We start from the raw sequence: 41,096 nt of genomic DNA, 5'->3' as shown, positions 1-41,096 counted from the left end.
CAGGGACGCGGCGGCCCGGGCGGCCGGTGTCCACGTCCGGCGGCCCGGGCCCGTGCGCCGTGTGTGCCGGGGACGCGGGGTCAGAAGCCGTGGCGGGCGCCGCCGTCGACGGGAAGCATCACGCCCGTCAGATAAGAGGCGGCCGGGGAGAGGAGGAACGCCGCGGCCTTGCCGAACTCCTCCGGGGTGCCGTAACGGCGCAGCGGAACGCGGGACTCGGACGCGGCGCGGGCCGCCGACGGGTCCCCGGACAGGGCGTCCAGCTCGCGGACCCGGTCGGTGTCGATACGGCCCGGCAGTAGGCCGACCACCCGGATGCCGCTCGGCCCCAGGTCGTTGGCGAGGGACTTCGCGAAGCCCGCGAGCCCCGGGCGGAGCCCGTTGGAGATCGTCAGCCCCGGGATCGGCTCGTGCACCGATCCGGACAGGACGAACCCGATCACGCCGCCCTCCGCCAGCGCCGCGGCCGCCGCCCGGGCCATCCGTACCGCGCCCAGGTACACCGAGTCGAACGCCGCCTGCCACTGCTCGTCCGTGTTGTCCGCCGCTCGCCCGGGGGCCGGGCCACCCACGCTGACGAGGACGCCGTCGAAGCGTCCGAAGTGCGTCCGGGCGGCGGCGATCAGCCGCTCGGGGGTCGCCGGGTCGGCGTTGTCCGCCGCGACGCCCACCGCGCCGGAACCCAGCTCGGCGGCGGCCCGGGCCACCGCCTTCTCGTCGCGCGACGAGAGCACGACCTTCGCGCCGTCCGCGACCAGAGCGCGCGCGGAGGCGTTGCCCAGCCCGCGCGAGGCGCCGGTCACGATGTACACACGGTCCTTCAGTCCAAGATCCATGGACCTATACTGCCGTCTCCTCCCGTGCCAGCGCGAGGGCCGTCCCCACCAGGCCGATGTGGCTGAACGCCTGCGGGAAGTTGCCCAACTGCCGCCGCGCCGAGGCGTCGTACTCCTCGGCGAGCAGCCCCACGTCGTTGCGGAGCGACAGCAGCCGTTCGAACAGCTGCCGAGCCTCCTTGGTGCGGCCGGTCATCCGCAGGGCGTCCGCCATCCAGAAGGAGCAGACGAGGAACGTTCCCTCGTCCCCCGGCAGCCCGTCGACCGGCACGCCCTCGGTGGTGTACCGCTTGATGAATCCGTTGTGGTTCAGTTCCGCCCACACCGCGTCGACCGTGCCGACGACGCGCGGGTCGTCCGGCGGCAGGAAACCGACCCGGGGGATCAGCAGCGTCGCCGCGTCCAGCTCCTGGGAGCCGTAGGACTGGGTGAAGGTGTTCCGTTCCGGGTCGTACCCCTTCTCGCACACCTCCCGGTGCACCTCGTCGCGCATCGCCCGCCACCGGCCCACGTCCCCGCGCAGCGACGGGTCCTGCTCCAGGGAGCGCACCGCTCGGTCGGCGGCGACCCAGGCCATGATCTTGGAGTGCACGAAGTGGCGGCGCGGCCCGCGTACTTCCCACAGCCCCTCGTCGGGCTGCCGCCACGTCGACTCCAGGAACCCCAGCAGGCTCAGCTGGAGGTTCCACGCGTGTGCATGCGTCGCCAGCCCCGCCTCGCGCGCCAGGTACAGGGAGTCGATGACCTCCCCGTACACGTCGAGCTGCAACTGCTGTACCGCGGCGTTGCCGGTCCGGACGGGCGCCGACCCGGCGTACCCCCGCAGCCACGGCAGCTCCGTCTCCGGCAGCCGGCGCTCGCCCGCGACCCCGTACATGATCTGGATGTCCGCCGGATCACCGGCCACCGCCCGAAGCAGCCAGTCGCGCCACGCCGCCGCCTCGTCGAGGTAGCCGGCCGACACCAGCGCGCCCAGGGTGAGCGTCGAGTCGCGCAGCCAGCAGAAACGGTAGTCCCAGTTCCGTACGCCTCCGATCTCCTCCGGCAACGAGGTCGTCGGCGCGGCGACGATCCCGCCCGTGGGGCCGTACGTCAGCGCCTTGAGGGTGATGAGCGAGCGCATCACGGCCTCCCGATGGGGTCCTTCGTAGGTGCACTGCGCGGACCAGGACTCCCAGTCCTCGATGGTGTGCTCCAGCGCCTCGTACGGGTCGATCAGCGGCGGGCGGGGCTGGTGGGAGGGGTGCCAGGTCAGGACGAACGCCACCTTCTCGCCCGCGCCGACGGTGAACGAGGAGCACGTGCTGAACTGCTGACCCCATGTCTTGACCTCCGGCTCGCTCCGCAGCCATATCGAGTCGGGGCCGGCGATCGCCACCCGGTGGCCGTCCGTCCGGCGTACCCAGGGCACCACGGACCCGAAGTCGAAGCGCAGGCGCAGCACCGCCGCCATCTCGACCGTGCCGGTGACCCCTTCCACGATGCGTACGACGTCGGGTGCCTCGTCGCGCTGGGGCATGAAGTCCAGCACTTTCACCGTGCCGGTGCGGGTCTCCCAGATGGACTCCAGGACGAGGGAGTCACCGACGTAGCGGCGCCGGGTGCAGGTATGTCCGTCTTTGGGCGCGATCCGCCAGTGGCCGTTCTCCTCGTCGCCGAGCAGGGCGGCGAAACAGGCCGCCGAGTCGAAGCGCGGCAGGCACAGCCAGTCGATCGAACCGTTCTTGCCGACCAGCGCCGCCGTCTGCAGGTCCCCGATGAGAGCGTAGTCCTCGATGCGTTGCGTCACGCTGAGGCGTCTTCCCGCCCGGACCGGCGGCTAAGCGGGTGCGTGTGCGGCCGGTTCCGGCTCGCCGGGGCCGGGGCCGGGGCCATGGCCGGTGGCGGCGCCGGCGGTGGTCTCGCGGTCGTGCTTCTCCCGGCGTACCAGCACCACCCAGCCGACCGGCACGCCCGCCGCGAACAGCCACCACTGGACCGCGTACGCCATGTGCGCGCCGATGGAGTCGTGGTCGGGCTCCGGGATCAGCTCCGGGGTGTCGCCGGCCGGGGTCGGCGCGGTCTGTTCCAGGTAGCCGCCGAGCACCTCGCGGCCCAGCCTCTCCGCCTGCTGCCCGCTGTTGATCAGCATGACCTGGCGGGGTGGCAGCCCGCTGAGGTTCTTGATGCCGCTGGCACTGGTCGTCTCGTCCGCCTTGAGGCGCCCGGTGACGGTGACCTCGCCCTTGGGAGCGGGCGGCACCGCCGGGAACGACTTCTGGTCGGCGGCTGCCGGGATCCAGCCCCGGTTGACGAGGATCGTGCGGCCGTCGTCGAGGACGAGGGGGGTCAGCACGAGGACGCCGATCCGTTCGTCGGCGTTGGTCCGGCGGCGTACGACGACCTCGTGGTCCGTGTCGAAGGTGCCGGTGGCGGTGACACGCCGCCAGTAGTCGGAGCGGGGGACGGTGTGACCGGGGGAGGTGAGCTCCGTCACGGGGACGGGCTCCGCCTTCAGGTTGTCCTCGATCAGCTGGTTCTGGGCGACCCGGCGCTCGTGCCGGTGGAACTGCCAGAAGCCCAGCTCGATCATCACGGGGATGAGGACGAGGGCGATGAGGGTGAGGATCACCCACTGCCGGGACAACAGGAAGCGGTACACGGCTTCGACCGTACCTGCTCGTGTCCCGGTCCCGGAGGGTGGGTCCCGTCCGCCCGGCGGGGGACCGCCCGGCGGGGAGCGCCCGGAGAGAGGCCGCGCGCTTCCGGCCGCGGGGCCCTCGACCGTGGGGCCCTCGACCGTGGAACTGGTTCCGGCGCTGGACCTGGTCCCGGCTGTGGACGCGGCCCCGGCAGTGGGACCTGGTACCGGCAGCGGGACGTGGTCCCGGCTGTTGGGACCTGGGCCCGGTCGTGGACGCGGGCCCGGTCGCGTGGCCCCCGGCCGTGGAGGGGAAGCGTTCCCGGCCGGGTGCCGTGGGTCGCCCGTGAGCACCGGGTGGCCTCGGGTCACACCTTGTCGACGATGCCCACCTGGCCCTTCTCCGCGCGGGCGCAGTGCGCCCCGCAGAACCACTGGCCGTCGGCCTCGACGCCCTGGCCGATGATCTGGACCCGGCAGTGCTCGCAGATGGGCGCCATGCGGTGGATGGCGCAGGCGAAGCAGTCGAAGACGTGCACGGCGCCTTGCGCGTGCACCTCGAAGGACATGCCGTAATCGTTTCCGCAGACCTCACAACGTGCCATGCGCCACAGGGTGCGGTCCGGCGTTCCGTATGGGGCGGTGAAACGCCCGGCGGTCACCCGTCTGCCTGCTCGTCCGCCTACTCGTCGGCCGGGGCCACGTCGCCCAGCAGCTGGGTGAACGCCGCCTCGTCGACGATCGGTGTGCCGAACGACTTGGCCTTGACCGTCTTGGAGGTGGCGGCGTCCGGGTCGTTGGTGACGAGCAGGCTGGTCAGCCGGGAGACGCTGGTGGCCACATGGAGGCCGGCTTCGACCGCCCGGTCCTCCAGCAGCTCGCGATCGATGGAGGTGTCACCCGAGAACGCCACCCGCATGCCCTGCTTGAGTGGTTTGTCCGCTTCGTAGCGGCCGGGGTTGGGGTACGGACAGGCCGGCCGCTTGCGTGACGGCCGCCAGCTGTTGCCGTGGTACGAAGCCTGCCGCCCGATGCGCGGCACCGCCGGCGCGGCGGGTGAGGACGCCCACTCGGTGAGTGGACGGCACTCCAGCAGCGGCAGCCGTACGCCCCGCTCCGCCGCCGCGTGCAGGCTCGGACGGAAGGCCTCGGCCAGCACACGCGCGTCGTCCAGCGCGTTGTGCGCCCGGCGCTGTACGACTCCGAAGTGCGTGGCCAGCGTCTGCAGCTTGAAGTTGGCCAGCGGCAGCCCCAGCTCCTTGGAGAGCGCGATGGTGCACAGCCGCTGCCGCACCGGCGCCGTCCGCTCCGCCCGCGCGTACTCGCGGGCGATCATCGACCAGTCGAACATGGCGTTGTGCGCGACGAGCACCCGGCCGTCGAGCCGCGCGGAGAACTCCGCCGCGACGTCCCCGAAGAGCGGCGCCCCCTCCAGTACGTCACTCGTCAGACCGTGGATCCACACCGGGCCCGGGTCGCGCTCCGGATTGACCAGCGTGTACCAGTGGTCCTCCACATTGCCCTGCGCGTCGAGCCGGTAGACGGCGGCGGACACTATCCGGTCGTCGCGGGCGAGGCCGGTGGTCTCCACGTCGACGACCGCGTACCCCTGTGTCGGGTAGGCGGCCGGCCACGGTGCTGCTGTCGTACGGTCGTCGAGCATGGTCACTGAGAATAGAGGCCGCCACTGACAACGCCGTCGCCGGGCATGCCGCGCACGGCCCCCGGTTGACGAACCCGCCCCCTGGTCCCGCGCGCGGGCGGGCAGTTGACCCGGCCACAGGTTTCCGCCGGGTTGGCGGGCGGCCGGCCGGCCGCCAACCCGGCTCCGTGCCGCGTCCATGGGGCAGCTCACACCGCCATGGGCAGCGTGCCTCCGGCCCCCTCGGCCCGGTGAGTGTTCCGGGGCCCAGCGGTGCCGGCTCGTCGGGCTTCAGCCGGTGACCCCGGGCGGCGGCGCCACACCGGTCAACTGGTGGAGTTCCGTGGGGCCGGAAAGGGCGAGCGACCTGGGGGCGGCCACCCCGGTCCCGTCGGCACCGGCACACCGGCCGCTGGTCATGATGCGGCGTTCAGCGGCCGCCCGCCGGTCCCCCTCAGTCCGTGGCCGTGGCCCACCGGGGGGCGTCCGTGCCCCACCGGCCGGGCGGGCGGGCCCAGTTCGCGGGGCCTCCTTCGTACGAGAGCGGCGGCAACGCGTGCCGCAGCCGTCCCATGGGGCTGTCCCTCGTGGCCGTCCAGCGCTCGGGGTCGTGGCCGCCGCCCCGTCCCGGTGTCCGGGCCAGGCCGTGCACCAGCCAGTGCGCGGTCTGTGTGAGGGCCGACCGGGCGAGCCACGTACCGCCGCCGTCCGGCCCGTGCTGTCCGGTCAGCGCCCGCAGCACGGAGGCGGCCAGCAGATATCCGGTGCCGTGGTCGAGGGCCTGGGCGGGCAGCGCGCCGGGTTCCCCGTCGTGGCCCTCCAGCACGGCGATGCCCGTCGCCGCCTGCACCAGGCTGTCGAAGCCGCGCCGCCCGTGCCACGGTCCGTACCGGCCCCACGCCGACAACTGGGCGACGACCAGGCCGGGGCGGCGCTCGGCGAGCGCCTCGGCACCGAGCCCGAACCGGTCCAGCGCACCCGGCCGGTATCCGGTGACCACCACGTCGGCGCCCGCGAGCAGCTCCTCGAACACGCGGTGGTCCGTACCGTGCCCGAGGTTCAGGATCGTCGAGCGCTTGCCCATCCCGGTGTCGTTGTGGGCCTCCTGGCTCTCCGGCAGGTGCGGCGCGTCGATCCGCAGGACGTCCGCGCCCAGCAGCGCGAGCGTCCGCGTGGCGACCGGCCCCGCCAGCACCCGCGTGAGGTCCAGCACCCGCAGCCCGGCGCACGGCAGCTGCGGTGTACCCGTACCGGTGATCCGGCTCCACGCGCGCGTGGGCCCCGTCGCCGCGGGGTGCTCCATCCGCTCCAGCGTCAGCAGCGGCCGCGCGGGCACCAGGGCGCCCTGCTCGTGCGCCGCCCACTGCGGCACCCCGCGCACGGCGACGGCGAGGCCGCCCGCCGCGTACACGGCGTCCTCCACGTCCACGGCGCGCCGCCCCGCGATCGCCCCGGCGACCGCGTCCGCCCCCGCCCCGTCCGGCAGCCCGAGCGCGCGCAGGAGCCGGTCCCGGTGGTGCGGGTAGTTGGCGTGCGTGCGCACCCACCCGTCCGCCGCCCGCCAGAACCGCGACAGCGGTGCGAACGCCGTCCACGCCCGCCCGTCGACCCTGACCAGCCGGTCACTGAGGAAAGCGGTGGCCACCGCCCCGTCGTCGACGCGCACCCGCGGCACCGGCCGCCCGGTGCGTACGGCGGCCAGCTCGGCGGCGGCGAGGGAGCAGACCGCGACGGTCGCGCGCGCCAGCTCCAGCACGGGCAGCCGCGCGGGCAGGCCGTCCGTGGGGCCGCCGTACGAGACCCGCTCCAGAAGGGCCGGATCGGCACCGAGTGCCGCCCAGGCGTGGGACGTACCGACGGAAATGGCAGGCTCCATACCAGCACTATGGCACTCGGTGCCACCATGCGGGAAGGGTTCACACGGCGAGGCCCCGGACGCGGTGCGGCGCACCGCGCCCGGGGCCGAAGGCACCGGTCCGTTACCGCCGGACCGCGTCCAGGGCGTCGGTCATGCCCTTGCCGTAGAAGCCGTTGTCACGCTTGCCGCCCTCGCACACCGCGTCGACCGTGCCGTCGCCGTTGATGTCGTACGGGTTGGTGCAGGCGGTGTCGTCGGCCTGCTTGTACAGCAGCGCCTTCACCAGGGCGGGCGACGCGTACGGGCGCGTCGACTTGATCAGCGCGGCGACACCGGCGACGTGCGGCGACGCCATCGACGTACCGGCCTTGTAGCCGTACTTGCCGCCGGGCAGCGTCGACAGGATCAGCCCGTTGGTGGCCGGCGCCTCCGGCGGCTGGAACGCCGTCGAGTCACCGCCCGGGGCGGCGATGTCCACCACACCCAGACCGTAGTTGGAGTACGAGGACTTCAGCCCCTTCGCGCCCGTCGCGGAGACCGTCACCACACCGTCGAGCATGGCCGGCACGTCCGGGCACACCTCGGGGTCGATGACCCGCTCCACCGGAGTGGTGTCGTTGGGGCTGGTCCTGTCGACGATCTCGTCCGCCGCCAGGTCCGTACGGGCGTTGCCCGCCGCGGCGACGTTGACCGCGCCCTTGCGCTCCGCGTACCGCGTGGCCCGCTGCAACGCCTCCACCAGGGCGCCCTGGTCCAGGTCGTTCTTGCACGTGTACAGCCACGGGTCGACGTAGTAGCTGTTGTTCGTCACCTCGACGCCGTGCTCGGCCGCCCAGACGAAGCCGCAGACCACGGACTCGGTGTAGAAGAAGCCGTCGGGGTTGGACACCTTGATGCCGGAGACCTTCACGCCCGGCGCGACACCGGTGATCCCGACGCCGTTCTTCGCGGCGGCGATGGTGCCGGCCACGTGCGTTCCGTGGTCGCTCTCGGCCGGGCCGGGCCGCCAGGAACCCTCGGTGGTGTCCGGCGCGCCGGTCACGCAGTTCGCGGACGCCGCGCGGTCGAAGTTGGGGGCCAGGTCCGGGTGGGTGTCGTCGACACCCGTGTCCAGGACGGCGACGGTGACCTTCTCGCTGCCGAGCGACTTCTCGTGGGCCTTGTCCGCCTTGATGGCCGGCAGGTCCCACTGCAGGGGCTCGAACGGGTCCTGGTCGTCGTCCGCCCGGTCGGCCGCCGCCCGTGCCTCCTTGGCGGACAGGGGCTGCTCCGCGTCGACGTCGGTGGTGGTCTGGGCGGCGAGCGGCGCGGTCCTGGTGGCCCCCGCCGACTTCACCCCCCGCACTCCGCGGATCGTGGTGGCGAAGTCCGGGTTCTGCGAGTGGACGACGATGACACCGATCTGGTCATAGGCGATCACCACGGTGCCGCCCGCCGCGGATATCGCCTTCTTCACCGCCTTGGCGGTGGAGTGACCGCCCGTCACGTTCACGACGTACGACATCTTCGGGCCGTTCGTCGCGACGGCGGCGGCCCCGGCGGTCGTGGTCTCGTCCAGCGGGGCGGCCGAGGCCGCGGTGGCCGGCAGCAGACCGAGCGAGGCCGTGAGCGCCAGACCGGCGGGCAGCGCGAGTATTCGCGCGCGTCCCGATCGCAGATGAGCCATGGGTTCTCCACATCATCCTGAGAGCCGCCCACGCACCGGTTGTGCGTGGACAGGTGCATGACGAGCGAAGTTATCTCCGATCATCCCGGCCCATCAATGACTTCGGGAAAGAAAAAGGGCCCAGGTGAACCGCGTCGCCGTTGCTTCCGTGCCGTTGACAGGGGAGAGCACGAGCGAGTTCCGGCCCCCCACCGTGAGGTTCTTGTCCATGCCCAGCGCACCAGCGTCGCGAGGAGTTTCCGTGGTTACCGATGCACCGCCGCCCGAGGGCGGTACGGACACCAGTCCCGCCCAGCCCACGACAGAGTCTTTCGTCGAGGTGCAGGAGAGCGCGGAATTCGGCGAGCTGCGCCGCACCTACCGCTCCTTCGCCTTCCCCCTGACCATCGCCTTCATCGCCTGGTACCTGCTGTACGTGCTGCTGTCCAACTACGCGGGCGGCTTCATGGGCACCAAGGTGTTCGGCAACGTCAACGTCGCGCTGGTCCTCGGCCTCGGCCAGTTCCTGACCACCTTCCTCATCGCCTGGTTCTACTCCCGGCACGCCGCCGAGAAGCTCGACCCCAAGGCCGAGGTCATCAAGTCCCGCATGGAGTCCGGTATGGAGGCCGACGCATGAGCAGCACAACCGCCACCGGCACGGCCCTGCTGGCCGCCGCGTCCGACGCCTCGGAGCACCGGCCCCTGATCATCACGCTCTTCGGGGCCTTCGTCGTCGCGACGCTCTTCATCACCGTCTGGGCCGGCCGCCAGACGAGGAACGCCTCGGACTTCTACGCCGGCGGGCGCCAGTTCACCGGCTTCCAGAACGGGCTCGCCATCTCCGGCGACTACATGTCCGCCGCGTCGTTCCTCGGCATCGCGGGCGCCATCGCCCTCTTCGGGTACGACGGGTTCCTCTACTCCATCGGCTTCCTGGTCGCCTGGCTGGTCGCCCTGCTCCTGGTCGCCGAACCGCTGCGCAACTCCGGCCGGTACACCATGGGCGACGTCCTCGCGTACCGCATGCGCCAGCGCCCCGTCCGCACCGCCGCGGGCACCTCCACCATCGTCGTCTCGATCTTCTACCTGCTCGCCCAGATGGCCGGCGCGGGCGTCCTCGTCTCGCTGCTGCTCGGCATCACCTCGGACGGCGGCAAGATCGCGATCGTCGCCCTCGTCGGCGTACTGATGATCGTGTACGTGACCATCGGAGGCATGAAGGGCACCACCTGGGTGCAGATGGTCAAGGCCGTCCTGCTCATCGCGGGCACCCTGCTCATCACCTTCCTTATCCTGCTGAAGTTCGGCTTCAACCTCTCCGACCTGCTCGGCACCGCCGCCGCCAACAGCGGCAAGGGCTCGGCCTTCCTCGAACCGGGCCTCAAGTACGGCGCCACCGGCACCTCGAAGCTGGACTTCATCTCGCTCGGCATCGCGCTGGTGCTCGGCACCGCCGGCCTGCCGCACATCCTGATCCGCTTCTACACCGTGCCGACGGCCAAGGCCGCCCGCAAGTCCGTCAACTGGGCCATCGGCATCATCGGCGCCTTCTACCTGATGACCATCGTGCTCGGCTTCGGCGCCGCCGCCCTGCTCAAGCCCGGCGACATCATCGCCTCCAACAAGGCGGGCAACACCGCCGCGCCGCTGGCCGCGCTGGAGATCGGCGGCGGGGGTGGCTCCACCGGCGGCGCGATCCTGCTCGCCGTGATCTCCGCGGTCGCCTTCGCCACCATCCTCGCCGTCGTCGCCGGTCTCACCCTGGCCTCGTCCTCGTCCTTCGCGCACGACATCTACGCCAACGTGATCCGCCGGGGGCAGGCCACCGACAAGGAGGAGGTCCGCGCCGCCCGCTGGGCGACGGTCTTCATCGGCATCGTCTCCATCGCGCTCGGCGCGCTGGCCCGCGACCTGAACGTGGCCGGCCTCGTCGCCCTCGCCTTCGCGGTCGCCGCGTCGGCGAACCTGCCGACGATCCTCTACAGCCTGTTCTGGAAGCGGTTCACCACCCAGGGCGCCCTCTGGTCCATCTACGGCGGCCTGACCGCGTCCGTGGCGCTCGTGCTGTTCTCGCCGGTCGTCTCCGGCAAGCCCAGCTCGATGTTCCCCGGCGCCGACTTCGCCTGGTTCCCGCTGGAGAACCCGGGTCTCATCTCCATCCCGCTGGGCTTCCTGCTCGGCTGGCTCGGCTCCCTGCTGTCGAAGGAGGAGCCGGACCGGGGCAAGTACGCCGAGCTCGAGGTCAAGTCCCTCACCGGCGTCGGAGCGCACTGACGCGCACACGGTGTGCGACCGTACGCGGCCGCGCCGGGGGATCGTCGTAGATCCCTACGACGCGGCCGTGCCGCTCCTGTGGACAATGGCCCGTGTCGTTGTCGGCGGTGTCACGTAGGCTCCTTGGTATACGCAACCTGGCAACCGGGGGAGGGCACCCACCGTGCTCATCGACACATACGGCCGAGTCGCCACCGACCTGCGCGTCTCGCTCACCGACCGGTGCAACCTCCGGTGCACGTACTGCATGCCCGAAGAGGGGCTGCAGTGGCTCGCCAAGCCCGATCTCCTCACGGACGACGAGATCGTCCGGCTGATAGACATCGCCGTCACCGGCCTCGGCATCACCGAGGTCCGCTTCACCGGCGGCGAGCCGCTCCTGCGCCCCGGCCTCGTCGGGATCGTGGAGCGCTGCGCCGCCCTGGAGCCCCGCCCCAGGATGTCGCTGACCACCAACGGCATCGGCCTCAAGCGCACCGCGGCCGCCCTCAAGGCCGCCGGTCTGGACCGGGTCAACGTCTCCCTCGACACCCTGCGCCCCGACGTCTTCAAGACCCTCACCCGCCGGGACCGCCACAAGGACGTCCTGGAGGGCCTCCAGGCCGCCCGCGACGCCGGGCTCACGCCGGTCAAGGTCAACTCGGTCCTGATGCCGGGGCTCAACGACGACGAAGCCCCCGACCTGCTCGCCTGGGCCGTCGAGAACGACTACGAGCTGCGCTTCATCGAACAGATGCCGCTGGACGCCCAGCACGGCTGGAAGCGCGACGGCATGATCACCGCCGGTGACATCCTCGCGTCGCTCCGCACGCGCTTCACCCTCGACCCCGAGCCCGACGAGAAGCGCGGCTCGGCACCGGCCGAGCGCTGGATCGTCGACGGCGGGCCGCACCGGGTGGGCGTCATCGCCTCCGTCACCCGGCCCTTCTGCCGGGCCTGCGACCGGACCAGGCTCACGGCCGACGGCCAGGTGCGCACCTGCCTGTTCGCCCAGGAGGAGACGGACCTGCGGGCAGCCCTGCGCTCGGACGCGCCGGACGAGGAGATCGCCCGCATATGGCGGCTCGCGATGTGGGGTAAGAAGGCCGGGTCCGGGCTGGACGACCCGAGCTTCCTGCAGCCCGAGCGCCCGATGTCGGCGATCGGCGGCTGACCCGGCGACCCGTGCCGCTCACTCCCCGGAGGGTCGGGACTCCCACTCGGACAGTGCGACCACGTCCTTCAGGAAGGCCCGTACGTCCAGGAACCGGGACAGGTGCTCGCGGTGGTCGTCGCACGCCAGCCAGGTCTTGCGGCGCTCCGGAGTGTGCAGCTTCGGGTTGTTCCACGCCAGCACCCACACCGCCGCCGTGCGGCAACCCTTGGCGGAACAGACGGGGGTGGTTTCGTCGCTCACAACACGTCCAAACGAAGGCCCGAACAACCCGGACAAAGGCGACGCCGGGCAGCCACGGGGGGAGCTGCCCGGCGTCGGTCCGTCGCTCCGACGGGGGATGCGGAGCGCCTACGAAGTATGTCACGGGGACCGGGGTGGAGTGCACGGAAACCACATGATTGATCTGAGCTTTTCTTGAGCTTTGCAGACCGCTGACGAATCAGCTCTGCTCGTACTGGCGCTCCTGCGGGGGTTTTTGACGGTCCCGGTGCTCCGCCGCCGGTTCCGCCGCCGGTTCCGTATGCGCCCGTTCCCCGGCCCCGGCGGGAGGCCCCGGCAACAGTACCGGGCGCTCATTCTCCGGAGCCGGTACGAAGCCCTGCGGCTGCGGGGGCGCGCTCTCGCGGCCCGCGTTGGCGATCACCACCGCGACGTACGGCAGCACGGCCCCCAGCACCAGTGCGACGATCGCCACGTGGCGCTGGACGTTCCACAGGGACGCGGCCGCGATCACCGCGAGGGTCCGCACGGACATCGAGATGACATAACGCCGTTGCCGGCCCCGTACATCGTCCGCCAGGCCCTGACGGGCGCCGGTGATCCGGAAGACCTCGTCGCTCCCGTGCTTCCGCATCGCGTTCCACCACCCGCACACTCGCGCCGGACGCTTGCGGACCGGCCTGTTTCCACCGTACGCCCGCCCTCCGCCGCATACGAGACCGGGGCCGTCCGTCACCGGGCCGCGGGTGGTCGCGCCTCACACGTACGGCCCCGTCCGACATGCGCCGTACGCCGGTCGGGCCGAGACTAGTCGGGACTGCTCACGTCAATCCGTACCGAGGAGGCAGCCATGGGCTGGTTGTGGGCGATTATCGTCGGATTCGTGCTGGGCCTGCTGGCCAAGGCGATCCTGCCGGGCAAACAGCACAGTCCGCTGTGGCTCATCACCATCTTCGGCATCATCGGTGCCATCGCCGGTAATGCCCTCGCCAGGGCCTTCGGCATCGAGGCGACCCCGGGCATCGACTGGGGCAGGCACGCCCTCCAGGTCGTGGCCGCGGTCGTCATCGTCGGCCTCGGTGACATGCTCTACATGTCAGTGAGCGGCAGTAAACGGCGAGCCTGACGGACGAGGCGAGGCGACGCCCCGGGGTGCCTGCGCGCTCCCGGGGCGCCGCCTCGCGACGGAGCCGGGCGCGTCAGCCCGGGGCGACCTCGATCGCCGCCAGGTTCTTCTTGCCGCGCCGCAGCACCAGCCAGCGCCCGTGCAGCAGGTCGGCGGCGGTGACCACGGCGTCCTCGGCGGTCACCTTGACGTTGTTCACGTACGCGCCGCCCTCCTTGATCGTGCGGCGCGCCGCGGACTTGCTCGGCGCCAGACCCACCTCCGCGAAGAGGTCCGTCACCGCGCCGGGCTCGGTGACCCTGGCGTGCGGCAGCTCCGCGAGCGCCGCGGCCAGCGTCGCCTCGTCCAGCTCCGCCAGCTCGCCCTGCCCGAACAGCGCCTTCGAGGCGGCGATCACCGCGGCGCACTGTTCGGCGCCGTGCACCAGCGTCGTCAGCTCCTCCGCGAGCGCGCGCTGGGCCGTACGGGCCTGCGGACGCTCCTCGGTGACCTTCTCCAGCTCCTCCAGCTCCTCGCGGCTCCTGAAGCTGAGGATGCGCATGTAGGCGGAGACGTCCCGGTCGTCCACGTTCAGCCAGAACTGGTAGAACGCGTACGGCGTGGTCATCTCCGGGTCCAGCCAGACGGCCCCGCCCTCGGTCTTGCCGAACTTGGTGCCGTCGGACTTGGTCATCAGCGGGGTGGCCAGCGCGTGCACCTGCGCGTGCGGCTCCAGCTTGTGGATCAGGTCCAGGCCCGCCGTGAGGTTGCCCCACTGGTCGCTGCCGCCCTGCTGGAGCACACAGCCGTAGCGCCGGTACAGCTCCAGGAAGTCCATGCCCTGGAGCAGCTGGTAGCTGAATTCGGTGTAGCTGATGCCCTCCTGCGACTCCAGCCGCCGGGCGACCGAGTCCTTGGTGAGCATCTTGTTGACCCGGAAGTGCTTGCCGATGTCGCGCAGGAACTCGATCGCGGTCATGCCCGCGGTCCAGTCCAGGTTGTTGACCATGACCGCGGCGTTCTCACCCTCGAAGGACAGGAACGGCTCGATCTGCGAGCGCAGCCGGCTCACCCACTGCGCGACGGTCGCGGGATCGTTCAGGGTGCGCTCCGCGGTCGGGCGCGGGTCGCCGATCTGCCCCGTCGCGCCACCCACCAGCGCCAGCGGCCGGTGGCCGGCCTGCTGGAGCCGGCGGACGGTGAGCACCTGCACCAGGTGCCCCACGTGCAGGCTGGCCGCGGTGGGGTCGAAGCCGCAATAGAACGTGACCGGACCGTCCGCGAGAGCCTTGCGCAGAGCGTCCTCGTCGGTGGACTGGGCGAAGAGCCCACGCCACTTCAGCTCGTCGACGATGTCCGTCACGGTGTCGTGTCTCCTTGAACGATGTAACGATGTGCGGGCCAGTCTATGGGGGTCATACGCCCTGGCTGACCGAACTCATGTTGAAGTCCGGCACCCGCACCGGCGGCATCGCGGCCCGGGTGAACCAGTCGCTCCACTCGCGCGGCAGCGTCCGCTCCGTCCGCCCCGCCTCCGCGGCCCGCGACAGCAGGTCCACCGGGGACTCGTTGAACCGGAAGTTGTTCACCTCGCCGACGACCTCACCGTTCTCCACGAGATACACGCCGTCCCTGGTCAGCCCGGTCAGCAGCAGCGTCGCCGGGTCGACCTCGCGGATGTACCACAGGCAGGTCAGCAGCAGCCCGCGTTCCGTGGCGGCGACCATCTCCTCCAGCGACCGCTCGCCACCGCCGTCCAGGACGAGGTTGCCGATCCCGGGAGTGACGGGCAGCCGGGTGAGCCCGGCGCTGTGCCGCGTGGTGACCAGGTGGTCCAGCCGGCCGTCGCGTACCCACTCGGTGGGCGACAGCGGCAGTCCGTTGTCGAAGACCGACGAGTCGTCGCCCGACGCGTGCGCGATCACGAACGGCGCCGACTCCAGACCCGGCTCGTTCGGGTCACTGCGCAGCGTCAGCGGCAGCGGCGAGAGCGCCTCACCGATCCGGGTCCCGCCGCCCGGCTTGGAGAAGACGGTACGGCCCTCCGCGGCGTCCCGGGCGGCCGACGACCACATCTGGTAGATCAGCAGGTCGGCGACGGCGGTAGGCGGCAGGAGCGTCTCGTACCGCCCGGCGGGCAGCTCGACACGGCGCTCGGCCCAGCCCAGGCGCCGTGCCAGCTCCGCGTCGAGCGCCGTCGGGTCGACGTCCTTGAAGTCCCGCGTCGAGTGCCCCGTCCACGCCGACCGGGTACGGTCCGGCGACTTGGCGTTGAGCTCCAGCGTCCCGGACGGCTGGTCGTGGCGCAGCCGCAGCCCCGTCGAGGTACCCAGGTACGTCGAGGTCAGCTCGTGGTTCGCGAACCCGTACAGCTCCCGGCCGCCCGCGCGTGCCCGGGAGAACGCCTCGCCCAGCGCGGGCGCGAAGTCCGCGAACACGGCCGAGGACGTCTCGGCGGGCGCGTCCGTGAAGTCGGGCGACGCCTCACCGCCGGTCACCAGCGGCTGCGCGTCCTCGGCCGGCCCGGCGCCCCGCGCGGCGGCCTCGGCCGCCCGTACCAGCGGCTCCAGCTCCCCGGCGGTCACCGCCGACCTGGACACCACGCCGGACGCGGTGCCCTCCGCCCCGTCGACCGTGGCGATGACGGTGAGGGTCCGGCCGCGGGTGACGCCGTTGGTGGTCAGGGCGTTGCCGGCCCAGCGGAGGTTGGCGGACGAGTGCTCGTCCGCGATGACGACACACCCGTCCGCGCGGGACAGCTCCAGCGCCCGCTCGACGATCTCGTACGGCTTCGCTACGGGGCTCATCGGCCACCCTCCTGCGCGGTGTTAAGGATGTTCACGCCCCGGAACAGGGCGGAGGGGCAGCCGTGCGAGACCGCCGCGACCTGGCCCGGCTGGGCCTTGCCGCAGTTGAAGGCGCCGCCCAGGACGTACGTCTGCGGGCCGCCGACCTTCTCCATGGAGCCCCAGAAGTCCGTCGTCGTCGCCTGGTACGCGACGTCGCGGAGCTGACCGGCCAGCCGTCCGTTCTCGATCCGGAAGAACCGCTGCCCGGTGAACTGGAAGTTGTACCGCTGCATGTCGATCGACCACGACCGGTCGCCGACCACGTAGATCCCGCGCTCCACGCCACCGATCAGGTCCTCCGTGGAGAGCCCGCCCGGATCCGGCTGGAGCGACACGTTCGCCATGCGCTGTACCGGCACGTGCCCCGGCGAGTCCGCGTACGCGCAGCCGTTGGAGCGGCCCAGGCCCGTCAGCCTCGCGATCCGCCGGTCCAGCTGGTAGCCGACCAGCGTGCCGTCCTTCACCAGGTCCCAGCTCTGCGCCTCGACGCCCTCGTCGTCGTACCCGATCGTGGCCAGCCCGTGCTCGGCGGTCCGGTCACCGGTCACGTTCATGATCGGGGAGCCGTACACCAGCTTCCCCAGCTGGTCGAAGGTGGCGAACGACGTCCCCGCGTACGCCGCCTCGTAGCCGAGCGCCCGGTCCAGCTCCGTGGCGTGCCCGATCGACTCGTGGATCGTCAGCCAGAGGTTCGACGGGTCGACGACCAGGTCGTACCTCCCCGCCTCCACGCTCGGTGCCCGCATCTTCTCGGCCAGCAGCTCCGGGATCCGCTCCAGCTCGCCGTCCCAGTCCCAGCCGGTACCGGTCAGGTACTCCCAGCCGCGTCCGGCCGGCGGCGCGATCGTCCGCATCGAGTCGAACTCGCCGGTCGTCCCGTCCACCGCGACGGCCGTGAGCTGGGGATGCAGCCGTACACGCTGCTGCGTGGTGACCGTCCCGGCGGTGTCCGCGTAGAACTTGTTCTCGTGGACGGTCAGCAGCGAGGCGTCCACGTGCGCCACCCCGTCCGCGCGCAGCAGCCGGGCGCTCCACTCCGCCAGCAGCCCGCTCTTCTCGGAGTCCGGCACGGTGAACGGGTCGATCTCGTACGACGAGACCCACGTCCGGTCCGCGTGCACCGGCTCGTCCGCGAGCTCGACGCGTTCGTCGGAGCCGGCCGCCGCGATCACCTGCGCCGACAGCTTCGCCATGGCCACGGCCTGGGACGCCACCTTGGCGGCCGCGTCCATGGTCAGGTCAACCCCGGAAGCGAACCCCCAGGCCCCGCCGTGCACCACCCGTACCGCGTAGCCGAGGTCGGTGGTGTCCGACGACCCGGCGGGCTTGGCGTCCCGCAGCCGCCACGAGGCGCTGCGCACCCGCTCGAAACGGAAGTCGGCGTGGTCGGCGCCCAGGGCCCTGGCCCGTGCGAGCGCCGCGTCGGCGAGCGCCCGCAGCGGCAGCGCCGTGAAGGCTTCGTCGATGGAATGAGGCACGAAATGTCTCCTGTCGTATGAGACCGGTCGCCCCGATCATGTCGCGCCGCACGGTTCCCTGCCCAGGGCTTTCCGCAGGGGCCTTCTGTAGGGACCCGACAGTGACGCCCCTACGCCACTGTCAGGGGTCGATTCTCCGTAGCGGGGGCCGGACCGATAGGTTTCCGAGGTACCACACCGCTTATGGAAAGGGTGATCCGTTGAGCCGCTCGGTTCTCGTCACCGGAGGCAACCGGGGCATCGGCCTCGCCATCGCCCGGGCCTTCGTCGACGCCGGCGACAGGGTCGCGATCACGTACCGCTCCGGCGATCCGGCGGAGCTCGCCAAGGAGGGCTTCCTCGCCGTCCGGTGCGACATCACCGACGCCGAGCAGGTGGAGCAGGCCTACAAGGAGATCGAGGAGAAGCACGGTCCGGTGGAGGTGCTGGTGGCCAACGCCGGTGTCACCAAGGACCAGTTGCTGATGCGGATGTCCGAGGACGACTTCACCTCCGTCCTCGACACCAACCTCACCGGCACCTTCCGCGTCGTCAAGCGTGCCAACCGCGGCATGCTGCGCGCCAAGAAGGGCCGGGTCGTCCTGATCTCCTCGGTGGTCGGGCTGCTGGGTTCGGCGGGCCAGGCCAACTACGCCGCCTCCAAGGCCGGCCTGGTCGGCTTCGCGCGCTCCCTCGCCCGTGAGCTGGGCTCGCGCAACATCACGTTCAATGTCGTCGCACCCGGTTTCGTCGACACCGACATGACCAAGGTGCTCACCGAGGAGCAGCGGGCGGGCATCGTCGCCCAGGTGCCGCTCGGCCGCTACGCGCAGCCCGACGAGATCGCCGCCGCGGTGCGGTTCCTCGCGTCCGACGACGCCTCGTACATCACTGGAGCCGTCATCCCGGTTGACGGCGGATTGGGCATGGGTCACTGATCACATGAGCGGAATTCTCGACGGCAAGCGCATCCTCGTCACGGGTGTGCTGATGGAGTCCTCCATCGCCTTCCACGCCGCCAAGGTGGCCCAGGAGCAGGGCGCCGAGGTCATCCTGACCGCCTTCCCGCGGCCCACGCTGACCGAGCGCATCGCCAAGAAGCTCCCCAAGCCCGCCAAGGTCATCGAGCTCGACGTCACCAACGACGAGCACCTGAACCGGCTCGCGGACGTGGTCGGCGAGGAGCTCGGCGGCCTCGAGGGCGTCGTCCACTCCATCGGCTTCGCCCCGCAGGACGCGCTCGGCGGCAACTTCCTCAACACGCCGTTCGAGTCGGTGGCGACGGCGATGCACGTCTCGGCGTTCTCGCTGAAGTCCCTGACGATGGCCTGCCTGCCGCTGATGCGCGACGGCGGCTCGGTCGTCGGCCTCACCTTCGACGCGCAGTTCGCCTGGCCGCAGTACGACTGGATGGGCCCGGCCAAGGCCGCGCTGGAGGCCACCAGCCGCTACGTGGCCCGTGACCTCGGCAAGCAGAACGTGCGCTGCAACCTGATCTCCGCCGGCCCGCTCCGCTCGATGGCCGCCAAGTCCATCCCTGGCTTCACCGACCTGGCGAAGGTGTGGGACGAGCGCTCCCCGCTCGAGTGGGACATGACGGACCCGGAGCCCACCGGCCGCGGCATCGTCGCGCTGCTGTCGGACTTCTTCCCGAAGACGACCGGCGAGATCGTGCACGTCGACGGTGGCGTGCACATCATGGGCGCCTGAGTCCACCGCGCGCCCGAAGGCCGCGCACCGCTCCGGGGGAGCGGCGCGCGGCCTTCGCGCGTTCTCGCTCGCACTCGTGTACGTTCCGCAGCACTCCCGAGTCGAAGAGTCACCGTAATCACGGCAGACTGGTGCGGAACGGAATGCTTGTCCGTGGCTCGTGGAGTTCGGGGTGGAGGTGGGCTGTGCGTACCAGGCACCAGGCGGAACACCAGACGAAGCACCAGACGAAGCACCAAGCGGAGTACCAGGCGGAGCGCGAGGCGGCGTACGGGTGGAAGCCCGGCGCGCTGCGCCGGGCGAGGCGCCGGCAGGCGGTGGCCCTGTCCGCCACCGCCGTCCTGCTGTCGGGGATCGCGCTCGCCGCTCACACCCACGCCGCCGAGAAGGACGTGTACGTCGCCTCCTGCCGTACGTCGGTAGAGGGCTCCCGCGTCACCGCGTACTGCCACAACCCCAACCCCGGCACGGACCGCGTCCAGCTGCACGTCGAGTGCGCCCGGTGGTGGGACATCGACTCCGACAGCGCGCCCGTCGAAGTGGGCCCCACGGCCTACGCGGAGCTGACCCAGCGCTGCTGGAAGGAGGTCCGCGAGGCCTGGATCAGTCACCAGCCGGTGCCCGATCGCCGCTGAGGCACGCGAACGGGTAGCCGGCCGCCTCCGAGGCCGCCGCACCGGCGTCACCGGCCCTGATGGCCTCCACCAGCCGCGCGTGGTCCAGGTGGTTCTCCGGCCGCAGGTCCTGGCCCACGTCGTCGCGCAGCCAGTCCCGCAGCAGATGCCCCAGGTCGGCGTAGAGCTCGGACATGACCTCGTTGTGCGAGGCGGCGACCACCGCGAGGTGGAAGGTCGCGTCGGCCGCCACGAACCGCTCCGCGTCGCCTGCCTGCCAGGCCTCCTCACGCCGGGCGAGGAGGGCGTCCAGCTGCCCCATGTCCCGCTCCGTTCGCCGCTGCGCGGCCAGCCGGGCGGCCGAGGACTCCAGCGTGGAGCGCAGTTCGGCGATGTGCCGGGGGTCGGCGGCCGCGAACCGCCGGTGCATCACGCCGGCCAGTTCGCTGGTCGCGACGACGTAGGTGCCGGAGCCCTGGCGGATGTCCAGCAGACCGTTGTGGGCGAGTGCCCTGACCGCTTCACGGACGGTGTTGCGGGCGACGCCCAGCTGCTCGACCAGCTCGGGCTCGGTGGGGATCCGGGAGCCGACCGGCCACTCGCCCGAGGTGATCTGGTTCCGTAGCTCGGCGATCACCTGGTCGGAGAGCGCGGATCGGCGGGGAGAGCTGAGCGCCATGGTGCTCCTTGGCTCCTGGGATAGACCCTCTAAAGAGGATTGGACAGCCAATCATCCCATGATTCTATGATGGATCCATGTCCGACGAGCCGCAGACCCATGCCCAGACGCACACGAGGGCCCGTCCCCCGGCGCCTGCCCCCGGCGGAGCCGCTCCCCAACACACGGCCACGGCGTGGTTCCCCCGCCTCCTGATCGTCGGGCTCGTCCTCGCCGCGCTCAACCTCCGCCCCGCCATCACCAGCCTCGGCGCCCTCCTGGAGGAGGTGCGGACGGGTCTGCACATGAGCGGTGGCGTCGCCGGCGTCCTCACCTCCGTACCGCCCCTCTGCTTCGCCGTCTTCGGCATCACCGCCCCCCGGCTCGCCCATCGCTTCGGCCCCGGCGCCATCGTGTTCGCCGGTATGGCGGCCATCACGGCCGGCCTGGCCATCCGCCCCTTCGCCGGCGGCACGATCGCGTTCCTGGCCGCCAGCGCCCTCGCCCTGATGGGCATCGCCGTCAGCAACGTCCTGATGCCGGTGATCGTCAAGCGGTACTTCCCCGACCGCGTCGGCACCATGACGGGCCTGTACTCGATGGCCCTCGCCCTCGGCACCTCCCTCGCGGCCGCCGCGACCGTCCCCCTCACGGACACGCTCGGCGGCAGCTGGCGCGCCGGCCTGGCCGTATGGGCGGTCCTGGGAGCCCTCGCCGTGGTGGCCTGGTTCCCGCTCGTCCGCCGCGGGGGCGGCGCCGGCGCCGGCGCTGTCACCGTGACGAGCGAGGGCCGTGGTCCGGGTACGAACACGGGCGCGGGTGCGGACCCGGACGCGGGTGCGCGTGCGGGTACGGACCCGGGCGCGGCCACCGGCACGGGTGCGCGGAGCGCCGCGGGCCCCGCCGACCGCGCCGGGAACGCGGAGGCCCCCGTCCCGCGGATCACCCGCAGCCGCACGGCCTGGGCGCTCGGCTGCTTCTTCGGGCTCCAGGCCACCGGCGCGTACATCACCATGGGCTGGATGCCGCAGATCTTCCGGGACGCGGGGGTCTCCGCCGGCACCGCCGGTGTGCTGCTCGCCGTGACCATGGTGATGGGCGTGCCGCTGGCCTTCGTCATCCCCCGGCTCGCCACCCGTATGAAGAACCAGGGCCCCATCGTGGTCGTCCTCGGCCTGTGCGGGATGAGCGGGTACGCCGGTCTCCACTTCGCCCCGGCGGCCGGGGCCTGGGCCTGGGCGCTCCTGCTCGGCGTCTCCAACTGCGCCTTCCCGCTCGCCCTCACCATGATCGGCATGCGCTCCCGGACCGGGGGCGGCGTCGTCAGGCTCTCCGCCTTCGCCCAGAGCGTCGGCTACCTCATCTCCATCCCCGGACCGACCCTGGTGGGCACCCTCTACGAGCACAGCGGCGGCTGGGGCGCCCCCCTCGCGCTGATGGCGGGACTGATGGTGCCGCAGGTGATCGTGGGGATCGTCGCCGGACGGGACCGGACGATCGAGGACGAGGGCTGAGGTGCGAGACTAGGGCCATGCAGCCTGTGCTCGACCCGAATCCGCAGAACGGTCAGAAGAAGCTCCTCCTCGTGTTCGGCACGATGCTGGCGATCGGCGTGATCATCGGCATCATCGCGACCATCGCCTCGCCGTGACCCGGGACGGTGGGGCTGGCCCCACCATCCCCTAGGGGGCCAGGGTCAGGGTCGAGTGGGTGGACTGCCGGATGGGCCGGGCAGCCCATGATCCGTAGCGTGGGGGCCACCTCGACCTCGGCACCACGGACCCACGGAGGCGGCCATGTCGGCCCGTACGTACCAGCGGACGCGCGCCACCACCGGTGGCACCGGCGGCACTGCCGCCACCCGGCTCCCGTGGTGGGCCGTGACCCTGCCCGTGCTCGCCTTCGCGGTCCTCTTCGGGCTGATAACCGGGGGCGGTGAGGCGCACGCGACGGACGGCGACCCGGCGGTCGGCCGGATCATCGAGCGGATCCAGCACACACTCGCTCGGTAGGCGGGCGAGCTGGTCAACACCCACCGCCCCATGGCGTGTTTCATGCGAAGCTGGGGAGCATGAGCGTCGATACACCCCGCAGGATCGTGCTACTCCGGCATGCGAAGGCCGACTGGCCCCAGGTGTCCGACCACGAGCGCCCGCTCGCGGAGCGAGGCCGCAAGGACGCCCCCGTGGCCGGCCGGCGGCTCGCCGAAACCGGCATCACCTTCGATCTGGCCCTGTGCTCGACCGCGGCCAGGACCCGCGAGACATGGAAGCTGGCGGTGCACGAATTGCCGCAGCGGCCCAGGACCGTGTACGAGGAGCGGCTCTACGAAGCCTCACCCGGGGAGATCATCGCGCTGCTCAACGAAACCCCCGAGGACGTGAACGACCTTCTCGTCATCGGGCACAACCCCGGCATGCACGCCGTCGCCGACGCCCTCGCCGGCCAGGCGGACGGGGACACCGTGGCGCGGATGAACCGGGGCGGCTTCCCGACCTCCGCCTTCGCCGTCATCGGCTTCAGCGGCTCCTGGAAGTCCGTGGAGCACGGCGTGGGCACCCTGCTCAGCTACTGGGCGCCCCACGACTAGGCCTTCCGGCCCGTACGTACACCCATCGGGAAGGCCCGGACACCGCGAGGTGCCCGGGCCTTCCCGATGTGCGGCCCTGTCGGACCTGTTGTGAGGGGCTCACTCGGCCGGCCGGCCGGACCCGGTCGGCCGGCCCTGGTCGGCGTCCGCCGCCTCGACCTCTTCACGGGTGATGCCCAGCAGGTACAGCACGGTGTCCAGGAACGGCACGCTGACGGCCGTGTGCGCCGCCCTGCGCACCACCGGCTTGGCGTTGAAGGCCACGCCGAGACCGGCTGTGTTCAGCATGTCCAGGTCGTTGGCGCCATCGCCGATCGCCACCGTCTGCGCGAGCGGTACGCCGGCCTCGGCGGCGAACCGGCGGAGCAACCGGGCCTTGCCGGCCCGGTCGACGACCTCGCCGGTGACCCGACCGGTCAGCTTGCCGTCGACGATCTCCAGCGTGTTGGCCGACGCGAAGTCCAGCCCGAGCCGCACCTTCAGGTCGTCCGTGACCTGCGTGAACCCGCCCGACACCACACCGACCTGGTAACCGAGCCGCTTGAGCGTACGGATCAGGGTGCGCGCCCCGGAGGTCAGCCTGACCTCGGCCCGCACCTTGTCCACGACCGACTCGTCCAGCCCGGCGAGCAGCGCCACGCGCGCGTGCAGGGACTGCTCGAAGTCCAGCTCGCCGCGCATCGCCCGCGCCGTCACCTCCGCGACCTGCTCCTCGCAGCCCGCGTGCGCCGCGAAGAGCTCGATCACCTCGTCCTGGATGAGCGTCGAGTCCACATCCATGACGACCAGCCGCTGCGCCCTGCGGTGCAGACCCGCCGACACCACCGCCACGTCCACGCCGATCTCGTGGGCCTGCCGGGCCAGCGCGGTGCGCAGGGGCGCCGTCTCCGCACCCGACACCGCGAACTCCACGGCCGTCACCGGGTACTTCGCCAGCCGGAAGATACGGTCGATGTTGCCGCCCGTCCCGGTGATCGTGGCCGCTATGGCCGCGGTGTTCTCGGCCGTCAGCGGATGACCGAGGACCGTGACGTGCGAGCGCCCGGACCCGCGAGGCCGGTTGTCACCCGTACCGGAGATGATCTCCGCCTGGAGCCCGAGGGACTCGGTCCAGCTGTGCACGGTGGCTCGCAGCTCCCCCTCGCTGCTCACGGTCGGCTTTGTGACGAGCGCGCACAGAACGATGCGGCCACGGGTCACGACCTGCTCGATGTCGATCACGTCAACGGAGAAGGCGGCCAGGGTGTCGAACAGCCCGGCCGTGATCCCCGGGCGGTCCTTCCCGAAGATCTTGACAAGAAGGGTGGGGATGTCAGAGGTCTGCGATGCGCTCATGGTCCCCCCACCGTATCGGCCCCCACGCGGTCGGGCGCGCCCCGTCCCGAGTAACGGACACCGACCCGTCCCCGGGGCGCCCCGGACCGCCGCCCCGCGCCCCGTACGGGCGGGCCCGGCCGTACGGCAGCCCCACCGCCACCGCGCCCCGACCCGAGACCCCGCGGCCGCCCGTCCGGCGAGTGGAACGGGCGCCGCCCCCTCCACTCGCCGGCGGGGTCCACGACCGCCACGGCACCCACGACCGCCACGCACCCGTACCCGCCCGCCACCACTGCTGCCCGCCGCCACGGCCGCTACGGCTCCTCGGTTCGCCGCGCCGCCCGGGCCGCACCCGGACACCCCACCCCGTGGCGTCACCGAAACGCCCACGCCCAGAGCCACCACGATTCGCCTCGTCGCACGAGCGGCCTCGCCCCGTCCGCCTCCAACGGGGTCGGTACGCGAACCGCGACGCCCGCCAGGGCCACCGTCAGCCGGCCCACGGTGGCGATCGAGGCCAGGATCACACCACCCCGCAGGATCCGCCCACCACTGCCGTCCCCGTACACAAGGACCCGAAGGACTCACGATTCGTACCGAGTCACGCTGGTCGAGCCGGATTCATGCCCAAACGCGGGTACTTGGCGCTCTCCGGTCGCATTTCACCCGGGCCGACGGCTCGCGGACGCAGGGTGCCGGAGGGCCTGCGCGCTCTCTTCACACTGCCCGACTTTCGATTCGGGCACCGGGCCTGAAATAGTTCCCCCCGATGTTCGCCATCCCTAGACTCCCTGCGACGGGGGGAACTCGGGGGACAAGTAGTGGGGCATGGAGTGCCGGAACTCGTACTGGAATTGAACGGAAGGACCTGGACTCTCGATCCGTCCAGGTCGTACACCCTCGGACGTGATCCGCAGGGCGACCTGGTGATCGACGACGCAAGGGTCTCGTGGCGACACGCCACGGTCAGCTGGAACGGCCGCAGTTGGGTCGTGGAGGACCACGGCTCCACCAACGGCACCTATGTGCAGGGCCAGCGGATCCACCAGGTGGAGATAGGCCCCGGCTCCGCCGTGCACCTCGGCAACGCGACCGACGGCCCGCGGGTGAGCCTGACCGACGCAGCGGCCGGAGCGGGGGCGTACAGCGCCCAGGCCGCCGCCGCTCCCCAGGCCCAAGCCCCTCAGGCCGCCGCCCACCAGAGCCCGCCGCAGCAGGCCTGGCAGCAGCAGGCCCCGGCCGCCGCGCCGCACCAGCAGCAGCCGCACCAGCAGGGCTGGCCCCAGCAGCAGCCCCAGCCCCAGCAGCCCCACCAGGCGCACCCCCCGGCCCAGGCACACGCCCCGGCCCAGCCGCACGTCCCGCACCAGCAGCCCGGCCCCGCCGGCCACCCCGGCCCCGTCGAGCAGCTCGCGCAGAAGGTCCCGGGCCAGGGCGGCAGCGCCCCGATGGCCGTGCCGGTCCACGGCGAACGCAGCCCCACCACCTTCCACCAGCTGGCACTGGGCCGCGTCATGCGCATCGGCCGTGCGCTCGAGAACGAGCTGGTCGTCTCCGACCTCCAGGTCTCGCGCCACCACGCCGAGTTCCACGCGACGCCCGACGGCCGCTTCGAGATCCGTGACCTCGGCTCGCACAACGGCACGTACGTCAATGGCCAGCCGCTCGCCAAGTCGGGCTCCGCCCTCATCGGCCCGAGCGACATCGTCGGCGTCGGTCACTCGACGTTCCGGCTGGTCGGCGACCGGCTCGAGGAGTTCGTCGACACCGGTGAGGTCTCCTTCTCGGCCCGTCACCTCACCGTCACGGTGGACGGCGGCAAGCAGATCCTCAAGGACGTCTCGTTCGGCGTCCCGGAGAAGTCGCTCGTCGCGGTCATCGGCCCGTCCGGTTCGGGCAAGTCGACGCTGCTCAAGGCGCTCACCGGTTACCGCCCCGCCAACCAGGGCGACGTCCTCTACGACAACCGGAACCTGTACAAGCAGTTCGCCGAGCTCCGTCAGCGCATCGGTCTGGTCCCGCAGGACGACATCCTGCACAAGGAGCTGACCGTCCGCACCGCGCTCAAGTACGCCGCGAAGCTCCGCTTCCCCGCGGACACCACCCCGCAGGAGCGCGAGGCGCGGATCGACGAGGTCTTGCGCGAGCTGAAGCTCGACATCCACAAGACCAAGAAGATCACCGCCCTCTCCGGCGGCCAGCGCAAGCGCGTATCCGTGGCGCTGGAGCTGCTGACCAAGCCGTCGCTGATCTTCCTGGACGAGCCCACCTCGGGCCTCGACCCGGGCATGGACCGCGACGTCATGCAGCTGCTGCGCGGCCTGGCCGACGACGGCCGCACGGTCCTCGTCGTGACCCACTCCGTGGCCGAGCTGGCGCTCTGCGACAAGCTGCTGGTGATGGCGCCCGGCGGCTCGGTGGCGTACTTCGGTCCGCCGGAGGAGGCGCTGAACTTCTTCGGCTACGAGACCTGGGCCGACGTCTTCTCCGCCTTCGAGAACTACCGCGACTACGACTGGGCGGGCCGCTGGAAGGGCTCGCAGCACTACCAGATGTACGCCGCGGACATCGACGCCGTCGCCCCGCAGTCGGTGGAGATGCCGTCGGCCCAGTCGATGCGTCCGCCCAAGCCGCAGAGCTGGGGCGCGCAGCTGTGGACCCTGATCCGCCGCTATGTGTCCGTCATCGCCTCCGACCGGGGCTTCCTGGCCCTGATGGTGATACTCCCGGCCGTCCTGGGCGTGGTCTCCACGCTGATCAGCTCGGAGTACGGGCTCACGCCGAGCCCCCGCGGCCCGAACGGCAGCGCGGCGACGATCCTGCTGATCCTGGCCGTCGGCGCCTGCTTCGCCGGCGCCGCCAACTCCGTACGAGAACTGATCAAGGAACGGGTCATCTACGAACGGGAACGGGCCACGGGCCTGTCGCGTTCGGCGTACCTCATGTCGAAGGTGATCGTCCTCGGGGTGATCACGGTCATCCAGGGTGCGATCATCGGCGGCATCGGCTTCGGCATGCGTGAGGTGCCGGACGAGGGCCTGCTCTTCGGCTCCTCCCTGGTGCGGCTGGAACTGAGCCTGCCGATCATGGCGCTCGGCTTCACCTCCATGATGTTCGGCCTGATCATCTCCTCGCTGGTGAAGACCGCCGAGAAGACCATGCCGCTGCTCGTGATGTTCGCGATCATCCAGGTCGTCTTCACCGGCTGTCTGTTCACCCTGCACGGCCAGGTCGGCGTCAACGAGTTCTCGTACCTGATGCCGTCCCGCTGGGCCGTCGCCGCCGCCGGCACCACCGCGCAGCTGAACGTGCTGTTCCCCAACCAGGACGACCCCACCGAGACGGACCCCCTGTGGGATCACGAGGTGGCCCAGTGGCTGGTCGACATGGGCGCGCTCCTGGCACTCGGCGCCATCTGCGGCGTGATCGTGGCGCGCCTGCTGCGCCGCCACGAGCCGGAGGTCATGCGCAAGTAGGATGCGTGGAGGCACCCCGCCTAAGGGCGGCGCACACGCCGAAGGGCGGCACCCCGCGCGGGGTGCCGCCCTTCGGCGTGGGAGAACCGGCTCAGTAGGCGCTGTTCACGTTGTCCATGGAGCCGTACCGGTCAGCCGCGTAGTTGCAGGCGGCGACGATGTTGGCGACCGGGTCCCACTGGCTCTTCTTGGTCCCGGGGACGTGGTACGCGTCGAAGGTCGGCTTGATGACCTGCAGCAGGCCGATCGACGGGACGCCGTTGATCGCGTTGATGTCCCAGTTGTTGATCGCGTTCGGGTTGCCGCTGGACTCCCGCATGATGTTGCGGTGGATGCCCTCGTAGGAGCCCGGGATGTCGTGCTTCTTCATGATGTGGAGCGCCTCGCGGATCCAGCCGTCGAGGTTGTCGGCGAACACCGGCTTACGGGCGGCGGCGCGGCTGGCGGCGGCCTTGGCGGCGGCACGCTTCTCCGCGGCGGCCTCGGCCTTCGCCTTGGCTGCGGCGGCCGCCTTCGCCTTCGCGGCGGCCTGGGCCTTCGCCTTGGCGGCAGCGGCGGCCTTGGCCTTCGCGGCGGCATCGGCCTTGGCCTTCAGCTCGATGGTGGTCTGCTGCTCGGTGATGCCGAGGTGCAGCGGCTTGTTCTGCGCGCTGGTGAGCGCGACCGGAGCTGCGGCGACGGCGACGGCCTGCGGCTCCGTCTCGGCGGCGGCGTCGTTGCCCGGAACGACGGAGAACGCGAGCGCGGCGGCGCTCAGCGTGGCAATGCCGGCGAGGGAAAGCTTCTGGTTCTTCTTGAGACGGCTGAAGCCGGGGCGGGTGCTGGACGCGGACATGCAGTCGTACCTCTTCGAATCGCGGGACGTCGCAAGGCCAGGGCGGCGCTTCGCCTGCTCGGCGGGCGACGGATGCAATTCTTAGCGGCAGCAAAATCCTGGGGCAAAGGTGTGACGTACGAAGCCGGATAGTGGATCAGCGGGTGCGGACGAGCGCCACCGCACCCGCCACGCACCCGCTCCACCAGCACTCATCTCACGCTTATCAGCTCCACTAGCCACCTTCGTAAGTGACCTGCGTCCTATGCGCGGGCTCACATCGGGCACGTAACGGTCTCACCGTCTGTTGCACGTGCGATGCGCTCGGTGAGGGGCCTCCTCCGGGAGGAGGAGATGCACGTCGCCGAACTCGTGCCAGAGGTAGCGCCGTCTCAGCGCCTCGGCGTACGCACGCCCCAGCGCCTCCCGTCCCGCCACCGCCTCCAGCATCAGCAGGTGCGACGCCTCCGGCTCGTGCAGCCCGGTCAGCAGGCCCTCCACGACGCGCACCCCGCGCCGGGGCGTCACCACCAGGTCCGTCCAGCCCGCCGCCGGGCGCACCACCCCGTCGTCCCCGGCCGCCGACTCCAGCGCCCGCACCGCCGTCGTCCCCACCGCCACGATCCGCCCGCCCCCCGCGCGGGCCGCACCCACCAGCCACGCGGTCGCCTCCGGCACCTCGAAACGCTCCGGGTACGGCGGCTCGTGCGCCTCCGCCGACGCCACCCCCGTGTGCAGCGTCACCGGCGCGAACTGCACGCCCCGGCTCACCAGCTCGGCCACCATGCCCGCCGTGAAGGGCCGCGCCGCGCTCGGCATCTCCGCCGAACCCGCACCGTCCCCGCAGGTCCGCGCGAAAACCGTCTGGTACGCGGCCGGCGGCTGGTCCCGCTCCGTGTAGCCGTACCGGATGGGGCGCCCGTACTCCGCCAGCAGCCCCGGCACCCCCACCGACACCGAGGCCCACCACAACCGTCCCGCCCCCGGCGGACCGGCCGCCAGCGGCTCCTCCAGCACCAGTTGCGCCCCGCCCGGCAGCCGCACCACGGCACCCGCCGGCCCACCGGGCCGCGGCCGCGTACTGCCCCGGCCGTCCGGGTTTCGCAGCTCCACCGACCACCGGCCGTCGTCCCCCCGCGTGGAGAAGTGCACGACGACCACACCGCCACCGTCACCGCCGAGCCGTCCGGTCACCGCCGCGGCCAGCGTCGGCGAGGTGTTCACCACCAGCACGTCGCCCGCCCGCAGCAGCCCGGGCAACTCCCGGAACGCGTGGTGCGACACCGCGACCCCGCGCGACACCATCAGCCGTACGTCGTCCCGCCCCGAGCCCCGCTCCTCCGCCGGCACCCGCGCGGACAGCTCCTCCGGCACCCGCAGGGCCATCGACACGCTCACGCCTCCACCCCCAGCAGCTCCGGCGCCGCGTACCGCCCGCTCGCCGGCCGCTCCGCCAGCAGCCGCAGGAAGCCCGGCACCACCGACTCAGGGAGGGGACGCCCGGAGTCGTCGTCCACGGGGACGGCGGCCTGGTACAGATCCGTCCGCATGTCGCCCGGGTCGACCGCCCACACCCGCAGGCCCGGTTCCTCCACGGCAAGCACCGCCGCCAGGTGGTCCAGCGCCGCCTTCGACGCCCCGTACCCGCCCCACGTCTCGTACGCCTCCGCGGCCGCGTCCGAGCTGACCGCGATCACCGTCCCGGCGGCGCTCGCCCGCAGCAGAGGCAGCGCCTCCTGTACGAGGCCGAGGGCGGCCACCACATTCGTCTCCAGCGCCGCCCGCAACCCGGCCGGCGGCAGCGCCTCCAACCGCACGAGCGGCTCGGCCCCCAGCGCGCTCGCATTGCTCACCAGCAGGTCCAGCCCGCCCAGCTCCCGCGCGCCCGCCACCAGCGCCGCCCGGTGCCACGCGTCCGTGACGTCCCCGGGCAGCGCCACCACCCGCGTCCCGTACGCCCGCGCCTCGCGCGCGCTCTCCTCCAGTACGGAGGCGGTCCTGGCGTCCAGCACCAGATCCCACCCCTGCCGGGCGAGCGCGACGGCCAGCGCCCGCCCCAGCCCCTTCGAAGCACCCGTGATGATCGCGACAGCCATGACACCCATCCCCTGAAACGTGAGAAGTCGAGTACCGGAGGAGAACCGGTGTCCTCAGCCTGGGACCGGCCCCCCGGCGCCCGCCTCGGCCATGGGCCCGTACCCGCCCGGGGACTTCGGCCTAGGCCCTCCGTCCCGGCCGGACGCCGTCCCCGGTCCGATACGGACTGTCACTCCCCGCCGGTAACGTGAACGCATGACCGATCGACCGCCCGGCTCCGGCCTCGCCGCCGTCAGCACCGCCCTGCTCGCGATGAGCAGGCACCTGGAGGTCCGCGACGTCCTGAAGACGATCGTCGCCTCCGCCCGCGAGCTGCTCGACGCCGAGTACGCGGCCCTGGGCGTCCCCGACGACCACGGAGGGTTCGCCCAGTTCGTGGTGGACGGCGTCAGCGAGGAGCAGTGGAAGGCGATCGGCCCGCTGCCGCGCCAGCACGGCATCCTGGCGGCGATGCTCCACGAGGCGAAGCCCGAGCGCCTCGCCGACGTCCGCAAGGACCCCCGCTTCGAGGGCTGGCCGTCCGCCCACCCCGACATGTCCGACTTCCTGGGTCTGCCGATCCGGGACGGCGACGAGACGATCGGCGCCCTGTTCCTCGCGAACAAGCGCTGCCCCGGAGGCTCCGCTCCCGAGGGCGGCTGCGGATTCACCGAGGACGACGAGGAACTGCTCGGCATCCTCGCCCAGCACGCCGCGATAGCCCTCACCAACGCCCGGCTGTACGAGCGCAGCCGGGAGCTCACCATCGCCGAGGAGCGCTCCAGGCTCGCCCACGAGCTGCACGACGCGGTCAGCCAGAAGCTCTTCTCGCTGCGGCTCACCGCCCAGGCGGCCGCCGCCCTCGTCGACCGCGACCCGGCCCGCGCCAAGGACGAGCTCCAGCAGGTCGCCGTGCTCGCCGCCGAGGCCGCGGACGAGCTGCGTGCCGCGGTTGTGGAGCTGCGCCCCGCCGCGCTGGACGAGGACGGCCTGGTCCACACCCTCCGTGCCCAGATACAGGTCCTGGACCGCGCCCACGCCGCTCACGTCACCTTCGACAGCTCCGGCGTGCGCGCCCTGCCCGCCGCCCAGGAGGAAGCCGTGCTCCGGGTCGCCCAGGAGGCGCTGCACAACGCCCTGCGGCACTCCGGTGCCGACCGGGTCGCCGTGTCCCTCGTGCGGCACGGCCAGGGCGCGCTGCTCAGCGTCACCGACGACGGCAGGGGTTTCGACCCGCGCTCGGTACGACGGGCGGGCCGCCACCTCGGCCTCGTCTCGATGCGGGACCGGTCGAGCGGCGTCGGCGGCAGGCTCACCGTCCAGTCCGCGCCCGGCAAGGGCACCACGATCGAGATGGAGGTCCCCGGTGGCTGAGACCGTGCCCGACCGGAAGAGCGGGATCCGCGTCCTGCTGGTCGACGACCACCAGGTGGTCCGCCGTGGCCTGCGCACCTTCCTGGAGGTCCAGGACGACATCGAGGTCGTGGGGGAGGCGGGCGACGGAGTCGAGGGTGTGGAGCGCGCCGAGGAGCTGCGCCCCGACGTGGTCCTCATGGACGTCAAGATGCCCGGGATGGACGGCATCGAGGCCCTGCGCAAGCTCCACGAGCTGGCCAACCCCGCGAAGGTGCTGATCGTCACCAGCTTCACCGAGCAGCGCACGGTGATCCCCGCGCTGCGGGCGGGCGCGTCGGGGTACGTGTACAAGGACGTCGACCCGGAAGCGCTGGCCGGCGCCATCCGCTCCGTGCACGCGGGCCATGTCCTGCTCCAGCCGGAAGCGGCGATGGCGCTCCTCTCGCAGGAGGAGGCGAACGGCGGCACGGGCCGGGGCGGCACCCTCACCGAGCGCGAGCGGGAGGTGCTCGGCCTGATCGCGGACGGCCGCTCCAACCGGGAGATCGCCCGAGCGCTGGTCCTCTCCGAGAAGACCGTCAAGACGCACGTCTCCAACATCCTGATGAAGCTGGACCTCGCCGACCGCACCCAGGCCGCGCTGTGGGCGGTCCGCCACGGACTGACGGACTGACGGACTGACGGACTGACGGACTGACGGACTGACGGCCACCGGTCTGACCGGCTGTCCGCCCGCCTCCGGCGGGACCGGCCTCCGGCGGGACCGGCCGAGCACCGGCCCGGCCGGGCGAGGATCCGGGGGGTCAACCCGAGGCCCCTCGCCGGTACGAGATTCATACTGTCGGGTGTATGTCACCCACTCGGCGCAACCCGGGCGCCGCGCGGGCGTTCTCCATGGCGTGCCGCGGTGATCGCCGCGGCGGTAGTCAACGGAGGATGTTCGAAGTGAAGAACCTGAAGAAGGCCGCAGCCGTCACCATGGTCGCCGGCGGGCTCGTGGCCGCCGCCGCGGGTGCCGCGTCCGCCACCAGCGGTGCCCACGCGGACGGCGCGGCCATCGGTTCGCCCGGCGTCGGCTCCGGCAACCTGGTGCAGGCCCCGGTCCACGTCCCGGTGAACGTCTCGGGCAACAGCGTCAACGTGATCGGTCTCCTGAACCCGGCCTTCGGCAACACCGCGGTCAACCACTGACGACCGGACGACCGGCCCCGGCCCCCAGCCCCACCTGGGGGCCGTCCCCATGTCCGGCGTCGTCCGGCGGCGGCCCGCATACCGCGGCACCCGCCCGGAGCCGAAGACACGTCGCGGGACGGGCCCGTCACCCCGTCCGCCCCCGGCGAGGCACCGACCGACCCCGCCCCTCACCCCGCCGTCACCCCCGCTCGCGCTGCCGCTGCTCCACCCACGCGTTGAACGCCGCCACCTGCGCGCGCCTCGCCACCCGCTCCACCGGCCGCAGCGCCTCCGCCCGGGCCGCCATCTCCGACGCGCTCACCGCCCCGCCGGGCGCGCCCCCGGTCCCGTACGCGGGCGAGTACGCCAGCGAGATCAGCAGCCCCACCCGCTGGGCCAGCTCCAGCACCCGCACCGCCCGCGGCGGATACCCGGGCGACAGCACCTCGCGCCCGGCCTCCGCCCGCGCCCGGTACGCGTCCAGCGCCGCCTCGGCCACCGGTCCCGACGCCGCCACGTCCAGCCGTGTCAGCACCACCGTCGCCTCGCGCAGCGCCTCCGCCAGCTCCCGTTCCGCCTCCCCGAGCGACGGCACGTCCGCCGGAGGCGCCTCCCGCACCGGCTGGCAGTGCCAGACCACCTCCACACGCACATCGCCGTCCGGCCCCGCCTCGCACACCTCCGGTACGAGGCCGAAAGGCGCCCCGTACCCGACGACCGCCTCCTCCGCCTCCAGCGCCCGGGCGTTGAACTCCGGCGGCCCGCTCAGCCCCAGCGGGTGCCCGGGCGCCGGCAGCGCCACCCGCCATCCCGCGACCCCGAGCGCCCGCAGCCTGCCCAGCGCCAGCGTGAGGCCGACCGGCCCCTCCTCGCCGGGGAGCCCCTCCACCCGGTGCACCGTGTCGTCCCCGACGATCGCGAGCACGGCCTCATCCGGCGACACCAACCCGGCCAGCAGGGAGTTCCCCCATGCGGCCAACCGTCCTGAACGTGGTTCCGAAAGCATCCCCCCACCCTAGGCACTGTCTCCCCGGCCCAGGCACTCTCTTCCGACCTGCCCCGGAAGGACCAAAGGAGACCTAGGGAACGGGTCACGCCACCAGTGGCGTAGGTTTTCCCCTGGGAGCTTCGCCCACAGGCGCAAGCGACGACGAGACTCGACCGCATAGGGGAGACAACGCGCTCATGAGCGATGTACTGGAGCTGGTGGACGTATCCGTGGTCCGCGACGGACGCGCTCTGGTGGAAGACGTCTCCTGGTCGGTCAAGGAGGGCGAGCGCTGGGCCATCCTCGGCCCCAACGGCGCCGGCAAGACCACCCTCCTCAACGTCGCCTCCAGCTACCTCTTCCCGAGTTCCGGCACCGCCCGCGTCCTGGGCGAGCAGCTCGGCAAGGTCGACGTCTTCGACCTCCGCCCGCGCATCGGCATGGCCGGTATCGCCATGGCGGAGAAGCTGCCCAAGCGGCAGACGGTGCTCCAGACCGTCCTCACCGCCGCGTACGGCATGACGGCGACCTGGCACGAGAACTACGACGCCGTCGACGAGGACCGCGCCCGCGCCTTCCTCGACCGCCTCGGGATGACCGAGTACCTGGACCGCACGTTCGGCACCCTCTCCGAGGGCGAGCGCAAGCGCACCCTGATCGCCCGCGCCATGATGACCGACCCAGAGCTGCTGCTCCTCGACGAGCCGGCCGCCGGCCTCGACCTCGGCGGCCGCGAGGACCTGGTGCGCCGCCTCGGCCGCCTCGCCCGCGACGCGTACGCCCCTTCCATGATCATGGTCACCCACCATGTCGAGGAGATCCCGCCCGGCTTCACCCACGTCCTGATGATCCGTCAGGGCAAGGTGCTCGCCGCCGGACCGGTGGAGATGGAGCTGACCTCCCGCAACCTCTCCCACTGCTTCGGCCTGCCGCTCGTCGTCGACCGCGTCGGCGACCGCTACACCGCACAGGGCCTGCCCCTGTCGTAGGCGCTGCCACAGCCGGGCACCACAGCGGCGCACCGCACCGCACCGAGCCGCACCCGCGCACCGCACCCGTACCCACCGCGCCCTGTCCGTGACCCGGCCCCCGGTCCTACCATGACCACGTGGACATCGACGCATGGGTCTGGTGGTTGATCGGCGCGGTGGGACTCGGCATCCCCCTCGTACTGACCGCGATGCCGGAATTCGGAATGCTGTCCGTAGGAGCGATCGCCGGGGCCGTCACCGCGGCTCTCGGCTTCGGCGTGGTCGCCCAAGTGGTGGTCTTCGCCGCCGTCTCCGTCGCACTCATCGCGGTGGTACGCCCCATCGCCGCCCGCCACCGCGAGGGACGGCCACAACACGCCACCAACGTCGACGCCTTGATGGGCCGCCAAGCCGTCGTGCTCGAACGCGTCGACGGCAGCGGTGGCCGTATCAAGCTGTCCGGTGAGGTCTGGTCCGCCCGGGCCCTCGACGCCGACCAGGTCTTCGAACCGGGCCGCCAGGTCGACGTGGTCGAGATCGACGGAGCGACCGCCGTAGTGATGTGATGGGGCATCAGGCGCGACAACCTGGTCAACTCCCACCGAACGGCGCACGCACGGCCCCGCCGTCTGCGAAACTCGATCATCGAACCAACCGGCAACGAACCGGCAGACAACCGGCAGCGAAGGGCACGGGGAACACACGATGCCATCAGTCATCATCGTCCTGGTCATCCTGGTGGTGCTCGTCTTCATCGCCCTGATCAAGACGATCCAGGTCATCCCGCAGGCCAGCGCCGCCATCGTCGAGCGCTTCGGTCGCTACACCCGCACCCTCAACGCGGGACTGAACATCGTGGTCCCGTTCATCGACTCGATCCGCAACCGGATCGACCTGCGTGAGCAGGTCGTCCCCTTCCCGCCCCAACCGGTGATCACCCAGGACAACCTGGTCGTGAACATCGACACCGTCATCTACTACCAGGTGACCGACGCCCGCGCCGCGACCTACGAGGTCGCCAGCTACATCCAGGCCATCGAGCAGCTCACCGTCACCACCCTTCGCAACATCATCGGTGGCATGGACCTGGAGCGCACCCTCACCTCCCGCGAGGAGATCAACGCCGCCCTCCGCGGTGTCCTCGACGAGGCCACCGGCAAGTGGGGCATCCGCGTCAACCGCGTCGAGCTCAAGGCCATCGAGCCCCCGACCTCCATCCAGGACTCGATGGAGAAGCAGATGCGCGCCGACCGCGACAAGCGCGCCGCGATCCTCACCGCCGAAGGCATCCGGCAGTCCCAGATCCTCACCGCCGAGGGTGAGAAGCAGTCCGCCATCCTCCGCGCCGAAGGTGAGGCCAAGGCCGCCGCCCTGCGCGCCGAGGGCGAGGCCCAGGCCGTCCGCACCGTCTTCGAAGCCATCCACGCCGGTGACCCCGACCAGAAGCTGCTGTCCTACCAGTACCTCCAGATGCTCCCGAAGATCGCCGAAGGCGACGCCAACAAGCTCTGGATCGTGCCCAGTGAGATCGGCGACGCCCTCAAGGGCCTCTCCGGCGCCTTCGGCAACCTCGGCGGCGGCGCCCCCGGCTTCAACACCGGCGACACCGGCAAGGAGCGCCCCCCGGCACAGCGCCGCGGAGAGCCCCCGGTCGACTGACGCGCCACCCCTTCGTGCATGATCAGTGCATTAAGCACCGATCCCGTAAGCACTGATCCTGCACGAGGGGCACACCGTGACGACCTGGGAGATGCTCGCCGTCCTCGCCGCAGGCATCGGCGCCGGCACGATCAACACCATCGTGGGATCGGGAACGCTGATCACCTTCCCGGTCCTGGTCGCCACCGGCCTCCCACCGGTCACCGCCACCGTCTCCAACGCCCTCGGCCTGATCCCCGGCTCCATCAGCGGCGCCATCGGCTACCGCGCCGAACTCACCGGCCAGCGCCGTCGCATCCTGCGCCTGAGCCTCGCCGCCGCCACCGGGGGACTCTGCGGAGCCATACTGCTCCTCCTCCTGCCCGCCACCGCCTTCGAGACCATCGTCCCGGCCCTGGTCGCCCTCGCCCTGGTCCTGGTCCTCCTGCAACCCCGCATCTCCAGGGCCGTCCAACGCCGCCGCGAACGCCGAGGCAACCCCGGCCGCCCCGACGGCGGCCCGCTCCTCTTCGCCGGACTCCTCCTCGCCAGCGTCTACGGCGGCTACTTCACCGCCGCCCAGGGGATCATCTACCTCTCCCTCATGGGCATGCTGATCAACGACACCCTGCAGCGCCTCAACGCCACCAAGAACGTGCTCGCGGCCGTCGTCAACACCATCGCCGCGCTCTTCTTCCTCTTCGCCGCCCACTTCGACTGGACGGCGGTGCTGCTCATCGCGATCGGCTCCACCATCGGCGGTCAGATCGGCGCCAAGGTCGGCCGCCGCCTCCCACCGGCCGCCCTGCGCAGGGTGATCATCGTCGTCGGTATCCTCGCGATCATCCAACTCACCACCAGGGGATGACGCGACGACCCGGTCCGGCGCCCCACACGGCGAAAGCCCGCCCTCGGCCGGACGACGCCTCGCCTGACGACGAGACAGCCGCACGGCGAGGCGGCCTGACGACGAGACGACGAGACGGGCCTCATGGGCACGGATCACCCGCAGCGGCTCACGCGGCCACCGAGGACAGCCAGTCGGGCAAACCCGCCCGGTCCCGCGCGGCGAGCGCCAGCAGCATCGCGTCGGCCGGCGACGGTATGAACGGCTCGTGCAGCAGCGGCATCCCCGCCTGCTCCGGCGTACGGTCCGCCTTGCGGTGATTGTCCTCCGCGCAGGACGCCACCGTGTTCAGCCAGGTGTCCCCGCCCCCCTGCGCCCGCGGAACCACGTGGTCCACGGTCGTCGCGCGCCTTCCGCAGTACGCGCACCTGTGCTGGTCCCGCACCAGCACACCCCGCCTCGACCACGGGGCCTGTCTTCGGAACGGCACCCTGACGTACCTGCAGAGCCTGATCACCCGCGGCACCGGAAGTTCCACGGCGGCCGCACGCATACGCAGACGGGGATGCTCCTGCTCGACAACGGCCTTGTCCTGAAGCACGAGCACCACCGCACGGTTGAGCGTCACCGTCGACAGCGGCTCGAAGCTCGCGTTGAGGACCAGCGTCTCCCGCATCCTGCCCACCTCCCGTATGCCTGCCCCGCCCTTGGTGGCGGGCCTGGGGCTGGGAACCAACTCTGGCCGGGCGCGCCGGGTTGGACAACGCAATATCCGTGCGCAACGAAAGATGCCCGCTCCTGGTCTCTCCAAGACCAGGAGCGGGCAAACAAAAAGCGAACGCTCAGCGCTCCGCGGGTTCGGCGTAGTGCCCGACCAACTGAGCACGCGCCAGCGTGTGGAACCGGAGGTTGAATCCGACCACGGCGGGGGAGGCGTCCGCGTCCGGACCGAGCTTCTCGGTGTCCACCGCGTACACGGTGAAGACGTAACGGTGATCCTCGCCCGCCGGCGGCGCCGCACCACCGAAGTCGTTCGACCCGTAGTCGTTACGGACGTGCACCGCCCCTTCCGGCAGCCCCTCGAACTTCCCGCTGCCCGCACCCGCCGGCAGCTCGGTCACCGACGCGGGGATGTCGAACAGCACCCAGTGCCAGAACCCGCTCCCCGTCGGCGCGTCCGGGTCGAAGCACGTCACGGCGAAACTCTTCGTCTCCGCCGGGAAACCCTCCCACCACAACTGCGGTGAGGTGTTCCCCTTCGCGTAGACCTGCTCGTCCGCCAGCACGGCCCCCGGCGCGATGTCGTCGCTCACCACGGTGAACGACGGCACCTGCGGATGGAAGTCGTGAGGGAGCGGCGCCCGCTTCTCCCTGTCCACGGTCACGTCAGAACCTCCGTTTCGCTGTTCCTCGCTGGTCCCTGCCGAGCCTAGAGCCAGTTGCGACGTCCACCCACATCGGCGAGCCACTGGTTGAGGTAGGCGGCCCAGTCGGTGCCCTGGAAGTCGTTCAGCCCCACCGTGAACGCCCGGTACGAGTCGCTGCCCTCACTGAACAACCCCGGCTTCTTGTCCATCTCCAGGACGACGTCCATCTCCCCCTCGTCCGCGATGAACGTCAGCTCCACCTGGTGCAGCCCCCGGTACTGCTGCGGCGGCAGGAACTCGATCTCCTGGTAGAGGGGCAGCTTCTGCCGCGTCCCGCGAATGTGCCCGCGCTCCATGTCCGCGTTCTTGAAGCGGAAGCCCAGCTGGATGAAGGCGTCCAGGATCGCCTGCTGCGCCGGCAGCGGATGCACGTTGATCGCGTCCAGGTCGCTGGAGTCCACCGCCCGCGCGATCTCCAGCTCGGTCGACACCCCGATGTCCATGCCGCGCAGATGCTGTCCCGCGATGGTCGTGACCGGCGTCTCCCACGGGATGTCGAGACCGAACGGCACCACGTGCACCGCCCCGGCCTTCACCTCGAAGGCCCCACCGAGCCGCACCTTGATGAACTCGATGTCCTGCTTGACCTCCTGGTCACCACCCTCGACCTCGACCCGCGCCTGCAGACCGACGGACAGCCCCTCGATCCGCTGATCCACCGACCCGCCCTGGATGCGCACCTCGCCCTGGACGACACCACCGGGCACCACGTTCGCCTCGGTGAGCACCGTCTCGACCGACGCGCCCCCGGCCCCCAGGCTCGCGAGCAGCTTCTTGAACCCCATGTTCACTCCTTTTCGGATCCTGACCCCATATACATACGCGCATACGCGGAAGGACCGCGGCCGGTTCCCAGTACGCTCGTACGACATGATCGAGAGCACCGACCGTACGCCGCTGCCGCGGAACTTCTTCGACCGCCCCGTACTGGAGGTCGCCCCGGACCTGCTGGGCCGCACCCTCGTGCGGCACACGGACGACGGTCCCATCGAGCTGCGCCTCACCGAGGTGGAGGCGTACGCGGGTGAAGCCGACCCGGGCTCCCACGCCTACCGCGGCCGCACCCCCCGCAACGCCGTCATGTTCGGACCCCCCGGTCACGCGTACGTGTACTTCACCTACGGCATGTGGCACTGCCTGAACCTGGTGTGCGGGCCCGACGGGTTCGCGAGCGGTGTTCTGCTGCGCGCCGGTGAGATCCGAGTCGGGCAGGAGCTCGCCCGCAAACGCCGGCTTTCGGCCAGGTACGACAAGGAACTGGCCAAGGGACCGGCACGCCTCGCCACCGCCCTGGACGTCGACCGCACCCTGGACGGCACCGACGCCTGCGGCGGTCCCGACTCCCCTCTCTCCGTCCTCACCGGTACCCCGGCCCGCCCCGACCAGGTCCTCAGCGGCCCCCGCACCGGCGTGGGCGGCGACGGGGCCACCCACCCCTGGCGCTTCTGGATCGACGGCGACCCCACGGTGAGCCCGTACCGGGCCCACGCACCGCGCCGTAGGAGGGGTTGACTTGGGGCGCCGGACCGCCTAATGTCTACCGAGCTGCAAGAGCTGGGCCTGCCGTTCGAGGCACCCCAGGGGCAGCCAACCACCACCCAAGATCGATCTCCCCAAAAGGGTTTCGGCTTTCGGCATGTCCGGAATGAAATCCAGCGGCTCGATTATGAGCCGCAGAGGAAATGGTCTAAAGTGGTGGAGCGCCGAAAGGCAGAGGCCCTCCAACGGCCACCGGAAACAGAATCCGAACCGGAAACGGAACGGGAAAAGGATCTGG

General features: G+C 71.5%; 42 protein-coding genes. 21 read left to right on the top strand and 21 right to left on the bottom strand.

The window, feature by feature from the left end:
• Window positions 1-80: 80 nt before the first annotated feature.
• The 7 genes from ABD347_RS23385 to ABD347_RS23355 all read right to left on the bottom strand — a co-directional run bounded on the left by ABD347_RS23385 (window position 81) and on the right by ABD347_RS23355 (window position 8,622).
• Complete coding sequence (locus tag ABD347_RS23385; RefSeq protein WP_344364606.1) at window positions 81-836, bottom strand: SDR family oxidoreductase; 756 nt, start codon at window positions 834-836, stop codon at window positions 81-83.
• 4 nt (window positions 837-840) lie between these two features.
• A complete protein-coding gene (locus tag ABD347_RS23380; protein ID WP_344364603.1) occupies window positions 841-2,625 on the bottom strand; it encodes a glycoside hydrolase family 15 protein in 1,785 nt (594 codons plus the stop codon).
• Between the two features lie 30 nt (window positions 2,626-2,655).
• Complete coding sequence (locus ABD347_RS23375) at window positions 2,656-3,477, bottom strand: SURF1 family cytochrome oxidase biogenesis protein (RefSeq protein ID WP_344364601.1); 822 nt, start codon at window positions 3,475-3,477, stop codon at window positions 2,656-2,658.
• 347 nt (window positions 3,478-3,824) lie between these two features.
• Complete coding sequence (locus ABD347_RS23370; protein WP_064071372.1) at window positions 3,825-4,061, bottom strand: hypothetical protein; 237 nt, start codon at window positions 4,059-4,061, stop codon at window positions 3,825-3,827.
• Window positions 4,062-4,138: 77 nt separating this feature from the next.
• Window positions 4,139-5,125 carry a DEDDh family exonuclease gene (locus ABD347_RS23365; RefSeq protein ID WP_344364597.1) on the bottom strand — a complete coding sequence of 329 codons (987 nt, stop codon included), beginning with the start codon at window positions 5,123-5,125 and terminating at the stop codon, window positions 4,139-4,141.
• Window positions 5,126-5,552: 427 nt separating this feature from the next.
• The gene (locus ABD347_RS23360) at window positions 5,553-6,974 is read right to left on the bottom strand and encodes a CoA transferase (RefSeq protein WP_344364595.1); all 1,422 of its coding nucleotides are present in this window, start codon (window positions 6,972-6,974) and stop codon (window positions 5,553-5,555) included.
• A 103-nt stretch (window positions 6,975-7,077) separates the two neighbouring features.
• Window positions 7,078-8,622 (bottom strand): S8 family peptidase, encoded by a 1,545-nt coding sequence (locus ABD347_RS23355; RefSeq protein ID WP_344364594.1) that lies wholly within the window; start codon window positions 8,620-8,622, stop codon window positions 7,078-7,080.
• Window positions 8,623-8,863: 241 nt separating this feature from the next.
• On the opposite strand from ABD347_RS23355, the gene ABD347_RS23350 reads away from it, so the two are divergent.
• The 3 genes from ABD347_RS23350 (at window position 8,864) to moaA (ending at window position 12,031) form a co-directional block, all read left to right on the top strand.
• A complete protein-coding gene (locus ABD347_RS23350; protein ID WP_344364592.1) occupies window positions 8,864-9,241 on the top strand; it encodes a DUF485 domain-containing protein in 378 nt (125 codons plus the stop codon).
• Complete coding sequence (locus tag ABD347_RS23345; RefSeq protein ID WP_344364590.1) at window positions 9,238-10,878, top strand: solute symporter family protein; 1,641 nt, start codon at window positions 9,238-9,240, stop codon at window positions 10,876-10,878. The genes ABD347_RS23350 and ABD347_RS23345 overlap by 4 nt, the downstream gene beginning before the upstream one ends.
• Before the next feature lie 163 nt (window positions 10,879-11,041).
• Window positions 11,042-12,031, top strand: coding sequence for a GTP 3',8-cyclase MoaA (moaA, locus tag ABD347_RS23340; RefSeq protein WP_344364588.1), 990 nt, complete (start codon window positions 11,042-11,044; stop codon window positions 12,029-12,031).
• Window positions 12,032-12,049: 18 nt separating this feature from the next.
• Here moaA and ABD347_RS23335 read toward each other — a convergent pair whose 3' ends face one another.
• Together ABD347_RS23335 and ABD347_RS23330 are read right to left on the bottom strand one after the other, a co-directional pair.
• A complete protein-coding gene (locus ABD347_RS23335) occupies window positions 12,050-12,274 on the bottom strand; it encodes a hypothetical protein (RefSeq protein WP_344364587.1) in 225 nt (74 codons plus the stop codon).
• A gap of 199 nt (window positions 12,275-12,473) precedes the next feature.
• Window positions 12,474-12,887: a DUF3099 domain-containing protein gene (locus ABD347_RS23330; RefSeq protein ID WP_344364585.1), complete on the bottom strand. Its 414-nt coding sequence runs from the start codon at window positions 12,885-12,887 to the stop codon at window positions 12,474-12,476.
• Window positions 12,888-13,103: 216 nt separating this feature from the next.
• Here ABD347_RS23330 and ABD347_RS23325 point away from each other — a divergent pair, with 216 nt between their 5' ends.
• Window positions 13,104-13,379, top strand: a complete 276-nt coding sequence (locus ABD347_RS23325; protein WP_344364583.1) for a GlsB/YeaQ/YmgE family stress response membrane protein — start codon at window positions 13,104-13,106, stop codon at window positions 13,377-13,379.
• 73 nt (window positions 13,380-13,452) lie between these two features.
• Here ABD347_RS23325 and tyrS read toward each other — a convergent pair whose 3' ends face one another.
• The 3 genes from tyrS to ABD347_RS23310 are packed head-to-tail and all read right to left on the bottom strand — an operon-like array spanning window position 13,453 to window position 17,685.
• The gene (gene tyrS / locus ABD347_RS23320) at window positions 13,453-14,721 is read right to left on the bottom strand and encodes a tyrosine--tRNA ligase (protein ID WP_344364581.1); all 1,269 of its coding nucleotides are present in this window, start codon (window positions 14,719-14,721) and stop codon (window positions 13,453-13,455) included.
• Between the two features lie 52 nt (window positions 14,722-14,773).
• Window positions 14,774-16,165, bottom strand: coding sequence for a metallopeptidase TldD-related protein (locus ABD347_RS23315; RefSeq protein ID WP_344364579.1), 1,392 nt, complete (start codon window positions 16,163-16,165; stop codon window positions 14,774-14,776).
• Complete coding sequence (locus ABD347_RS23310) at window positions 16,162-17,685, bottom strand: TldD/PmbA family protein (protein WP_344364577.1); 1,524 nt, start codon at window positions 17,683-17,685, stop codon at window positions 16,162-16,164. The genes ABD347_RS23315 and ABD347_RS23310 overlap by 4 nt, the downstream gene beginning before the upstream one ends.
• A gap of 200 nt (window positions 17,686-17,885) precedes the next feature.
• On the opposite strand from ABD347_RS23310, the gene fabG reads away from it, so the two are divergent.
• The 3 genes from fabG to ABD347_RS23295 all read left to right on the top strand — a co-directional run bounded on the left by fabG (window position 17,886) and on the right by ABD347_RS23295 (window position 20,009).
• The gene (fabG, locus tag ABD347_RS23305; protein ID WP_344364575.1) at window positions 17,886-18,602 is read left to right on the top strand and encodes a 3-oxoacyl-[acyl-carrier-protein] reductase; all 717 of its coding nucleotides are present in this window, start codon (window positions 17,886-17,888) and stop codon (window positions 18,600-18,602) included.
• 4 nt (window positions 18,603-18,606) lie between these two features.
• Complete coding sequence (fabI, locus tag ABD347_RS23300; protein ID WP_344364572.1) at window positions 18,607-19,374, top strand: enoyl-ACP reductase FabI; 768 nt, start codon at window positions 18,607-18,609, stop codon at window positions 19,372-19,374.
• Between the two features lie 185 nt (window positions 19,375-19,559).
• Window positions 19,560-20,009, top strand: coding sequence for a hypothetical protein (locus ABD347_RS23295; RefSeq protein WP_344364569.1), 450 nt, complete (start codon window positions 19,560-19,562; stop codon window positions 20,007-20,009).
• On the opposite strand, the gene ABD347_RS23290 is transcribed toward ABD347_RS23295, so the two are convergent.
• The gene (locus tag ABD347_RS23290; protein ID WP_344364567.1) at window positions 19,978-20,667 is read right to left on the bottom strand and encodes a FadR/GntR family transcriptional regulator; all 690 of its coding nucleotides are present in this window, start codon (window positions 20,665-20,667) and stop codon (window positions 19,978-19,980) included. The two genes, ABD347_RS23295 and ABD347_RS23290, sit on opposite strands and share 32 nt — an antisense overlap.
• Before the next feature lie 77 nt (window positions 20,668-20,744).
• Between ABD347_RS23290 and ABD347_RS23285 the strand changes: the two genes are divergently transcribed.
• From ABD347_RS23285 to ABD347_RS23270, 4 genes are all read left to right on the top strand, one after another.
• Window positions 20,745-22,160 (top strand): CynX/NimT family MFS transporter, encoded by a 1,416-nt coding sequence (locus ABD347_RS23285; RefSeq protein ID WP_344364564.1) that lies wholly within the window; start codon window positions 20,745-20,747, stop codon window positions 22,158-22,160.
• A 17-nt stretch (window positions 22,161-22,177) separates the two neighbouring features.
• Complete coding sequence (locus ABD347_RS23280) at window positions 22,178-22,297, top strand: SGM_5486 family transporter-associated protein (protein ID WP_344364562.1); 120 nt, start codon at window positions 22,178-22,180, stop codon at window positions 22,295-22,297.
• 145 nt (window positions 22,298-22,442) lie between these two features.
• The gene (locus ABD347_RS23275) at window positions 22,443-22,658 is read left to right on the top strand and encodes a hypothetical protein (protein ID WP_344364560.1); all 216 of its coding nucleotides are present in this window, start codon (window positions 22,443-22,445) and stop codon (window positions 22,656-22,658) included.
• 59 nt (window positions 22,659-22,717) lie between these two features.
• Window positions 22,718-23,236: a SixA phosphatase family protein gene (locus ABD347_RS23270; protein ID WP_344364557.1), complete on the top strand. Its 519-nt coding sequence runs from the start codon at window positions 22,718-22,720 to the stop codon at window positions 23,234-23,236.
• A gap of 99 nt (window positions 23,237-23,335) precedes the next feature.
• On the opposite strand, the gene serB is transcribed toward ABD347_RS23270, so the two are convergent.
• Window positions 23,336-24,571 (bottom strand): phosphoserine phosphatase SerB, encoded by a 1,236-nt coding sequence (serB, locus tag ABD347_RS23265; protein ID WP_344364554.1) that lies wholly within the window; start codon window positions 24,569-24,571, stop codon window positions 23,336-23,338.
• A gap of 815 nt (window positions 24,572-25,386) precedes the next feature.
• On the opposite strand from serB, the gene ABD347_RS23260 reads away from it, so the two are divergent.
• Window positions 25,387-28,029 (top strand): ABC transporter ATP-binding protein/permease, encoded by a 2,643-nt coding sequence (locus ABD347_RS23260; RefSeq protein WP_344364552.1) that lies wholly within the window; start codon window positions 25,387-25,389, stop codon window positions 28,027-28,029.
• Window positions 28,030-28,120: 91 nt separating this feature from the next.
• Here ABD347_RS23260 and ABD347_RS23255 read toward each other — a convergent pair whose 3' ends face one another.
• From ABD347_RS23255 to ABD347_RS23245, 3 genes are all read right to left on the bottom strand, one after another.
• Entirely contained in the window at window positions 28,121-28,864 is a 744-nt protein-coding gene (locus ABD347_RS23255; RefSeq protein WP_344364549.1) for a transglycosylase SLT domain-containing protein, read from the bottom strand.
• Window positions 28,865-29,140: 276 nt separating this feature from the next.
• Window positions 29,141-30,229, bottom strand: a complete 1,089-nt coding sequence (locus tag ABD347_RS23250; RefSeq protein WP_344365013.1) for an S-adenosylmethionine:tRNA ribosyltransferase-isomerase — start codon at window positions 30,227-30,229, stop codon at window positions 29,141-29,143.
• 8 nt (window positions 30,230-30,237) lie between these two features.
• Window positions 30,238-30,939 carry an SDR family NAD(P)-dependent oxidoreductase gene (locus ABD347_RS23245; protein WP_344364546.1) on the bottom strand — a complete coding sequence of 234 codons (702 nt, stop codon included), beginning with the start codon at window positions 30,937-30,939 and terminating at the stop codon, window positions 30,238-30,240.
• A gap of 196 nt (window positions 30,940-31,135) precedes the next feature.
• On the opposite strand from ABD347_RS23245, the gene ABD347_RS23240 reads away from it, so the two are divergent.
• The 3 genes from ABD347_RS23240 to ABD347_RS23230 all read left to right on the top strand — a co-directional run bounded on the left by ABD347_RS23240 (window position 31,136) and on the right by ABD347_RS23230 (window position 33,466).
• Window positions 31,136-32,293 carry a GAF domain-containing sensor histidine kinase gene (locus ABD347_RS23240; RefSeq protein WP_344364544.1) on the top strand — a complete coding sequence of 386 codons (1,158 nt, stop codon included), beginning with the start codon at window positions 31,136-31,138 and terminating at the stop codon, window positions 32,291-32,293.
• Window positions 32,286-32,948 (top strand): response regulator, encoded by a 663-nt coding sequence (locus tag ABD347_RS23235; RefSeq protein WP_425575746.1) that lies wholly within the window; start codon window positions 32,286-32,288, stop codon window positions 32,946-32,948. The genes ABD347_RS23240 and ABD347_RS23235 overlap by 8 nt, the downstream gene beginning before the upstream one ends.
• Before the next feature lie 272 nt (window positions 32,949-33,220).
• Window positions 33,221-33,466, top strand: coding sequence for a chaplin (locus tag ABD347_RS23230; RefSeq protein ID WP_344365008.1), 246 nt, complete (start codon window positions 33,221-33,223; stop codon window positions 33,464-33,466).
• 181 nt (window positions 33,467-33,647) lie between these two features.
• Here ABD347_RS23230 and ABD347_RS23225 read toward each other — a convergent pair whose 3' ends face one another.
• Complete coding sequence (locus ABD347_RS23225; protein WP_344364542.1) at window positions 33,648-34,454, bottom strand: hypothetical protein; 807 nt, start codon at window positions 34,452-34,454, stop codon at window positions 33,648-33,650.
• A 179-nt stretch (window positions 34,455-34,633) separates the two neighbouring features.
• On the opposite strand from ABD347_RS23225, the gene ABD347_RS23220 reads away from it, so the two are divergent.
• The 4 genes from ABD347_RS23220 (at window position 34,634) to ABD347_RS23205 (ending at window position 37,913) form a co-directional block, all read left to right on the top strand.
• The gene (locus ABD347_RS23220; protein WP_344364539.1) at window positions 34,634-35,425 is read left to right on the top strand and encodes an ABC transporter ATP-binding protein; all 792 of its coding nucleotides are present in this window, start codon (window positions 34,634-34,636) and stop codon (window positions 35,423-35,425) included.
• A gap of 119 nt (window positions 35,426-35,544) precedes the next feature.
• The gene (locus tag ABD347_RS23215; protein WP_344364537.1) at window positions 35,545-35,973 is read left to right on the top strand and encodes an NfeD family protein; all 429 of its coding nucleotides are present in this window, start codon (window positions 35,545-35,547) and stop codon (window positions 35,971-35,973) included.
• 139 nt (window positions 35,974-36,112) lie between these two features.
• Entirely contained in the window at window positions 36,113-37,066 is a 954-nt protein-coding gene (locus ABD347_RS23210; RefSeq protein ID WP_344364534.1) for an SPFH domain-containing protein, read from the top strand.
• Window positions 37,067-37,142: 76 nt separating this feature from the next.
• The gene (locus ABD347_RS23205) at window positions 37,143-37,913 is read left to right on the top strand and encodes a sulfite exporter TauE/SafE family protein (RefSeq protein WP_344364532.1); all 771 of its coding nucleotides are present in this window, start codon (window positions 37,143-37,145) and stop codon (window positions 37,911-37,913) included.
• A 148-nt stretch (window positions 37,914-38,061) separates the two neighbouring features.
• On the opposite strand, the gene ABD347_RS23200 is transcribed toward ABD347_RS23205, so the two are convergent.
• The 3 genes from ABD347_RS23200 to ABD347_RS23190 all read right to left on the bottom strand — a co-directional run bounded on the left by ABD347_RS23200 (window position 38,062) and on the right by ABD347_RS23190 (window position 40,104).
• Entirely contained in the window at window positions 38,062-38,568 is a 507-nt protein-coding gene (locus tag ABD347_RS23200) for an HNH endonuclease (RefSeq protein ID WP_344364529.1), read from the bottom strand.
• Between the two features lie 166 nt (window positions 38,569-38,734).
• Window positions 38,735-39,271: a YbhB/YbcL family Raf kinase inhibitor-like protein gene (locus ABD347_RS23195; protein WP_344365006.1), complete on the bottom strand. Its 537-nt coding sequence runs from the start codon at window positions 39,269-39,271 to the stop codon at window positions 38,735-38,737.
• Window positions 39,272-39,321: 50 nt separating this feature from the next.
• On the bottom strand, window positions 39,322-40,104 hold the full coding sequence (locus ABD347_RS23190) for a sporulation protein (RefSeq protein WP_344364527.1): 783 nt from the start codon (window positions 40,102-40,104) through the stop codon (window positions 39,322-39,324).
• An 85-nt stretch (window positions 40,105-40,189) separates the two neighbouring features.
• Between ABD347_RS23190 and ABD347_RS23185 the strand changes: the two genes are divergently transcribed.
• Together ABD347_RS23185 and ABD347_RS23180 are read left to right on the top strand one after the other, a co-directional pair.
• Entirely contained in the window at window positions 40,190-40,831 is a 642-nt protein-coding gene (locus ABD347_RS23185; protein ID WP_344364525.1) for a DNA-3-methyladenine glycosylase, read from the top strand.
• 21 nt (window positions 40,832-40,852) lie between these two features.
• On the top strand, window positions 40,853-41,096 hold a 244-nt coding region (locus ABD347_RS23180), incomplete at its 3' end, for a hypothetical protein (protein WP_344364523.1).

Origin of the sequence: Streptomyces gobitricini (genome assembly GCF_039532985.1) — a bacterium.
GTDB lineage: Bacteria > Actinomycetota > Actinomycetes > Streptomycetales > Streptomycetaceae > Streptomyces > Streptomyces gobitricini.
Note: the sequence above shows the minus strand (reverse complement) of the source record. Positions and strands in the feature narration are given on the sequence as shown.

Coding starts and splice junctions, on each gene's coding strand:
- ABD347_RS23325 (WP_344364583.1), top strand. CDS start 13,104: ATGGGCTGGTTGTGGGCGATTATCGTCGGATTCGTGCTGGGCCTGCTG.
- ABD347_RS23270 (WP_344364557.1), top strand. CDS start 22,718: ATGAGCGTCGATACACCCCGCAGGATCGTGCTACTCCGGCATGCGAAG.
- ABD347_RS23330 (WP_344364585.1), bottom strand. CDS start 12,887: ATGCGGAAGCACGGGAGCGACGAGGTCTTCCGGATCACCGGCGCCCGT.
- serB (WP_344364554.1), bottom strand. CDS start 24,571: ATGAGCGCATCGCAGACCTCTGACATCCCCACCCTTCTTGTCAAGATC.
- ABD347_RS23185 (WP_344364525.1), top strand. CDS start 40,190: ATGATCGAGAGCACCGACCGTACGCCGCTGCCGCGGAACTTCTTCGAC.
- ABD347_RS23225 (WP_344364542.1), bottom strand. CDS start 34,454: ATGCTTTCGGAACCACGTTCAGGACGGTTGGCCGCATGGGGGAACTCC.
- ABD347_RS23255 (WP_344364549.1), bottom strand. CDS start 28,864: ATGTCCGCGTCCAGCACCCGCCCCGGCTTCAGCCGTCTCAAGAAGAAC.
- ABD347_RS23385 (WP_344364606.1), bottom strand. CDS start 836: ATGGATCTTGGACTGAAGGACCGTGTGTACATCGTGACCGGCGCCTCG.
- ABD347_RS23360 (WP_344364595.1), bottom strand. CDS start 6,974: ATGGAGCCTGCCATTTCCGTCGGTACGTCCCACGCCTGGGCGGCACTC.
- ABD347_RS23220 (WP_344364539.1), top strand. CDS start 34,634: ATGAGCGATGTACTGGAGCTGGTGGACGTATCCGTGGTCCGCGACGGA.
- ABD347_RS23280 (WP_344364562.1), top strand. CDS start 22,178: ATGCAGCCTGTGCTCGACCCGAATCCGCAGAACGGTCAGAAGAAGCTC.
- ABD347_RS23290 (WP_344364567.1), bottom strand. CDS start 20,667: ATGGCGCTCAGCTCTCCCCGCCGATCCGCGCTCTCCGACCAGGTGATC.
- ABD347_RS23190 (WP_344364527.1), bottom strand. CDS start 40,104: ATGGGGTTCAAGAAGCTGCTCGCGAGCCTGGGGGCCGGGGGCGCGTCG.
- ABD347_RS23245 (WP_344364546.1), bottom strand. CDS start 30,939: ATGGCTGTCGCGATCATCACGGGTGCTTCGAAGGGGCTGGGGCGGGCG.
- ABD347_RS23200 (WP_344364529.1), bottom strand. CDS start 38,568: ATGCGGGAGACGCTGGTCCTCAACGCGAGCTTCGAGCCGCTGTCGACG.
- ABD347_RS23345 (WP_344364590.1), top strand. CDS start 9,238: ATGAGCAGCACAACCGCCACCGGCACGGCCCTGCTGGCCGCCGCGTCC.
- ABD347_RS23275 (WP_344364560.1), top strand. CDS start 22,443: ATGTCGGCCCGTACGTACCAGCGGACGCGCGCCACCACCGGTGGCACC.
- ABD347_RS23315 (WP_344364579.1), bottom strand. CDS start 16,165: ATGAGCCCCGTAGCGAAGCCGTACGAGATCGTCGAGCGGGCGCTGGAG.
- ABD347_RS23250 (WP_344365013.1), bottom strand. CDS start 30,229: ATGGCCCTGCGGGTGCCGGAGGAGCTGTCCGCGCGGGTGCCGGCGGAG.
- ABD347_RS23355 (WP_344364594.1), bottom strand. CDS start 8,622: ATGGCTCATCTGCGATCGGGACGCGCGCGAATACTCGCGCTGCCCGCC.
- ABD347_RS23370 (WP_064071372.1), bottom strand. CDS start 4,061: ATGGCACGTTGTGAGGTCTGCGGAAACGATTACGGCATGTCCTTCGAG.
- ABD347_RS23240 (WP_344364544.1), top strand. CDS start 31,136: ATGACCGATCGACCGCCCGGCTCCGGCCTCGCCGCCGTCAGCACCGCC.
- ABD347_RS23285 (WP_344364564.1), top strand. CDS start 20,745: ATGTCCGACGAGCCGCAGACCCATGCCCAGACGCACACGAGGGCCCGT.
- fabI (WP_344364572.1), top strand. CDS start 18,607: ATGAGCGGAATTCTCGACGGCAAGCGCATCCTCGTCACGGGTGTGCTG.
- ABD347_RS23210 (WP_344364534.1), top strand. CDS start 36,113: ATGCCATCAGTCATCATCGTCCTGGTCATCCTGGTGGTGCTCGTCTTC.